Annotated in this window: 56 protein-coding genes, 1 pseudogene and 2 riboswitches (2 of these 59 only partly in view); of the genes and pseudogenes, 37 read left to right on the top strand and 20 right to left on the bottom strand. The window is 38.7% G+C overall.

Translation table 11 applies throughout. The features are described from left to right. The 3 genes from B7E05_RS20280 to B7E05_RS20270 form a co-directional block, all read right to left on the bottom strand. Positions 1-518, bottom strand: partial view of a helix-turn-helix transcriptional regulator gene (locus B7E05_RS20280; protein ID WP_080875910.1) — the 5' portion only. It extends 175 nt beyond the left edge of the window; the window shows 518 of its 693 coding nt (coding positions 1-518); the start codon lies at positions 516-518; its stop codon lies beyond the left edge, outside the window. A gap of 401 nt (positions 519-919) precedes the next feature. Then, entirely contained in the window at positions 920-1,318 is a 399-nt protein-coding gene (locus B7E05_RS20275) for an anti-sigma regulatory factor (RefSeq protein ID WP_080875909.1), read from the bottom strand. A gap of 375 nt (positions 1,319-1,693) precedes the next feature. Further along, positions 1,694-2,383 (bottom strand): Na-translocating system protein MpsC family protein, encoded by a 690-nt coding sequence (locus B7E05_RS20270; RefSeq protein ID WP_080875908.1) that lies wholly within the window; start codon positions 2,381-2,383, stop codon positions 1,694-1,696. A 761-nt stretch (positions 2,384-3,144) separates the two neighbouring features. Between B7E05_RS20270 and B7E05_RS20265 the strand changes: the two genes are divergently transcribed. The 4 genes from B7E05_RS20265 to B7E05_RS20250 all read left to right on the top strand — a co-directional run bounded on the left by B7E05_RS20265 (position 3,145) and on the right by B7E05_RS20250 (position 8,807). After that, positions 3,145-4,626: a peptide MFS transporter gene (locus B7E05_RS20265; RefSeq protein ID WP_080875907.1), complete on the top strand. Its 1,482-nt coding sequence runs from the start codon at positions 3,145-3,147 to the stop codon at positions 4,624-4,626. A gap of 296 nt (positions 4,627-4,922) precedes the next feature. Then, a complete protein-coding gene (locus B7E05_RS20260) occupies positions 4,923-6,092 on the top strand; it encodes a lactate 2-monooxygenase (protein ID WP_080875906.1) in 1,170 nt (389 codons plus the stop codon). Between the two features lie 275 nt (positions 6,093-6,367). Beyond that, positions 6,368-7,234 carry a DMT family transporter gene (locus B7E05_RS20255; RefSeq protein WP_080875905.1) on the top strand — a complete coding sequence of 289 codons (867 nt, stop codon included), beginning with the start codon at positions 6,368-6,370 and terminating at the stop codon, positions 7,232-7,234. 289 nt (positions 7,235-7,523) lie between these two features. Next, complete coding sequence (locus B7E05_RS20250; RefSeq protein ID WP_080875904.1) at positions 7,524-8,807, top strand: histidine--tRNA ligase; 1,284 nt, start codon at positions 7,524-7,526, stop codon at positions 8,805-8,807. 87 nt (positions 8,808-8,894) lie between these two features. Here the strand turns inward: B7E05_RS20250 and B7E05_RS20245 are convergent, their stop codons facing one another. Next, positions 8,895-9,683 carry a class I SAM-dependent methyltransferase gene (locus B7E05_RS20245; RefSeq protein ID WP_080875903.1) on the bottom strand — a complete coding sequence of 263 codons (789 nt, stop codon included), beginning with the start codon at positions 9,681-9,683 and terminating at the stop codon, positions 8,895-8,897. Between the two features lie 180 nt (positions 9,684-9,863). On the opposite strand from B7E05_RS20245, the gene B7E05_RS20240 reads away from it, so the two are divergent. The 3 genes from B7E05_RS20240 (at position 9,864) to B7E05_RS20230 (ending at position 12,561) form a co-directional block, all read left to right on the top strand. Further along, on the top strand, positions 9,864-10,376 hold the full coding sequence (locus tag B7E05_RS20240) for a GNAT family N-acetyltransferase (RefSeq protein WP_080875902.1): 513 nt from the start codon (positions 9,864-9,866) through the stop codon (positions 10,374-10,376). A 306-nt stretch (positions 10,377-10,682) separates the two neighbouring features. Beyond that, positions 10,683-11,201, top strand: a complete 519-nt coding sequence (locus B7E05_RS20235) for a TetR/AcrR family transcriptional regulator (RefSeq protein ID WP_080875901.1) — start codon at positions 10,683-10,685, stop codon at positions 11,199-11,201. 406 nt (positions 11,202-11,607) lie between these two features. After that, positions 11,608-12,561 carry an SDR family oxidoreductase gene (locus B7E05_RS20230; RefSeq protein WP_080875900.1) on the top strand — a complete coding sequence of 318 codons (954 nt, stop codon included), beginning with the start codon at positions 11,608-11,610 and terminating at the stop codon, positions 12,559-12,561. 187 nt (positions 12,562-12,748) lie between these two features. On the opposite strand, the gene B7E05_RS20225 is transcribed toward B7E05_RS20230, so the two are convergent. Then, positions 12,749-12,901 (bottom strand): small acid-soluble spore protein P, encoded by a 153-nt coding sequence (locus B7E05_RS20225; RefSeq protein WP_080875899.1) that lies wholly within the window; start codon positions 12,899-12,901, stop codon positions 12,749-12,751. A gap of 24 nt (positions 12,902-12,925) precedes the next feature. Further along, positions 12,926-13,165 carry a DNA alkylation repair protein gene (locus tag B7E05_RS20220; protein WP_080875898.1) on the bottom strand — a complete coding sequence of 80 codons (240 nt, stop codon included), beginning with the start codon at positions 13,163-13,165 and terminating at the stop codon, positions 12,926-12,928. Positions 13,166-13,575: 410 nt separating this feature from the next. Between B7E05_RS20220 and wrbA the strand changes: the two genes are divergently transcribed. The 18 genes from wrbA (at position 13,576) to B7E05_RS20130 (ending at position 29,228) form a co-directional block, all read left to right on the top strand. Beyond that, on the top strand, positions 13,576-14,187 hold the full coding sequence (wrbA, locus tag B7E05_RS20215; RefSeq protein ID WP_080876388.1) for an NAD(P)H:quinone oxidoreductase type IV: 612 nt from the start codon (positions 13,576-13,578) through the stop codon (positions 14,185-14,187). 146 nt (positions 14,188-14,333) lie between these two features. After that, positions 14,334-16,046: an ABC-2 transporter permease gene (locus B7E05_RS20210; protein ID WP_080875897.1), complete on the top strand. Its 1,713-nt coding sequence runs from the start codon at positions 14,334-14,336 to the stop codon at positions 16,044-16,046. A gap of 216 nt (positions 16,047-16,262) precedes the next feature. Beyond that, a riboswitch (TPP riboswitch) is annotated at positions 16,263-16,359 on the top strand. Positions 16,360-16,479: 120 nt separating this feature from the next. Continuing rightward, entirely contained in the window at positions 16,480-17,091 is a 612-nt protein-coding gene (locus B7E05_RS20205) for a thiamine phosphate synthase (protein WP_080875896.1), read from the top strand. Between the two features lie 2 nt (positions 17,092-17,093). After that, on the top strand, positions 17,094-18,230 hold the full coding sequence (thiO, locus tag B7E05_RS20200; RefSeq protein ID WP_179134600.1) for a glycine oxidase ThiO: 1,137 nt from the start codon (positions 17,094-17,096) through the stop codon (positions 18,228-18,230). After that, positions 18,227-18,430 (top strand): sulfur carrier protein ThiS, encoded by a 204-nt coding sequence (gene thiS, locus B7E05_RS20195; protein ID WP_080875894.1) that lies wholly within the window; start codon positions 18,227-18,229, stop codon positions 18,428-18,430. The genes thiO and thiS overlap by 4 nt, the downstream gene beginning before the upstream one ends. Positions 18,431-18,434: 4 nt before the next feature. Beyond that, the gene (locus B7E05_RS20190; RefSeq protein ID WP_080875893.1) at positions 18,435-19,205 is read left to right on the top strand and encodes a thiazole synthase; all 771 of its coding nucleotides are present in this window, start codon (positions 18,435-18,437) and stop codon (positions 19,203-19,205) included. A gap of 16 nt (positions 19,206-19,221) precedes the next feature. Then, complete coding sequence (locus B7E05_RS20185) at positions 19,222-20,217, top strand: ThiF family adenylyltransferase (protein WP_080876387.1); 996 nt, start codon at positions 19,222-19,224, stop codon at positions 20,215-20,217. 216 nt (positions 20,218-20,433) lie between these two features. Beyond that, positions 20,434-21,003, top strand: a complete 570-nt coding sequence (locus B7E05_RS20180) for a DUF4256 domain-containing protein (protein WP_080875892.1) — start codon at positions 20,434-20,436, stop codon at positions 21,001-21,003. Positions 21,004-21,109: 106 nt separating this feature from the next. Continuing rightward, entirely contained in the window at positions 21,110-21,568 is a 459-nt protein-coding gene (locus B7E05_RS20175; protein ID WP_080875891.1) for a DUF3995 domain-containing protein, read from the top strand. 466 nt (positions 21,569-22,034) lie between these two features. Beyond that, positions 22,035-22,853, top strand: coding sequence for a VOC family protein (locus B7E05_RS20170; protein ID WP_080875890.1), 819 nt, complete (start codon positions 22,035-22,037; stop codon positions 22,851-22,853). 21 nt (positions 22,854-22,874) lie between these two features. Then, on the top strand, positions 22,875-24,044 hold the full coding sequence (locus B7E05_RS20165) for an NAD(P)/FAD-dependent oxidoreductase (RefSeq protein ID WP_080875889.1): 1,170 nt from the start codon (positions 22,875-22,877) through the stop codon (positions 24,042-24,044). Positions 24,045-24,061: 17 nt separating this feature from the next. Next, positions 24,062-24,376 (top strand): (2Fe-2S)-binding protein, encoded by a 315-nt coding sequence (locus tag B7E05_RS20160; protein WP_080875888.1) that lies wholly within the window; start codon positions 24,062-24,064, stop codon positions 24,374-24,376. After that, positions 24,373-25,602 carry an NAD(P)/FAD-dependent oxidoreductase gene (locus tag B7E05_RS20155; protein WP_179134599.1) on the top strand — a complete coding sequence of 410 codons (1,230 nt, stop codon included), beginning with the start codon at positions 24,373-24,375 and terminating at the stop codon, positions 25,600-25,602. The genes B7E05_RS20160 and B7E05_RS20155 overlap by 4 nt, the downstream gene beginning before the upstream one ends. Further along, positions 25,599-25,847 carry a (2Fe-2S)-binding protein gene (locus B7E05_RS20150; protein ID WP_218672711.1) on the top strand — a complete coding sequence of 83 codons (249 nt, stop codon included), beginning with the start codon at positions 25,599-25,601 and terminating at the stop codon, positions 25,845-25,847. Before B7E05_RS20155 ends, B7E05_RS20150 begins: the two co-directional genes overlap by 4 nt. Before the next feature lie 156 nt (positions 25,848-26,003). Then, positions 26,004-26,774, top strand: coding sequence for an amino acid ABC transporter ATP-binding protein (locus tag B7E05_RS20145; protein ID WP_080875885.1), 771 nt, complete (start codon positions 26,004-26,006; stop codon positions 26,772-26,774). Positions 26,775-26,777: 3 nt separating this feature from the next. Then, positions 26,778-27,611, top strand: a complete 834-nt coding sequence (locus tag B7E05_RS20140) for a transporter substrate-binding domain-containing protein (protein WP_080875884.1) — start codon at positions 26,778-26,780, stop codon at positions 27,609-27,611. A 218-nt stretch (positions 27,612-27,829) separates the two neighbouring features. Next, the gene (locus tag B7E05_RS20135; RefSeq protein ID WP_245833200.1) at positions 27,830-28,510 is read left to right on the top strand and encodes an amino acid ABC transporter permease; all 681 of its coding nucleotides are present in this window, start codon (positions 27,830-27,832) and stop codon (positions 28,508-28,510) included. 25 nt (positions 28,511-28,535) lie between these two features. Further along, on the top strand, positions 28,536-29,228 hold the full coding sequence (locus tag B7E05_RS20130) for an amino acid ABC transporter permease (RefSeq protein WP_080875882.1): 693 nt from the start codon (positions 28,536-28,538) through the stop codon (positions 29,226-29,228). Positions 29,229-29,342: 114 nt separating this feature from the next. Here B7E05_RS20130 and B7E05_RS20125 read toward each other — a convergent pair whose 3' ends face one another. Together B7E05_RS20125 and B7E05_RS20120 are read right to left on the bottom strand one after the other, a co-directional pair. Next, complete coding sequence (locus B7E05_RS20125; RefSeq protein ID WP_179134598.1) at positions 29,343-30,851, bottom strand: alkaline phosphatase; 1,509 nt, start codon at positions 30,849-30,851, stop codon at positions 29,343-29,345. 119 nt (positions 30,852-30,970) lie between these two features. Further along, positions 30,971-31,846 (bottom strand): LysR family transcriptional regulator, encoded by an 876-nt coding sequence (locus B7E05_RS20120; RefSeq protein ID WP_143833270.1) that lies wholly within the window; start codon positions 31,844-31,846, stop codon positions 30,971-30,973. A 106-nt stretch (positions 31,847-31,952) separates the two neighbouring features. Between B7E05_RS20120 and aroA the strand changes: the two are divergent. Continuing rightward, positions 31,953-33,298: pseudogene (aroA, locus tag B7E05_RS20115) on the top strand (3-phosphoshikimate 1-carboxyvinyltransferase). Positions 33,299-33,445: 147 nt separating this feature from the next. On the opposite strand, the gene B7E05_RS20110 reads toward aroA, so the two are convergent. Further along, complete coding sequence (locus B7E05_RS20110) at positions 33,446-34,981, bottom strand: BCCT family transporter (protein ID WP_080875880.1); 1,536 nt, start codon at positions 34,979-34,981, stop codon at positions 33,446-33,448. A gap of 389 nt (positions 34,982-35,370) precedes the next feature. Here B7E05_RS20110 and B7E05_RS22720 point away from each other — a divergent pair, with 389 nt between their 5' ends. Continuing rightward, positions 35,371-35,526: an asparaginase domain-containing protein gene (locus tag B7E05_RS22720; protein WP_218672710.1), complete on the top strand. Its 156-nt coding sequence runs from the start codon at positions 35,371-35,373 to the stop codon at positions 35,524-35,526. 316 nt (positions 35,527-35,842) lie between these two features. On the opposite strand, the gene B7E05_RS20100 is transcribed toward B7E05_RS22720, so the two are convergent. Further along, positions 35,843-37,249 (bottom strand): sodium/glutamate symporter, encoded by a 1,407-nt coding sequence (locus B7E05_RS20100; RefSeq protein ID WP_080875878.1) that lies wholly within the window; start codon positions 37,247-37,249, stop codon positions 35,843-35,845. A 490-nt stretch (positions 37,250-37,739) separates the two neighbouring features. Next, positions 37,740-37,877, top strand: a riboswitch (FMN riboswitch). Positions 37,878-38,022: 145 nt separating this feature from the next. On the opposite strand from B7E05_RS20100, the gene ribD reads away from it, so the two are divergent. From ribD to B7E05_RS20070, 6 genes are all read left to right on the top strand, one after another. Beyond that, a complete protein-coding gene (ribD, locus tag B7E05_RS20095) occupies positions 38,023-39,111 on the top strand; it encodes a bifunctional diaminohydroxyphosphoribosylaminopyrimidine deaminase/5-amino-6-(5-phosphoribosylamino)uracil reductase RibD (RefSeq protein WP_080875877.1) in 1,089 nt (362 codons plus the stop codon). After that, positions 39,084-39,710: a riboflavin synthase gene (locus tag B7E05_RS20090; RefSeq protein ID WP_080875876.1), complete on the top strand. Its 627-nt coding sequence runs from the start codon at positions 39,084-39,086 to the stop codon at positions 39,708-39,710. Before ribD ends, B7E05_RS20090 begins: the two co-directional genes overlap by 28 nt. A gap of 10 nt (positions 39,711-39,720) precedes the next feature. Further along, positions 39,721-40,920, top strand: a complete 1,200-nt coding sequence (gene ribA / locus B7E05_RS20085; protein ID WP_080875875.1) for a GTP cyclohydrolase II — start codon at positions 39,721-39,723, stop codon at positions 40,918-40,920. 2 nt (positions 40,921-40,922) lie between these two features. Beyond that, on the top strand, positions 40,923-41,390 hold the full coding sequence (gene ribH / locus B7E05_RS20080) for a 6,7-dimethyl-8-ribityllumazine synthase (RefSeq protein ID WP_080875874.1): 468 nt from the start codon (positions 40,923-40,925) through the stop codon (positions 41,388-41,390). A gap of 139 nt (positions 41,391-41,529) precedes the next feature. Continuing rightward, positions 41,530-41,967, top strand: coding sequence for a MarR family winged helix-turn-helix transcriptional regulator (locus B7E05_RS20075; RefSeq protein ID WP_080875873.1), 438 nt, complete (start codon positions 41,530-41,532; stop codon positions 41,965-41,967). A 60-nt stretch (positions 41,968-42,027) separates the two neighbouring features. After that, positions 42,028-42,966 (top strand): ring-cleaving dioxygenase, encoded by a 939-nt coding sequence (locus B7E05_RS20070; RefSeq protein WP_080875872.1) that lies wholly within the window; start codon positions 42,028-42,030, stop codon positions 42,964-42,966. Positions 42,967-43,021: 55 nt separating this feature from the next. Here the strand turns inward: B7E05_RS20070 and B7E05_RS20065 are convergent, their stop codons facing one another. Further along, positions 43,022-43,705, bottom strand: coding sequence for a YjjG family noncanonical pyrimidine nucleotidase (locus tag B7E05_RS20065; RefSeq protein WP_080875871.1), 684 nt, complete (start codon positions 43,703-43,705; stop codon positions 43,022-43,024). A 199-nt stretch (positions 43,706-43,904) separates the two neighbouring features. On the opposite strand from B7E05_RS20065, the gene B7E05_RS20060 reads away from it, so the two are divergent. Then, the gene (locus B7E05_RS20060; protein WP_080875870.1) at positions 43,905-44,132 is read left to right on the top strand and encodes a helix-turn-helix transcriptional regulator; all 228 of its coding nucleotides are present in this window, start codon (positions 43,905-43,907) and stop codon (positions 44,130-44,132) included. Beyond that, positions 44,110-44,547 (top strand): hypothetical protein, encoded by a 438-nt coding sequence (locus B7E05_RS20055; protein ID WP_342745014.1) that lies wholly within the window; start codon positions 44,110-44,112, stop codon positions 44,545-44,547. Before B7E05_RS20060 ends, B7E05_RS20055 begins: the two co-directional genes overlap by 23 nt. Before the next feature lie 49 nt (positions 44,548-44,596). Here the strand turns inward: B7E05_RS20055 and B7E05_RS20050 are convergent, their stop codons facing one another. The 9 genes from B7E05_RS20050 to B7E05_RS20010 all read right to left on the bottom strand — a co-directional run bounded on the left by B7E05_RS20050 (position 44,597) and on the right by B7E05_RS20010 (position 56,281). Next, positions 44,597-45,634 carry a beta-carotene 15,15'-monooxygenase gene (locus B7E05_RS20050; protein ID WP_080875869.1) on the bottom strand — a complete coding sequence of 346 codons (1,038 nt, stop codon included), beginning with the start codon at positions 45,632-45,634 and terminating at the stop codon, positions 44,597-44,599. Positions 45,635-45,958: 324 nt separating this feature from the next. Further along, the gene (locus B7E05_RS20045; protein WP_080875868.1) at positions 45,959-47,233 is read right to left on the bottom strand and encodes an SLC13 family permease; all 1,275 of its coding nucleotides are present in this window, start codon (positions 47,231-47,233) and stop codon (positions 45,959-45,961) included. A gap of 135 nt (positions 47,234-47,368) precedes the next feature. Beyond that, a complete protein-coding gene (locus tag B7E05_RS20040; RefSeq protein WP_080875867.1) occupies positions 47,369-48,496 on the bottom strand; it encodes a glycerate kinase in 1,128 nt (375 codons plus the stop codon). Between the two features lie 84 nt (positions 48,497-48,580). Further along, on the bottom strand, positions 48,581-49,660 hold the full coding sequence (locus B7E05_RS20035; protein WP_080875866.1) for a tartrate dehydrogenase: 1,080 nt from the start codon (positions 49,658-49,660) through the stop codon (positions 48,581-48,583). Between the two features lie 148 nt (positions 49,661-49,808). Further along, entirely contained in the window at positions 49,809-50,498 is a 690-nt protein-coding gene (locus tag B7E05_RS20030) for a GntR family transcriptional regulator (protein WP_080875865.1), read from the bottom strand. Positions 50,499-50,757: 259 nt separating this feature from the next. Continuing rightward, entirely contained in the window at positions 50,758-52,104 is a 1,347-nt protein-coding gene (locus tag B7E05_RS20025; protein ID WP_080875864.1) for a J domain-containing protein, read from the bottom strand. Positions 52,105-52,604: 500 nt separating this feature from the next. After that, positions 52,605-53,060: a hypothetical protein gene (locus B7E05_RS20020; RefSeq protein WP_080875863.1), complete on the bottom strand. Its 456-nt coding sequence runs from the start codon at positions 53,058-53,060 to the stop codon at positions 52,605-52,607. An 87-nt stretch (positions 53,061-53,147) separates the two neighbouring features. Beyond that, a complete protein-coding gene (locus B7E05_RS20015; protein WP_080875862.1) occupies positions 53,148-54,755 on the bottom strand; it encodes an alpha-glucoside-specific PTS transporter subunit IIBC in 1,608 nt (535 codons plus the stop codon). A gap of 191 nt (positions 54,756-54,946) precedes the next feature. Next, positions 54,947-56,281, bottom strand: a complete 1,335-nt coding sequence (locus B7E05_RS20010; protein ID WP_080875861.1) for a 6-phospho-alpha-glucosidase — start codon at positions 56,279-56,281, stop codon at positions 54,947-54,949. Positions 56,282-56,556: 275 nt separating this feature from the next. Between B7E05_RS20010 and B7E05_RS20005 the strand changes: the two genes are divergently transcribed. Both B7E05_RS20005 and B7E05_RS20000 read left to right on the top strand, forming a co-directional pair. After that, positions 56,557-57,330 carry a MurR/RpiR family transcriptional regulator gene (locus tag B7E05_RS20005; protein WP_080875860.1) on the top strand — a complete coding sequence of 258 codons (774 nt, stop codon included), beginning with the start codon at positions 56,557-56,559 and terminating at the stop codon, positions 57,328-57,330. A gap of 50 nt (positions 57,331-57,380) precedes the next feature. After that, positions 57,381-57,671: the 5' end (the start) of a Z1 domain-containing protein gene (locus B7E05_RS20000; protein ID WP_080875859.1), read on the top strand. Its footprint extends 1,911 nt past the window's final position; the window shows 291 of its 2,202 coding nt (coding positions 1-291); it begins with the start codon at positions 57,381-57,383; its stop codon lies off the right edge, out of view.

Here is a 57,671-nt window from a genome sequence, read left to right as displayed (position 1 = left end):
CTTTTTCCAGTTCTTTTCTTAAACCATTCCGAATAATAGACTGGATGATAGTGCTCTATTTTTGCCAGTGTTTCCAAACGAATCGGCTCCTTGAAATGGTTGTGAATGTAGTCAATGGAGGGAGGATTGGAAGTCTGCAGTTTTTTTGTTACATAGCGGGTTAAGTCTGTTAAAGAAGTTAAGTCATCCTTGTTATCAGCTTCCTCCATTAATAAATAGCGGATAGCATTCCATTGTTTATCCAATCTAATGTGCGTGCTTTTGGTATCATGCGGCAGATAATGCATAGGTATGTCTAATATCAGAAATTCATTTCTGTCCATAGAACGATAATGATGATGAAAGTTTGGGGGAAGATAGAAACCGTCATCCGGCCCAAGTTGGAGTTCCTGCTGGTTTGTCTGGATATCCAGAGAGCCTTGCAGCGGGAAAAGAAATTGTCCAAATGCATGCGCATGTGAATGGAATTCTTTTGAATAGGTTCTTTTTTCACAGACGATTTGGTTATTTGTTTCCATTTTTTCCTCTCCCTTTAAAGTTAAATTTAGAATATCTTACCATTCATTTACGATGAGGTAAATACATTCGCCGGAAAATAAAATACCGGATGAATCCATTCAGCTTATATGAGAAGCAATTGCATACAACTCCTGGAGTAGCGGAGCATAAACAATCAGAATTGGCGCTTTTTGTATAAGAAATAAAATGCTCGTTATATCTAACAGCAGGAGATAGCTATGACGTGAATGGATATAAGACGGGTAGCAATTTCTCGAATCTATCTTATGTAAATTGAGCAATAAAAAAATGAAGCGCAGGAACTATAAAAGGTGCAAGTTTAAAATCATGGGCATAAACAAAAGCGAGTATTATGTTATTTATTGACAACATCAGCATCATTTTTAGAGATGCTGAAAAATCAAATCCATTTAGCTATCTTAACGGTTGTACCTTGTCCGCTGTTTGATTGAATCTCGAATTCATCCATTAGACGCTTTACTCCAGGAAGACCAGCTCCAAGCCCTCCCGAAGTAGTGTAGCCATCCTGCAGTACTAATCTGATATCGTTTATTCCTGGTCCTGCGTCGATTGCAGTCATAATGATACCTTTACGACCAAATGTATCAATGATTTCAAAAGAAATTCTTCCTTTTTCTGCATATAAATAAATGTTACGGGCCAATTCCGATATTGCAGTAGTGATACGTGCCTGATCAACTGTACCAAAACCAATCTGCTTTGCTATATCTCGGCCAATCTGTCTAGCGTGAACGATATCCAATTCCTTATCGATGTGCACATATGATTGTGTTTTCATATTCTATTCCTCCAGTTTCTGTTAATTTTTATAATTTTATGCTTCAAATTCATCACAATCGGAAACTTTTGGAGATGGATATCTAAACCAATCAACTTTATCGAAATCATAAACTTCTTACCTATGGGAACTACCTATATAAATAAGAAAGGATACTTTCAGGAAAGCTTTTATAAAAAGCGAGTATATTCGCTAAATAAGAAGTAAGGAATAGATATTGTTGAAAGTATAATCAGGTATAACCGAATACATTATTTTTCGATTTTAGTTACTTTTGATATCTGATCTTAAGCTATGTACGAAAAAAAGCCGAAAAGGATCGAACGCCCTCTTCGGCTTATGTCTTGGCACTATTGTCCAGACATTCCTGCCATCTTATTTTTTTGGCTTAAGTATGAATATAACAAATCCTGTATCATTATTAAAATCCCAATCCACAAATAAATCTTGTATTTCCTGATCAAGTACGGATTCTAAGAAAACTTTATCAATTAAGCTCTTTTCCAATTTTCGTTTCGACAACCGAAGTTGGTTTTCAAAACCGGATTGAATAAGTTCCTGCTCAATTAAAACAAATATGTCCTCTCGCCTGGAAACCAGCGTTCGGGAATTTAACATAAATGACTGCAGTTTTCTGGGAGACTTTTGAGCTTTTTGAGTGAAACGGCTGATTTCTTCGTGAACTTGTTCTTTAGCTGGATAATTTAAATAATCTGCTGTTGTTTCATCAATACCCGAATGCAGCTCCGCAAAGAGAATTCCGCTTCTATTCTCCGTAGACCAGTCATAATAGATTTTATCTACCTGTACTCCTGCCTGCGAAGAGATAATAGATTGTATCTCAGGTGTGAGCTCCTTCATTAATAAGTCACGGGTTTCTTGAAATTTTAATTCATTTTCCTGTTTCAACAGAACTTTTTCCATCGGTGCTAAAAAATTACGTAAATATATGGTGATGTAAGGTTTTGCAATAGATACAAAAATCGATTCGGGTCCTTTTCCGAAATTATCTCGAAATAATCTTCCGATTGCACTGGATATTCCGGATTCTACTGTTTTTTCCACTTGGTTTCTCCTTTTTTGATGTTATAAGTAATATAGCTATATTCGCCTGCGAAAATAAATTTTGTTTCCATAGCTGTTAATATGATTGAGTAGTATTTGAAAAAACATTATAAGGACCGTACATTATTTTACAATCCCCCTACTACTATACCATTGTTTATCTATTTTGAAAATTGATTTGATTTTAAAAATATTGTTATATTTCTGTCATATTTATAAATAATGACTTCTTAATAACAATAACTGTTTTCAATCTCTCAAAGGATACTATATAAAATTTGAAAAAATAACCACTTCCCAGTCAATTTACATTATGGTTTCAGAGTGGTATGATATATAGTATTCAACTTTTATATATGGAAATAAACAAAAGAAGCAGTACCCTGACGAACCAAAGGTAAGCATAAAATAAACCTTTATTTTCAAAGCAGAAATAAATAATGTATTTGAAAATAAAAGGAAGCAATGTCAGAAAGGCTTTGTCATACTTGCATGATGATTGTTTAAATCCGTTTATTTCTGTGAAAGTTGTGTTTATTTCATGCAGTATTTGCTTATAAGGCTCATCAATTACAGGTACCTCTTCTGTTTGGCGGTTTTACGATTTCAGTAAACCAGAACACAAATGGCGAGGTATTTTTTAATTGTTTGAATATTTATGTAAGAGCATTAATTTAATCTGATTGAATGCTGCGGCATTGATAGAAGCCAGATATATTGCAAAATCCGAAAGAAATTAAAAAGAAAGGGACAGGAAGATTATGACAACGAAGAATTCACAAGAGATCCTTGAGAGTATTCCGCAAAAAGGTTTTTTCGGACATCCTAAAGGCTTATTTACATTATTTTTCACAGAGTTTTGGGAAAGATTTTCCTATTACGGGATGAGAGCTATCCTAATCTATTATATGTATTATGCAATAAAAGATGGCGGACTGGGGCTGGATAGAGGAACAGCAGCTTCCATCATGGCTATTTATGGTTCGCTTGTTTATATGTCAGGGATTATCGGCGGCTGGATTGCAGACCGGTTGCTTGGCATGAAAAGAACCGTCTTTTATGGCGGAATATTAATAATGGCAGGTCATATTGCCTTGTCCTTCCCAGGAGGAGTAACGGCTTTATTTGTATCCATGGGCTTAATTGTTATTGGTACTGGACTATTAAAACCAAATGTATCCAATATTGTCGGGGATTTATATGATAAGGAAGATATGCGTATTGATTCTGGTTTTAGTATATTCTATATGGGTATTAACCTTGGTGGTTTCATAGCGCCGTTTATTGTCGGAACACTTGGGCAAAAATATAATTTTCATCTTGGATTTGGTATAGCGGCTCTTGGGATGGTTATTGGGCTCATTGTATTTTTGGCTACCAGAAAGAAATATTTAGGACTTGCTGGTTCTTATGTGCCCAATCCATTATCCGCTGATGAAAAAAAATCCGTATTTCTGAAATTTGGAATCGGTGCGTTAATCATTGTCATTGTTGGTGCTATTCTGATTTCCAATGGTATATTAACGATTGACGGATTTATTATGACTGTCAGTGTTTTAGGGATTATCATTCCCGTTATGTACTTTTTAGTGATGTATTTCAGTAAGAAAACTACGAAAACGGAACAGAAAAATCTATTGGCCTACATTCCGTTATTTGTTGCAGCAATGATGTTTTGGGCCATTCAGGAACAAGGTTCTATTATTCTAGCTCAATATGCGGATGAACGAATCAAATTATCATTAGCTGGATTTTCCTTGCAATCGTCTTGGTTCCAATCATTCAACCCATTATTTATTGTATTGCTAGCGCCGGTATTTGCAGCATTATGGATGAAACTTGGCAAGAGACAGCCATCTACGAATAAGAAATTTTCCTTTGGCTTGATTTTTGCTGGTCTTTCTTTCTTAATCATGATTATTCCAGCTATTTACGCAGGTCCTGATGCACTTGTCAGTCCAATATGGCTTATACTAAGCTTCTTGATTGTTGTGCTTGGTGAACTATGTTTATCACCAGTTGGATTAGCAGCGACAACAAGAATGGCTCCTGCAGCATTTTCTGCACAGACTATGGGTCTCTGGTTCTTATCTAATGCTTCAGCTCAGGCGATTAATGCGCAAATTGTTAAATTGTACAGCCCTGAAACAGAGATTCTCTATTTTGGAATTATAGGCGGAATTGCTGTGTTGCTGGGTGTAATCCTGTTTGTGGTTTCTTCTGTAATTAAGAAGAGAGCATAAGTTTATTACAGGGCAACGGACAGTAAGACTCTTGTTTTAAGAATAGAAAAGATTTGAAAATGCTATATGGAACTGGAATTTTGCTGCGTACTTATTTGTCCTGAACGTCTTCTAAAAGGAATATAATATTCCTTTTAGAAGACGTTTTTTTGTGTGATTCAATGTTTCATTAAGCCTTAATGTTTACATATAAAATATGAGGGAGAAAAGAATTATTTTCTGATAATGCAAAATTAATAAAATATGGTATATGATAATAGTATATATAAATATAAGAAATGGAGGAGAAATAAGCGATGGAGAATAATATCGGGAATGATATTCAATACCAAATTTATGCAACAATGCATAATCCAGACCCTAATCGACTTCCAGTAATACATGAGGAGTGGGAAAATGTAGCTCGTGAAAAATTGCAGGATGGCCCTTATTACTATATTGCAGGTGGGGCTGGCGGTGAGAAAACCATGCAAGCCAATTTGCAAGCATTTTCCAATCAAAGGATGGTTCCGCGTATGCTGCGGAATGTAGATAAACGTGATTTATCGGTTCGTTTATTGGGCCAAAAATACCCTTTTCCTATATTACAAGCACCTATTGGCGTACAGTCGATCATACATGAAGAAGGAGAGATTGGCTCTGCAAAGGCATCTGCTGAAATAGGCGTTCCTTATATAGCAAGTTCAGCTTCCTCTGTGCCGATGGAAAAAGTAGCAGAGGCGATGGGAGATGCGCCACGCTGGTTTCAACTGTATTGGAGCAGAGACCCTGAAATCACAGCAAGCTTTTTAAGGCGTGCTGAAAAATCGGGGTATTCTGCGATTGTAGTGACTTTAGATACTCCCATGATGGCGTGGAGAGAGCATGATTTAAAAAATGTTTATTTGCCATTCTTGGCAGGCGAAGGTGTCGGAAATTATTTTACGGATCCAGCATTCTTGGCTAAGTTGGATAAACCACCGCAGGAAGACCCGCAATCTGCCATTATGCATTGGACGAAGATTTTTGGGAATACAGGATTGACCTGGGAGAGTATCGACTTTTTGCGTGAACATACTAGTCTGCCGATTATTTTAAAGGGGATTTTACACCCGGAAGATGCCAAACTTGCTGTAGAAAAAGGTGTGGATGGTATTATCGTATCAAACCATGGCGGACGCCAGGTAGACGGTGCGGTTGGGGCTTTGGAAGTACTCCCTGATATTGTAGCTGCTGTAGGGGATAAAACGGAAATATTCATGGATAGCGGAATCAGGAGAGGATCCGACATTATGAAGGCCATGGCGCTTGGTGCGAAAGCGGTACTTGTTGGAAGACCGCTTATGTATGGTCTTGCAGTTGCAGGTCAGGAGGGCGTCAAAGAAGTAATGCAACATCTGCTTGCTGATTTGGACATTACGATGGGACTGGCTGGTCAAAGCTCCGTGAGTAACTTAGACGCATCGTTGTTAAGAAAAACGGAATGAGAGGGTACCGGGGAATAGCTACTTTTATAGCGTTAAACGTACGTATGATGATATTGTAAATAGATAGTCAAAAGTGAGATTACCTGCCAGGTGGAAGCCCATTTTATATTTAGAAATGGGCTTTTATCATGCTTTTCTTTTGTATGATTGCTTTGGGTGAGAAAACCATCATAAAAGCAGTATGTTGGCACACAAAGCATTTTTGTATTATGATATACACGTTTTGGTAAAATATAAAATGGAACAGCAAAGAATGAGGAGGAAATAATACAATCATGAGTGACAGAAATAAAGGAATCTTATTGTTATTATTGTCTGCGTTAGGTTTTGCGTTGATGGCAATGTTTGTAAAGTTGTCAGGGGACGTACCTACCATACAAAAAACATTATTTCGTAATGGAGTAGCAATGTTGATTGCGTTAGGTTTTGTGCTATATCATAGAGAGCGGCTTTTTGGGAAAAAGAAAAACCAAAAATACTTACTCTTGCGCTCCGCTTTGGGCATGATAGGGGTCTTGTTGAATTTCTATGCAATCGACCACCTTGTTCTTTCCGATGCGGATATGCTGAATAAAATGAGTCCATTTATAACGATTATTTTTGCTGCGATTTTTCTAAGAGAGTACGTGATGCGGTTTCAGGTGGTTTCTGTTATTATTGCGTTTCTTGGAACATTGTTTATTATTAAGCCTGTTTTCAATTTGGATATAGTTCCTTATGCAGCGGGGATTTTATCCGCTGTTTTTGCCGGAGGGGCTTACACCGTTTTACGAGTACTTGGCAATAAAGAACAGTTCTATACGGTTGTATTTTATTTTTCAGCCTTTTCCACGGTGATTCTATTACCGCCAGTTATCTTTTTTTATGAACCGATGACTGGAACGCAGTGGTTGTATTTGCTTGCAGCAGGCGTGTTCGCAACCGTCGGGCAGTTCGGTGTTACCGTTGCTTATAAATTTGCACCTGCAAAAGAGATATCTATCTTTTTCTATTCTACAGTCGTCTATTCAGGAATCTTTAGCATTGTCTTCTTTGGGCAAATTCCAGATATATGGAGTATCTTTGGCTATCTTGCTATCTTTGGCGCATCGTTTTACATGTTCCTGCGAAATAATCGGGATTTGAAGGAAGCGAAGGAATAGGGCTATGTAGAAAAAACCTGTACTTTAATTAAAGGTATAGGTTTTTCTTTTGAAAATATCAATTGGTTATGCTAAACTTATTCGAAATCAGAGGTGAGCAAAATGGTTTTCGTTAAAACAAATGATTCCTTCTCACAATTCCATCATCATATCAACTAGCCTTGCTGATCGATTTAATTTAAAAAATCGAATGAGGAAGGCTATTATACATTAAATCGCATTTGAATTAAGTAAATCACTTAACTCATAATGCGATTTTTTTGTATTTAAAAATAGGAGGTAAGGAAAAATGAAGAAAATGGATTATCAAAATGTAAAAGGAACACGAGATTATTTGCCGGAGTCAGAAAGTATGCGCAGAAATATCCGGAGAACATTAGAAGATGTATTTATTCAATATGGATGTCAACCGCTGGAAACACCGATCTTAAATTATACGGAATTGCTTGCTTCAAAGTATGGCGGTGGAGCAGAAATACTAGAGGAGATGTACACCTTAACAGACAGGGGAGAAAGAGACCTGGCTTTACGCTACGACCTTACCATTCCTTTCGCCAAAGTGGCGGCAATGAACCCGACATTAAAAATGCCATTTAAGCGGTATGAAATTGGTAAAGTATTTCGGGATGGGCCAATAAAAACAGGCAGATTGCGTGAATTTACTCAGTGTGATGTGGATATTGTCGGTGTAGATTCACAATTGGCTGAAGCGGAATTAATGATGATGGCGCTGGATGGCTTTGACAAGCTTGGAATGCAGGTGAATATTCAATATAATAATAGGAAATTATTAACCGGAGCATTGGAAGTGTTTGGTGTAGCGGATGTGAAAATCAATAAAGTGGTGCTGATTTTGGATAAGCTGGAGAAGATAGGGATGGACGCAGTTATAGCCGAGCTTGCTGAACTAGGAGTGTCAGATGATGCGGTCTGCTCCATTAAACAATTTTTGACGGCTGACTATCATACTGACTTTACCCGTTTTGAATCATTATCTAATCAAAATGAACAAGTCAGACAGGGATTGCAGGAACTAAAAGAGCTGAAATCATATCTTGATTATTTGGATATTAGCGACCAATGTATATTTAATCCGTTTCTGGCACGAGGGCTAGAAATATATACAGGTACGGTTTATGAAATGTTTTTAGCGGATGATTCGTTGAAGTCCAGCATCGGGAGCGGAGGAAGATATGATAATGCAATCGGCGGACTGATAGGAACAGATGAAACTTTCTCTACCGTTGGAATCTCTTTTGGGCTGGATGTGATTTATACCGCGATGGCCGCTGGGGAAGGAATTCAGTCTGTTGGAAAAGAGGTGGATTATTATATTATTCCTCTAGGGAGAGAAAAAGAATCGCTGTCTGTATCAACATATTTCCGGGAGAAAGGATATAACGTAGAGGTGGAATTAGGCAATAAAAAGGTCGATAAGGCGCTTGACAGGGCGAATAAAGAAAAAATACGAAACGTAATCATCATTGGCGATGGGGAAGTCAGGAATAATCAGTTTAACGTGAAGGATATGTTTTCGGGAAAAGAGACGGTAGAATCTTTTTCGTTTCGTTAAATAGAGGAGTGGTGAGAAGTGTAAGGGAAGGCAGGAATCTATATGGCCCCTTATTACAGATTCCTGTCCTGTCTATTTAATCAAAACTCATTTAGTAGATATACCGTCTTGTTTTATCCCAATGACACGAAGTCGTTTATAATCTGCTATCCACTGTCCATCTTGGTACAGGACATCCTTTAAGTTATTTTCTACCTGTGTCATCACACGTTCTTTGATAGATTCCGGATGATTTTCAAAGATATTTCCGCAGAACATTTCCATCCAATTTCTCAGGCCATTGTCTCCCTCTAAGGGCGTCGGCCGATTGAAATGCTGGGCAAAGGTTACGTTAAATCCCGTCTCCTCCATTAATGCTGCGTACTCTCCTATGCTTGGGAAGTACCAGGGAAACTGTTCTGATGTATAGGGGATTCCAGCTTTTTTAATCTGATTGATGATTTCATTTGTAATCGTTTGAACATTGCTTTTACCACCAAACTCTGCAATAAATCTTCCGCCGGGTTTCAGGCTGCTGTAGATATGCTGAAGTGCCTCTTTAGGATGCTTTACCCAATGAAGGGTTGCATTAGAGAAAACGGCGTCAAAATCATTGTTGTATTCGAGCTCTAAAACATCTTTCTTCATAAACGTTAATTCTGGATATTTCTGGTTTGCTTGATGCACCATATTCTCTGATTTATCAACACCGATTACATTTGCGCCTTGCTGATCGATTTTATTTGCTAAATCTCCTGTACCGCATCCAACATCAAGAATCTGTTCTCCTTCTAAAGGAGATAAAAGTTCTAGTAGATCACTTCCGAATTTTGATACAAAGGAATGATTTCCATCATACAAATTTGCATTCCAATTATCTTTTGCATGGTGTTCCATGGTTGCTCCTCCTTAAAATATAATGAATTAAATTTGTGAGTATTAATTGTATTATATGGAATTTAGCTTATAATGAAAAATAAAATAATGGATGCATGTTCAAAATAATAGGAAGTTGATTGGTGGAGTTGTTCCAATCTTTAAGTTACAAATCAAGACAGTTGTGAAAGGAAGTATGAAATGATAAGGGAAGCAACTTCAAAAGATTTACCAGCCATTTTAGAAATTTATAATGATGCTATCTTGCACACTACGGCCGTTTATTCTTATCAACCGCAAACATTGGCGAACAGGGAAGCCTGGTTTAAGCAGAAAAAGGATGCAGGATATCCAATATTAGTGAATGAACAAGATGGTAATGTCGCGGGATTTGCAACGTTTGGTCCTTTTAGAGACTGGCCAGCTTATAAATATTCGATTGAACATTCCGTTTATGTAGACAAGAGGTATCGTAAAAAGGGTATCGCCAGCTCATTGATGAAAGAAATTATTGCCATTGCCCGTGAAAGGGAATATATGACAATGATCGCTGGTATTGATGCTGCGAATGAGAAAAGTATTGCCTTGCATAAGAAATTTGGTTTTGAGCATGCAGGGACGATAAAAAATGCTGGTTTTAAATTTAAACAATGGAGGGATTTGGCTTTTTATCAATTAGAGTTTAACGGACCAGAAAAACCCACGGAAGCATAAAAGTAGTGGATGATGAGATGATTTCAGAAGTTCACTATTTTAAAGGAAATGTTCAACCATAGGAGTAGGCGTGGTTCAAATGAAATAATGAACATGTAATTTATCTTTAGAAAGAGCTTCATTCGACGCTCATAAAGCTCTTTCTAAAGATTCATTGTAGGAAATATGGAAGACTTTCAGCGGTGCATGTCTATTACTTATTAACATGTTTATTAAAAATTATTGCAAAGTACTTGCTTTGATTTAAAAAAAGAGGTAGGATAATTTGTAATTGATTAATCACTAAATTTGGGTAGGTGCACGGATATGGCAAGATCAAAAAAAGAAAATCGTAAAGAAGAGATTCTGGAAGCTGGATTGGAAGTATTTGCGGAAAAGGGGTATTATAATGCAACTACTGCTCATGTTGCAGAAAGAGCAGCCATTTCTCAACCGTATGTTTTTCGGTTCTATAAAACAAAGGAAGCATTATTCATCGCTGCTTTGGACAGAGCATTTGAAAGAATCCTTCAAACATTTAAAAATGTGGAATCAGATCCAGAACAGCTCGTTGAAAAAATGATTGATGCGTATGAGGAGCTGTCCGAATGGTATCCTAATGAGATTGCATTGCAAGTAATAGGTATTTCTGTAACAGAAAAGCCGATACAAGACACTGCCAAAAAAGGTTTATCCCGTATCAGAAACTATACTTTAGAAAGGTTCAAGTCTGCTGGAATAGAGGATGCAGAAAGAGAAGCCAGTACGTTTTTGGCACGAGGAATGCTATGTAATATATCTTATTTCTTAGACCTTCCCGAGCTAATTGATGAGAAAGGAAAATAAGTAATCAATAAATTTGATTATTTATTTTTTATCGTAATTAGTGATTGATTAATCAATAAATAATCCGTTTGGAGGTGAAAAAGTGAAACGAAACAAAGTTGACTTTGCTTTTATTGGAGTGATTACTGTTTGTATCATAAGCTGGTTGGATTAATTATGTCCTATTCCATTAACGCAAGGAGGTTGAAAAAACGATGAGGAAGAATAAAAAGGAAAATGCTGTTTCTCCCTTAACTGTTGGATTGGGTATTGCTTCTCTTATCATTCTATTATTCACATATTGGGACTAAATGTTGGTATTTATAAAGATTATGTAGAAGGCGATTCCTTACTAGGTGTAACATGATTATTATTTTTACTATTTAGTTATTGATTAATCACTAATTGGATAGAAAGGAGATTTAAAATGAAAAAAGCGATTGTATTAGGCGCAACTGGCGGTACTGGCCAAGCTATGGTTTCGGAACTATTAAACAGAGGAGTAGAGGTGATTGCTTTCGGACGCTCCCAACGTAAATTGGAAGCATTAATGGCAGCTCACAATCATCATAGGAATCTTATCTATCAGCTGGGAGATATATTTGATTATCAATCGATTGTAGATGCTGCTAAAAATGCAGATGTTATCTTTCAATGTGCTAATGTTAAGTACCAAGAAATGGCGGAAAAATTAATACCATTGGGAGAGAGTGTGATGAAAGCAGCAGACACTTTAGGAAAAAGAATCGTGATTGTTGATGGTATTTATGTATATGGTCATCAAGTTGCAAAAGGGGATGAAAATCATCCGCAACACCCGCATACGAAAAAAGGAAAACTTCGAGTAGCGTTCGAGCAATTAATATTTAGCCGGAAATGGAAGCGGGCAAAAGCTTTAATTGTCAGATTGCCGGATTATTATGGTCCAACTTCACAAAATTCTTACTTGCAGCCTACACTCGATGGAATGGCTGCAGGTAAAACATCCATTTTTATTGGAAATTTAAAAACGCCTCGTGAATATGTTTATTTACCAGATGCTGCTAGGATGATTGCAAACATTGCAGAAAAAGATGACGCCTATGGTGAAAATTGGAATATACCAGGCGCTGGATTGATTTCAGGTAAAGAGATTATTCGTATCGCTCGGAAAGTAACAGGAAATCAGAAGACAGTCATTCCTTTGAATAAAAATGTTATCCGCTTCATTGGCTTGTTTGATGCATTTATGAGAGAAATTGTTGAAATCATGTATCTTACCAAGGAAGGTTTTATTTTAAGTGGCGAAAAATATGAAAAACGAATCGGAGTCATTCCAGCAACCCCTTTTCAAAAAGGACTTGAAGAAACATTACAATTTTTAATGAACAATACAAAATAATGTTTTGACGTTAAAAGAAGTCATAAAAGCTGATGGTTCAGAAGCAAAATGATGAAGAAAATAAAGATGAAAACGTACAATGACAGGAACAAAAGCCTGAAATTTCTCTGCCTTATGCAAAGCAAACGTCATCAAATCGATACGTACAAGATTTTATTTCATTTGCTTTGCATACAACATTCATGCATCACATATCATGTGACGCATCATTTTTTTGTCTGGAATGATTTTTATTCTTCACTTTATGAGAACCTGCTAATGGCTCACCATAAGGCTGTTTTGGGCTTTGAGGTAAATCAGGTTTCTCCTGTTGTTTTGGTCCTTTTCGATTTTTTGTCATCTTTATCCATCCTCCGTCGTGTGGCTATTGTGCCTTCTTATTTATAAACGTATTTTCATCCTCGATTAAACCGCATGCGCCGCATTGTATCCTTCGTTCAGGTCCGTTATAGGCGATATGAAAGACTTCTAACGGATCCTGCTGGTAATCATTTAACACTTCTCCTGTGCCCGCATCTAATTTAACCGGCTTTGCTACCTGTTCAATAACATTGAAGCGCGAACGGTTTGTTTTACATCTGGGGCATTGATATGGCTGATTCATATGATACACCTCGATTATTTTATTATTGTTGAAGGCGTCTTAGTTGTATTTTCTCTGATTGTTCGTAGATTATACGAATATTTTTATTGACAAACGTAACAATGCAGTTTATTATTTATATTGAATTAAAAATTAATGAATTAAACATTATTTAATTAAATGTCTTTTAGAAAGAAGCGTGTTTATTGTTTAAGCATGGCATAACGCTTTCTGTTTCAAAGAAGTGCATAATATCCAGTATAAAAAAGCTGTAATGAGGCATAAAAAGAACAGTTAGATATTGGAAGGCAGCACTTCCGTAAAGGAGATGGTTATGGCAAAGAAAAGGAATTTATTTGAAAGAGGTGCAGCAAATGGGATTGTTAAATAAATTATTTGGGAAAACAAATGAATCAAAGGAGATAGAGAATATGGCAAACACAAACGTAGCAGTTATTTTTTACAGCATGGGTGGTACCAACTACCAAATGGCAAAATGGGCAGCAGAAGCAGCGGAAGCGAAAGGTGCGGAAGTAAGAGTATTAAAAGTACAGGAATTAGCACCAGAATCCGTTATTGAAGGAAACCCGGCATGGAAAGCGACAGTGGAAGCAACCAAAGATGTTCCTGTAGCTTCTTCAGAGGATATCGAATGGGCAGACGCACTCATTTTTAGTACACCAACACGTTTTGGTAACGTACCTTCACAAATGAAGCAATTCTTAGATATTCAAGGTGGACTTTGGGGCAGTGGAAAAACAGTTAACAAAGTTGTCAGCGCGATGTCCTCTGCACAAAATCCGCATGGCGGGCAGGAAGCAACTATTCTTTCACTATACACCAGCATGATGCACTGGGGAGCAATCATTGTACCTCCTGGTTACTCTGATTCAAGTGCATTCTCGTCTGGCGGAAATCCATATGGCACAAGTGTTACCGTGGACCAAGACGGAAAAATGGTTGAAGATGTAGAAGCAGCTGTAAAACATCAGGCACAACGTACAGTAACAACTGCTGAATGGGTTAAACAAGGAAATCAATAAGCAACTACTATATAGAAACGGCTTCTCTTTTTATGAAAGGGGAGCCGTTTTTTTGATGCTCTTAAATGTTGATTCACATCATAAGTGAAACTTTTTTGTATATATATCGTAATACCAATTGCAGTACATAGAAAGGAAGAGTAAGAATGGGAATTTTATTAGCAACGTTGATTAGTTTGATATTATACATGATTGGAGCAGGCATCATCGCTGTTGTTTCATCTGTATCGACAGGAAGAGTGCTTAAATTTGCATTAGGATTATTTATTTTTGGATATATAGTGATGGCCGTTGTTAACTATTTTGTGATGCCGGCAGTTACTGTTCCAAACATGTTATTGATTAATTTAATTACAGCAATTATTCTTTTACCAATGCTTCTATTTGTTCTGAAGCCGAAACATTTTATGGAGAAAAAAGTAGTTACTCCCTTAGCAGGTATGTATGGATTGGGATTAATCATCCTTGTAGTATCTATCATTACAAGTTTTACGGTATTGGATAATGCCAATAATACGATTACCGTGCATGAAGAGCCTGAAGCAGAACCGCTATCAAAGGACGAAACCCCAATTACAGTTGCCCCGGAATTTGCACGTAATAAGATCCAAAAATCCATGAGTGTTGTACCCAATGCGCAGTTTTATGATTTAGGGAAATTACAGGTGCAACAGGTGGGGGATGAAATTGTTTACGTGGCACCAGTTGAATTCTCTAGTTTTTGGAAGTTTATCCGTGGAAAAGAAATAGCAGGCTATTTTACGATTTCTGCTACCGATGTGAATGCTCAACCCTCATTTGAAGAAGAGCCGATGGAATATACAAACTCCAGCTATTTCCATAAGTATGTTAAACGTGTGATTTATAATCAGTTCCCGCAATATATACAAAGTGGAGATGCGCAAATAGAAGTGGATGATGATGGGAAACCATGGTATGTGCAGACCATCTATAAACCGATGCACATTACGAATAAACCAAATCTGGATGCACTTCGTGTCGTCGTCATTGATCCGGTCACTGGAGATATGAATGCCTATCAGACAGATGAAGCACCAGCATTTATTGATGGATCTGTGAGTTCGGAAATGGCTTCGGTGACGAATGATTATTTCGGAAAGTATATCCACGGGTGGTTAAACAGTATGTTTGGAAAAAGAGATGTGAAGCTGCCAAATGAGTCTGGAACAGAATCTGGTGTTACACCAATGTTTGATGAGAATGGGGATATGTTTTATTTTACTGATATGACCTCTCCGAAAGAAAACGTTGATTCAGCACTGGGCTATACACTTATTAACGCACGTACCGGTGAGCTTACCTACTTTGGTGGGGAGAAGAATAACGGCATTATGGATAGTGACGGAGCAAAACAAATCGTTAATAAGGAATTTCCGGAGAAGAAATGGGAAGGTTCTATGCCTGTACTGTATAATATTGATGGGAACCCGACTTGGGTCGTCAATGTACTGGATCCGAACGGTCTGCACAAGCAGTATGCATATATTAAGGCGGATGATTCTGATTTTGTTGTATTTGGAGATACGGCGAATGCTGCTCTGGAATCCTATCGGATGGCTTTGTCACAGGATCCTGGAAATGCAGAGGCTACGGATGAGACTGTTACCGAATCTGTGCAAGGAACGGTTGACCGTGTGCAAATAAGCTCAACAGAACAAGGTCAAATGGTTCAATTCTTACTGGAAGATGATACCACCATTTACACTGTAAACTCTAGCAAGGTTCCATTGGCAATCTTTCTGGAAAAAGGAGATCATATTAATGCAGAAGCACAGGTGATGGATGATAATGAAACAGCGACCATTGAAGAGATGGAAATTGAAGGATTGACGGAATAGCAGAAAGAAATATATGTATGAATCCCCTATTGTTTAAAATGGCAATAGGGGATGATATTACATTATTTGACCAACTTGTTTTGTGTTTCGAAAAAGGTGTCAGGTATGGAGGACACAACAATTGTATCTCTTGAAATCCTCCAAACACTTTTGGAAAAATATATTTGAAAATAAAAAATAATATGTTATGCTTTAATTGTAATCTGAAAATTAAATAAGCAACACTAGGGGAGCCTTTGGCTGAGACGAATATTTCGGACCCTTTGAACCTGATCTGGTTAACACTAGCGTAGGGAAGTGGCAGGAACATGATGATATATCATTCAATCGTTGAATTTTTATACAATCAAGGCCACTTGTCCTACTCGGATAAGTGGTCTTTTTCGTTTCTTCCATCAGCCTGGAGGAATTGAGTAAAGGAGGGCAACAGAGGATGAGCAAACAGCTGCATCTGATCAGTGATGGCAATTTTTCCAACCACCATTTGCAAATAATAAAGCGGATTTACAAGAGTATTGATTATTTGCACATCAGAGAAAAGAACAAAACAGCCAAAGACATGCTGGAAATCATTAGAGCATTAAAAAACATCGGATTTCCATTAGCAAAAATAATTGTCAATGACAGGATAGATATTGCTGTTATGAAGCAGTGTGCAGGGGTTCAGCTGGCATATCACAGCCCTCCTGTTTCCCTTGTGAAAGGAAACTTCCCTGGCTTGAAAGTAGGAAAGTCTGTCCATTCTTTACGAGAAGCAGAACAGGCACAGCAAGAGGGAGCAGATTATCTATTATACGGTCATGTTTATTCCAGTATGTCTAAGCCAAATCAGCACCCCAGGGGATTAGTTGAACTTCAGGAGATTACCAGCACGTTATCTGTGCCGGTATACGCGATTGGCGGGATGACGCCCGAGCGAACGAAAGAAGTAATTGCAGCTGGATCAGCTGGAATAGCGGTGATGTCTGGGATTTGGCAGGCAGATGATCCGATCCAAATGGCCAAAGCTTACCACCACGTGTTGAATACTTGGGAAGGAGGTTAACAGTGAATAAACAATTCGATCAAATTATTGTAGGCGGCGGAGTCATTGGCTGTTCCATTGCTTATCAGCTGGTGAAAAGAGGTTATCGGGTACTGATTATAGAGAGAAATCAAGTTGGTTGTGAAGCTTCCAGTGCCGCAGCGGGTATGCTAGGGGCGCAAGGTGAGTTTGCTGAAGATAGTCCTTTATTCCAATTTGCGCAGGAGAGCAGGGCGTTATTTCAGGATTTATCCGAGGAACTGCGGGAAGAAGCAGGAATTGATATCCAGTATAGGCATAAGGGAATCATGAAGCTTGCCTTTCATCAGCAACAATATAACAAGCTGAAAACCGTCGCAGCGTTTCAACGAGAAGCGGATAATGCTGCCTATTTGCTGTCAGTAGAAGAAGCAAGAAAGATGGAACCAAGTTTGACGGATAATCTTCGCGCTATCCTTTATCTGCCAAATGATGGACAAGTTTCTGCCCGCCATCTTACCAAAGCATTCTGCCTGGCTGCCTGTCATCATGGCGCAATTTTGCATGAGCAGGAGAAAGTAAGCGAACTGTTAATGGAAGCAGGAAAAGTTTATGGAGTCCGGACTACAGAGGCAACGTATTATGCTGGTCAAGTCATTGTTGCTACAGGGGCGTTTGGAGATGAGCTGCTGCCTGCAGATTACAGCACAATCCCTGTAAAGGGCGAGTGTCTGCTATTAGAATTGGAACAGGAATTATTTCAATCCACGCTTTGGATGGATGGCTGTTATCTCGTTCCGAAGCAGGGAAAGAAAGTCATTGTTGGAGCATCCTCTATACCTGGTAAAACCGATAAGCATGTTCATGCTGCAAGCGTCCAGAAGTTGTTGGCACGCGCACAAAAAATGGTTCCACAGCTTGCGGAGGCAAGGATTAGAAATCATTGGGCAGGGGTCAGACCTGGAACTGCGGATGAAATGCCTTATTTGGGAGAAATTCCGGATATAGCTGGGTTATATGCAGCAAAGGGACATTATCGAAACGGGATATTATTATCACCAATCACAGGAATCTATATGGCAGACTTACTAGAAAATAAGCCGATTTCCCCGCTGTATAACGATTGCTTTCGCGCGAGCCGTCAAGCCAACAAATTGGAAAAGGCAGGTGAGTCAAAGTGAAAATAACCGTGAATGGCAATGGATTAGAGGTGCAGGAAGAGGTCAAGCATATCAAAGATTTAATGGCTTTTCTGGAATTGGAAGATAAACCGTTGATTATCGAGCATAACCAGCAAATATTACAGAAGGAAGAGCATGAACAAGCGGTGTTAGAGAGTGGAGACAAGATTGAGATTGTTCATTTTGTAGAAGGGGGTTAAGCAAATGCTTCAAGTTGGAAACTATCAATTTACATCCAGGTTATTCTTAGGAACTGGAAAATATCCGGATTTCGATATGCAAAAGCAGGCAGTAGATAAATCAGAAACAGAGGTACTCACCTTTTCTGTTAGAAGGATGAATATTTACGATCCTTCGTTGCCGAATTTTTTAGAAAAAATTGATGTAGACCGCTATACGTTTTTACCGAATACAGCGGGGGCAAAAGATACCCAGGAAGCTGTGCGAACCGCTAAACTGGCTGCTGCTTCGGGACGATGTGATATGGTGAAAGTGGAGATCATTGGCTGTGCTAAGACATTACTTCCAGACCCTGTAGAGACATTAAAAGCTACCGAAGAACTGGTAGCAGAAGGTTTTACGGTACTGCCTTACACATCAGATGATGTCGTATTGGCTAAAAAACTGGAAGAAGCAGGAGCGCATGCTGTGATGCCTGGCGCTTCTCCGATTGGCAGTGGACAAGGAATTATCAATCCGTTAAATCTATCCTTTATTATTGAACAGTCAAAAGTGCCTGTGATTGTAGACGCCGGTATCGGGTCGCCGGCGGATGCAGCTTATGCTATGGAATTGGGAGCGGATGGTGTGTTACTAAATACAGCCGTTTCCGGAGCAGAGGACCCTGTGAAAATGGCAGAAGCAATGAAATATGCAGTAGAGGCAGGACGACTTGGATATGAAGCAGGCAGGATTCCTGTGAAAGGTTATGCTGTAGCCAGCAGCCCGGAGGAAGGGATCAGCATTGGAAACTAGTCGTTATCATCGCCAAATGTTATTTGCACCGATAGGAGAAACCGGTCAAGAAAAACTGAGCCACAGTCATGTGTTGATTGTCGGTGCAGGTGCATTGGGATCAAGTAGTTCGGAAGCGTTGGCTCGTGCTGGTGTTGGCCATATAACATTAATCGACCGGGATTATGTAGAAGAAAGTAATCTGCAGCGGCAACAGTTATTTAGTGAAGAGGATATGAAACAAAAGATGCCCAAAGCGATTGCTGCTAAACAAAGACTTTCTGAAGTGAATAGTCATGTCCAAATCGATGCGATTGTCGGGGATGCTGAGATAGATATACTGCGGCAAATCGTACCTGAAACAGATATCATCATTGACGCCACAGATAATTTTGATACAAGACTTTTACTGAATGATATGGCACAAAAATACCGCAAACCATGGATTTATGGAGCTGTTGTAGCCAGTTATGGAGTAACATTCACTGTACTTCCTGATAAAACACCTTGCTTGCAATGTTTGCAAGCATATATTCCGGCAAATGGTGCTACCTGTGATAGTGTTGGCATTATTCAGCCTGTGATACAAAAAGTCGTATCCCAGCAAGTAACAGAAGCGTTAAAGCTATTAACAGGAAACGAAGCTGCTTTGTCAGGAAAGCTTATGTCCTTTGACCTTTGGAATAATGAGCATACAGAAATAGAAGTAGCTTCCTTGCGTAAAGCAGATTGTCCATCGTGCTCAGAAAAAAGAAGTTATCCCAATTTGGATCAGAATTCTCATTTGAAAACAGCTGTATTATGCGGGAGGAATACGGTGCAATTACGTCCCCAGCGAAAACAGACCGATTTGGATGAAGTAGCAAAAGAACTGCAGAAGAATAAAAAAATCAAGCTTTTTCAAAATCCGTATTTGCTTTCGTTTGAAGTGGATTCTTTCCGGATTGTGCTCTTTCAGGACGGGCGAACTTTAGTTCATGGCACAATGAATCATCTGGAAGCAAAAAATGTGTATCATCGCTATCTGGGGTGAAGTACAAAGCAAAGCGATGTAAGGATTCTTTTTTAATCCAAAAGCAAATATCATAGCGACATTGTCTCATCGTTCCATGTTTATTTCACATGGAACAATTTTTTCTGCTCTTAAAAAACTAAAAATCTAGTTTCAACAATGAAATTATCCACTTCAATGGATATAATAATCAATAAGAAACTGTTTTAATTACACAACAGCTAAAGGAGAATAAACATGCCAAACCAAGATAAAAAAGAGCTCTCTCAAGAGGAACAGGAAGAATTAATCATTACATTAAAAGCACGTTTTGAAAAGAATATGGATCGTCATCCAGACTTAGACTGGGAACAAGTTCAGGCAAAGTTGAACGATAACGCTGAAAAATTGATTTCTCTATATGAAATGGAGAAAACAGAGGGTGAACCGGATATAGTGGGATACGATAAGGAGAATGGAGAATATATCTTTGTTGACTGCTCCAAAGAAAGCCCTGAAGGACGCAGAAGTATCTGCTATGATCGGGCAGCGCTGGAATCTAGAAAAAAACATAAACCAGAGAATAGTGCAGTAGATATGGCAGCAGACATGGGCATTGAAATATTAACGGAAGAACAATATCGAGCGCTGCAGAAGTTTGGACCGTTTGATGCGAAAACATCGACATGGGTGCAGACACCTGCGGATATTAGAAGTCTTGGCGGTGCGCTCTTTTGTGATTTTCGTTTTGGGCATGTTTTCTTATATCATAATGGTGCGGAATCTTATTATGGTTCCAGAGGATTCCGGGGGATGTTAAAAGTATAGGAACAAGCTAGAGAGATAGAGAATCAGGAATATGTGTAAACCAGCAGTTCTTGATTCTTTTTTAATTGTTATGAAAAAGGCTAGTAATGCAGGGAGGAGCATTTATTTGCAAACTAACAAAGGATGGCTTACCTCAGGTGTTGTTTGGACAGTTCTTTTTGCCGGTATAAGCTTTTATTGGGCGTTAGGCGGAATGTTTGGCGTCCAATCTTTGGGCGGGGCTATTTACGAAATGTCTCTTGATCCGGAACCTTCCTTTATTTTGATAGTATGGCTAACGGGATTTGTAAAACTATTAGGTGCATTATTGTTATTACTGTTGCTTGTTTCATGGCAAAATACACGTATCTCTACAGTACTTTACTACCTTACAAAGATTGCAGGGGTAGGTTTATTTGTATATGGGTTATTAAATGTTATCACTATTTCGCTGAGTGCATTTGCCATTTTAGATATGGATTTGGAAACGCATGCAATCTTTTGGAGATTGGTATTTTGGGAACCATTCTGGATGTTTGGCGGGATTTGTTATTTTGCTTCAGCAGAAAAACAACATCCTGTTTGATACTCTTTTCTTGATTACAAGAAAAAAGAAAAATAATAATTGACAACTTATTTTATATAAGATAATCTAAATACTAATTTAAACCTTAGTTTTTTGATTGGATTAATTTAATTATAGCATGCAATAAATCATTTTTTCCAGAGAGGCAGAGGGACTGACCCTTGGATACGCTGGCAATAGACCTTATTAGCACGGTGTCCATTTCAGCAAGTCGAATAGCGGGTTTGGAAAGATAAGAAGAGAGAAGTAAAAACAGAAGTGATTTATCTGCACCTCTTCTTATATTGAAAAAGGGGTTATTTCTCATGTTGAGAAAATACGAAATTTATTGCAAAAATATTGTATCAATAAAGAATGGTTAAAAGGTGATTGCATACGATTTTTTCTAATATACATGAAAATGATTTTAATAGAAGATGAAGAAAAGGAATAAAAATAGAATGATAGAAAGTTGAGAGTGATGTACATGCATTTTGCTTTTGATCATATCGTCCATTTTATCGAGAATCCGGAAGAAGCAATTCGAACGCTCAAGAGTAAAGGAATACATGCAGTAGAAGGAGGCGCACATAAAAATCGTCCTACATACAACGTTTTAAGTCATTTTGATTTAAGTTATATAGAATACTTGGGCACGTCCGACAGACAAGCGCTTGAAGAGATGGAGCACCCGCAGCACAGTATGATACAGACGATTATGAAGAAAGGTTTTCAAGAAGGTTTTGTCCGTTTTATCATCCGGACAGATAATATTGAAGCGGCTGCACAACGTTTTTCTGATAAGGGATTAACAGTAAATGGACCGGTCTATTTAAGTCGGGAACAGCCTGACGGGAGTCTCTTGGAATGGCAGCTTTTATTTATTGGAGATGAAAAGGATGAATTGGAACTGCCTTACTTTATCCAGTGGAATGAGAGTGATGAGGAACGGAAAAAAGCATTAACCGAACGAGAAATGATTGTTTCTCATCCGGCAGAGGCCAGCTTCTCCCATATAAATATTGCGGTGAATGATTTGGAGAGAACCGTCGATAAATGGTCCGATTTATTGGGACTGGAAACAGAAGAACCTTATGTGGATGAAGAACTTCAGGCAACATGTCAAAAGCTGCTTCTTTCTGGAGGAGATATCGTGTTTTGCAGTCCGCTCGGTGCAGGTGTTGTCTCAGAAGCGCTGGAGCAGCAGGGAGAAGCACCGTTCCAAGTGAATCTTTCGAGTAAAGAGATAGCTGATTTATTCGAGTTTAGCGGTGGACGTTATCAAATAAAAAGGAATGCAAAGTAATACAGCCTGGAGGTGTACAACGTGAGTTACAGTGTTATTGTGGTCGGCGGCGGAATTATCGGGACATCATCCGCTTACTATTTATCGAAAGCAGGGGCGGATGTCACGCTGCTTGAAGCAAAAGATATTGCTTCCGGCACATCAGGTGCCTGTGATCAGCATGTATTGCTGCAATCGAAGAAGCCGGGTCCGGTTTTAGAGCTTGCTGTGGAAGGGAAAAAACTCTATCCGGAACTGGAAGCGGAATTACATACAGACTTGGAGTATCGTAGCGGCGGCGGAATAATACTGATGGAGTCAGAGAAAGAAAGAGAATTGCTGACGCAGAAGGTTGCGCAGATGCAGGAATATGGTGTCGATGTGACGACGTTGTCTGCACAAGGAGCCAAAGAAAAGCAACCAGGTTTAGCGAATCATATCCTGGGATCTACCTGGTGTCCGGATGAAGGGAAAGTGAATTCATTTAACGTATGTTTTAGTATGGCCCAAGCTGCAGAGCGGTTAGGGGCAACGATTCGTCTGGGCTCACCGGTAACGGAACTGATTACCGAGCAAGACCGTGTCATCGGCGTGAAGGTCCATGGAGAGAAATTGTATGCTGATGCTGTACTGGTAACAGCTGGGGTATGGACGCCTGCGTTAACAAAGCCTTTAGGGATTGATGTTCCTATTGTTCCACGGCGCGGACAAATATTAGTTTCCGAAAAAATTCCGCCTTTTCTGAAACGGAGCGTTTTAAGCTATGCTTATATCGCCGCAAAAGGGAAAAATACAGCCGAGCCAAGTGACGGAGCAGATGCTGCAGGAGTGGGTCTTGTGATGGAACAGACGGAGAGCGGAAATTTATTAATCGGCGGTTCCCGTGAATTTGTCGGATTTAATACAGAAACGACAAGTGAAGTAACGAGTGCTATCGGACAAGCTGCAGTGAAAACTTTTCCTGAATTGGCCAACGTGCGCATTATCCGTTCTTTCTCCGGACTCCGCCCCAATACACCGGATGGAAAAGCCATTATGGGACCTGTGGAAAATATTCCAGGCTTATATTTAGCTGCTGGTCATGAAGGAGACGGGATTGCGCTGGCTCCTATAACTGGAAAATTAATGGCGGATGTGATATCTGGCCAACATTCCAGCGTGGATATCCGTCCATTTTTATTCGATCGATTTCAGAATTCCGGAGTTGTGTGAAAGGAAGTGAAGGAATAGTGTCGGTACCATATCGTCTAAACGAAACAAACCAAGAAAAAGAAAAGGTAGCCTTCTACTTTAATAATAAAGAATTATACGGATATGAGAATGAACCAATTGCGAGTGCTTTAATGGCAAATGGGATTCGTACAGTCCGTGTGGATGAGAAAACAGGAGAACCGCGGGGTGTTTATTGCGGAATCGGGCACTGTTTTGAATGCAGAGCGGAAGTGGATGGTATATCCAATGTTAGAACCTGTCTGACACCGTTAAAAAAAGGAACGAACGTGAATACGGTATCCGATGTAAGCGGGGAGGGAAGTAAATCGTGAAAAGCAATGTAACCATTGTGGGCGCAGGGCCGGCCGGGTTATCCGCCGCAATTGATTTGGCCAAAACAGGAATTTCTGTAGTCGTTATCGATGAATATTATCGTCCGGGAGGCAGATTGCTCGGCCAACTATATGAGGACCGGAAAGCTCCGCCTGAAGAAAGACATTGGGATGGGAAAAAGCGTGCCGGGGAGTTAGCGCAGGAAGCAGAGAAACTGGGGGTCACGATGCTTTGCGGGGTTACTTCGTGGACTGTAAGCGACAGATGGCATATCAAACTTTCGGGTTCGGAAGTGCAATCATTAACTTCTGATGCTTTATTATTAGCTACCGGAGCCGCTGAAAAAGCATTGCCGATTCCGGGATGGACACTGCCTGGCGTTTTCAGTATAGGAGCTGCCCAAACATTTACAAATGTACATAACGTAGCCATTGGTCAACGTGTGCTGGTTGTAGGTGCAGATCCGCTTGCGCTTTCCGTGGTGATGGAGATGAAGCAGGCCGGTATCGATGTGGCGGGCGTAGTATTGCCTCCTGCATCTTCCATGGTTAACAAGCATCTATCCTCCCCAGTTGAAAGTGTAGAAAGACTTGGTGAAGCAGCAGACCTGGCTCCTAATCCCTTGCTCCGCATGATGGGACGTTTAGCAACAGGGAAATTAAGCGGCCTGGCAACACGTGCGCTGAGTCTGAATCTATTAAAAATAGAAGGTGTTCCAGCATACATGCGTAAAGCGGCTGTCCGTATAGAAGGTGATAAGCAAGTAGAATCTGTAACGTTGCAACCTGTAACTGTTGATGGTGAACCAAATGGTCATACGGAGAAAATTGATGTGGATACAGTGTGTCTTTCTGCCGGGTTATATCCATTAGTCGATCTTGCACAGGTGGCACATTGTCCGATAGTGGATATTCCTGAATTGGGAGGGACGGTTCCGTTGCATGATTCGGATTTATCAACGCCGGTATCTGGTTTATTTATCGCCGGTAATATTACTGGAATTGAAGGTGCAAAAGTGGCCATTGCCCAAGGAAAGCTTGCAGCAGCATCAATAGCGGAATCGCTTGATCAGAAACCGCTTTTGCCCAAAAAAGATGCCATGCGTGATGTAGATGAAGCTCGTGCTCGTTCGCCGATCCACTTTCTCCCGAATATAGCGAAAGGGCGCCAGAAAATGCGTCAATATTGGGAGGAGCACCAAAATGAGAAAGGGGTATTATCGTGAAAGACTGTATTGTCTGTCGTTGTGAAGGTGTCTATTTATCGGAAATTAAAGAAGCGATCAACCAGGGAGCAAACGCTGTTCCCGGTGTGAAGATGCGTACCCGTGTCGGGATGGGGCCATGCCAGGGGCGTGTTTGTCAGCCAATCCTGAATGAGATTTTTGCTTCTGAATTAGGAGAAGACTTCAAACCACACCTGCAGCGTGCACAAACCCCTGTCCGTCCAACGTTAATGAAGGATATGTAGCTGTTTGATTACGATTTATCGGGTTTTTCACTTGATAAATCGTCATCAAAACGCAAGATCAGAAACATGAAATCGCTGTTTTTAAACGTAGAGGTAAGCAGAAGAAATATGCAAGAAATACATTATCAATGATTGGTTGAATGGGAGAGACTACAGATGTTAACGGTTCATAATTTAAAGCTATCATTCGGAAATCATGCGGTTTTAAAAGGGATAGACTTAGATGTTAATAAAGGAGATGTCGTAACATTTATTGGTCCGAGCGGCACAGGGAAAACCTCTTTATTACGATGCATTAATTACTTAGAAAAACCGGAAGATGGCGAGATAAGCATTGGAGATATCAAACTGGATTACAAGTCGATTCATAAGAAAGATATTCTTCAACTGCGCAGAAAATCAGCAATGGTTTTTCAGCAGTTTCATTTATTTAAACATAAGACCGTTGTGGAAAATGTGATGGATGCACAAATAGCTGTTCAGAAAAAAAAGAAAAAAGAGGCTTATGACAAGAGTATAGAAGAATTAAAAAAAGTAGGTTTATTAGATAAAAAAGATGTATACCCTTCTCAACTATCCGGCGGTCAACAGCAGCGGGTCAGTATAGCTCGTGCCTTGGCTTTAGAGCCCGAGGTGATTTTATTTGACGAACCAACCTCCGCGCTTGATCCCGAGCTGGTCGGTGAAGTGTTGAAAGTGATTGAAACGGTAGCAAAAATCGGGATGACAATTTTGCTGGTAACGCATGAAATGAGCTTTGCGCAAAAGATCTCCACAAAGGTTGTTTTTATGGATAAAGGAAATATTGTCGAAGAAGGACCTCCTTCGCAAATTTTTGAACATTCCGAGCATCAGCGTACAAGAGAGTTCTTAAGGAGTATTTATCGTGATGAAGAGCAGACGACAGAAACAGAAAGTGGGCAATAAATCATGATGAAAAAAACAGGATATATCCTATTTTTGGGGTTTCTTTTGTTGTTAACTGCATGCGGAAATGAGGAGGAGCCATCCAGTGATGGCGCAACAGAGCCGGGAGTACGGCAAGTGGTTGTTGCTGTCCCGCCGACATCGAAGCCGTTAAGCTGGGAAGAAGATGGCGAACTGCAAGGATATGAACCCGGCGTGATCAGATTAGTAGATGAAGCGCTGGATGATTATGAATTTGAAATGGTTGGTGTTGCCGACAGTGCTGCAGAAGTAGGACTGGATACAGGGAAGTATGACATGATTGCCCAGGGGCTATTTAAAACAGCAGAACGGGAAGACAAGTATTTAGTTCCGGAAGAAAGCAATGGTTTTAGCCTTATGAGAATTTATGCAAATAACATGGGGGATAATGTCCGCATTAATAGCATGGAAGATTTAGTTGGCAAAGATATTTATCACCCGACTCCATCCGGTGGTGTATTCAATTTTTTGATGACTTGGAATGAAGAAAATCCAGATTATCATATTGATTTTACTCCGTCAGATGCTGCTTTTTCGTACGCAGATATCTTAAAGCAGGTAGAAGCCGGGAGATTCGATGTTTTTATTCATCCTTCCAATGTGGGTCAAAATGAAATTATAGAAAATGAAAACCTGGATATCCGGGAAACAGAGCCGGTAGACGTTACACCGACGTATTTTATGTTTCATCAAGAAAAGGAAAATGTGGAATTAGTGGAAGAAGTGAACAGCGTCTTAAAAGAATTGAAAGAGTCAGGCGAGCTTTCAGAGCTATCCGTAGAGTATTTTGATGAGGATATATTTGAGTATGAATAAACGTATTTTTTCTTTTTACGTACGTCATTTATACCACAAGACAAACAATCGGATTCTCTGTCTTGCGGTGACCTTTTGAATAGTCTCTGACAATAAATTGTACGATTACGGAAATTATTTTTAATCGACACTTGCCGGGGAAGGGGACTTTTCCTTCAGGTGTTACGTCATCCGTATGAATAAATAGAAGGGTTGCCGTTATTATGGATTTTATGTATATGTTAGAAATATTGCCCGAATTTTTAAGCCTTCTACATATAACTGTATTCATTATTATTATATCTGCCGTACTTGGATTATTTTTTAGTGTATTTGTAACGATCGTTCGAGTGAAAAAAATATTTATTCTTAGCCGGTTAATGGAAATGTATATTTCATTTGCCAGAAGCGTGCCTATTGTTCTGCAATTATTTCTTGTCTATTATGCTATACCATTTCTTTTGTCGTTAATTGGTATCAATATCAGTGATATAAGTGCCATCACAGCTACTGTGGTAGCTTTAACCTTTTATAATGCAGGATATATGTCTGAGGTATTGCGGCCGGCATATTTGGCTGTGGACCGTGGGCAGCATGAAGCGGCTGATAGTTTAGGATATTCCCCATTTAAGAAGCTTGTCAGAATTATTATTCCGCAAGTCATACCAATTGCGCTTCCTGGTTGGGGAAATGCGATTGTATATTTAATTCATGATACCTCGCTCATTTTTACAATTGGCGTCATGGATATGATGGGATATGCGAACACACTCATTTCTACGACGTATGGATCCAATCAGATTGAAATTTATTTAACGATTGCGCTTATCTTCTGGGCAATCTGCTTAACAACGGATTTTATTGTCCGCTTATTGGAAAAACGAATGAAGCGTTATGGACTGGATACTTTTGGATCGTGAATAATAATAGGAAGAGGGATCGGATTTGTTTGAATTTGATGTACTTGTAACTGATTTTTTTGATATATTAACCGTGGTTCCTAAAACATTGGGTTTGGCAGTTATTATTCTGGTTTTATCAACGCTGCTTGGAGGAGTCATTGCACTGATTCAACGGTTGAAAGTTCCAGTACTTACCACACTGATCACTGTGGTGAAATCCTTTTTACGGGGTACACCGATGGTCATTATGCTCTATCTGATGTATTATGCGTTACCTGCTGCGATCCAGTTTCTTTTATCGCTGGTGGGAATAGAATTTAATCCATATAGCTTGCCTCCTGTCATCATCGTGATTGTGACGTTTTCGGTTACACTTTCCGCCTTTCAATCGGAAATTATACGAGGTTCTTTTCAGTCGGTAAGCAATGGACAGATAGAAGCTGCGAATTCACTGGGATATAGTTTTTCCCAGTCGTTAAGGCGTGTGATTATACCACAAGCATTTGTAGAAGCAGTGCCGGATTTTATCAATTCGTATATGGTTATTCTTAAGGCACTGTCTTTGGCATTCCTGATTAGTGTAGTAGATATCTTTGGGCAGGCAAAAATCATCGGTGCTATGAGTTTCCGTTACCTGGAAGCCTTCGCAGCGGCAGCATTAATGTATTGGCTTATCTGTTCGCTGCTTACTTTTCTGGCGAACAAGTACGAAATGCGCTTGCGAAGAGGGCATTGATTTTCGGGAATATGCGTCTGCTTTTGATATGCAGTGCAAGATATGGAAAACCCCTGTGCGTTTGCGTTAGCACAGGGGTTTTCTTATAGAATTGATGCATTTATATCTGCCACTTTATTTAAAATATACTTCATCCCCTGGATAAATCAAATCTGGATTGGGAAATTGATTGATTTCTTGCAGGGTAGTCCATAAATAATTATATTTCAGACCAATTTCAAAGAGTGTATCTCCTGGTTGAACGGTATAAACCGAACCATCCGGTTGGTTTTGGCTGACTTCTCCACCGAATTCTATTCCTGCAGCTGCAGCGATAATTTTTGGTAAATCGGTATTATCATGGAATCCGGTAAATTGATCCGCTCCTGGACCGTATGCATAGACAGGGAGATCCACTCCTGTGTGATTTGAGCTTGTCCATCCAACATTTGCTTTCGCACTGATGACGGCATTGATAGCCACTTTAGGATCCTCTGCTTCCTGAATCGTTTGAACTTCTTCTTCTGACAATTCCATATCCGTATATTGATGGACTACTTCACTGACGTTGGAACGATCTTCATTTAACGCTGCAGCGATGTTTTCCCCAGTTGCCGTTATACTGTGAAGCAGTTCTGGATTGGCAGATTCTGAACCATTGGCACCTGCAGTCATACCGCCTGTTTCATGATCTCCGCCGACAACGACCAAGGTATTACCATCTTCTTCCGCAAAATCAATGGCTTCTTGAACAGCAGCTTCAAAAGCAGCTACATCTGTCATTGCCCATGCAGCGTCATTATCGTGACCAGCCCAGTCAATCTGGCTTCCTTCTACCATCAGGAAAAATCCGTCGTCATCTTTGTTTAGGGTATCAATGGCCGTTTGTGTCATTTCCCCAAGGCTCGGTTCTTCCTCTGCGTTACGATGCAGTTCAGGTGACATCGCATCCTCTGCAAACAAACCGAGTAAATTTTCGTTATCTAAATCGATATCTGCTTCTAATAATTGATTTCGATTTTCTGCAAGTTGATAATTTTGCGCTTCTGCTTGCTGAAGCACATTGGCTTCTTCCTGGTTCCCGCCTTCTGATTCAGGAAGGAAATTATTTTTACCGCCGCCGAGGAGAACGTCAATCTCGTTTTCTATTAATTGGTTGGCAATCTCTGTTTCGTTTCCCCGATCTTCTACATGGGCACCAAATGCAGCAGGCGTCGCATGGGTGATGGTAGACGTAGCAACAAGACCAGTTGCCATATCTTTATCTTGAGATGCTTCTAAAATAGTTTGCTGTGTGTTGCCTTCCGGGTCGATCCCAATGGTGCCATTATTGGTTTTTACTCCTGTTGCCATTGCTGTACCTGCTGCGGCGGAGTCTGTAATATTGGAATCAGCGGAATATGTAGTATACATCCCTTGCTGGTGATGGTCCCATACAGCATCCTCTCCCTTGAAATGTCGATAATTCGTTGCATAATCTGCATTAAAACCATCTGGAATCATATAAATAATATTCTTTGCTTCCGTACCAATTCCCCTATCGTTATTCATTTGACTGTTTTCATCTGCACTAGCTGTTGTGGTACCGACTCCTGAAAAAATGATTCCTGCACTCAATGCTGTCATTCCAAGCTTCTTTATCATTCCATCATCTTCCTTCAAAATTGAATCTAACATCATTGTAGGTGGTGAACGTTAACGAAGGATAAATAGAATGTAAATAATGTGTAATTTTCTGTTTTGTTATATTTATCTGCGCTTTGTCATGTTAACAAATGATGTAAAAATGTTTTAGCTGCCAAGGATAAGGAAGCTTCTTTCTTCATGGCTAATCCAACCTGTCTTTTTTCAATAACCTCATCGATGCTCACCTCAAATAATTCTTTATCAGCCAACTCTTTTAAGACGAGCTCTTTTGTAACAAACGCAATACCCATCCCAATTTTCGCACATTCGATTAATAATTCCACACTGCCAACTTCCATGTCGGGTTTAACATCTATCTTTTGTTTAAGAAAAAGTTGATTTAGAAATTTTCTGGAACTGCTTGCTTCTGAAAAAGAAATAAGCGGATATTCCTGGATTGCTGACAGGGAAAGCTTTTCTTTGGATAGATGCTGAAACTTCTTCCCGACAACAAAAGTACTGTGAATATCTAAAAATTCCGTTATAGAAACATTGCTTTGACTGACTGGTAAGTGAACGATACCAATATCAATCTGTCCGTTTGCCAGTTTTTCTAAAATCTGTGGTGTCGAGCCATGCTGTAATTTAATTTGAATATCAGGATAGAACTCCTGAAAGGTTTGCACATATGGCAGAAGAAAATGTTTGCATGTGGAATCACTTCCTCCAACCGTAACAGAACCGCTTTGCAATGTTTTCATTTCTGTCAGTTTTTGTTCTGCACGATGAATTAAATCAAACGCTTGTTTGAGGTAATCAAATAATACTTTACCTTCCTTTGTCAGCAGGACTCCTTTTGATGTTCTGGTGAATAGCTGCATTGTCAGTTCATTCTCCAGCTGTTTAATGGAATGACTCACACTCGGTTGCGTAATAAAAAGTCGGTTTGCTGCTTTACTAAAGTTCTGTTCAATCGCTGTGACATAAAATACACGATATAAGTCTACGTTTATGATATAGACACCACCTATAGCTTTTATTCAAAATAGTAATTTCATTTATATCATAATTCAAATTATAATGAATAACCAATAGCAACGATTAAAGGAGAAGATAAAGATGGAGGAAAATGATTTGTTTGATAGCAAAGCCAGAAGTCCCTGGACTTCTTTACACGGGGTAGAAAGGGTAACTGTTTCACCCGGGAAGCAAAGAATAGATGCTTCTATCACGATTCCAGGAAGTAAAAGTCTGACGAACAGAGCGCTTATTATGAGTGCTTTGGCAGATAGGAAATCCCGATTGAGCGGTATGTTAAAAAGTGATGATACATACTGGTGTATCGAGGCTTTAAAACAATTAGGAGTGGATATCGAACTTCAGGATAATACAGCATATATCAAGGGAAGCATTAAAAATTGGAAATCGAATGATTTATATATAGGTTCAGCAGGGACGATTGCAAGATTTCTGCCAGGAGCGTTGGCAGCTTGTCGCGACGGAGAGTGGAAGCTGGAGGCGAGTCAAAGTATGCGTAAAAGGCCGATTGCTCCGCTTGTTGAGGCTTTAAAAGAACTGGGTGCAGATATTAATTATTTGGATAATAAAAATTATTATCCATTGCGGGTGAAAGGAACAGAAATGACGGGCGGTGAAGTAAGTCTTTCAGGCGCTGTTTCCAGTCAATTTATCAGCGGCTTATTAATCGCTGCACCATATTTTAATCAGACAACAACAGTAAGACTCGAGGATGAAATTGTTCAACATGCTTATGTGTATTTAACCCTTGATTTAATGAAAGAATTTGGTGCAGATGTGCAATATGATAAAACACTCTTATACATCCTCAGCCATACAGAGAGAAAGATATCCAACTGGAGCCAGATGTATCTGCAGCCTGTTACTTTTTGGCGCTGGCAGCAGTGACAAACGGAAAGATACGGATAAACGGTTTAACGGAGAAAACAAAGCAGCCGGATATTCAGCTGGTAGCAGTATTGGAGAGGATGGGCTGTGAAGTGACAAGGGGCGCTGCCTTTATTGAATTAGAAGGCGCCTCCCAATTAAAAGGTGATTTTGTTATATCTATGAAGGAAATGTCCGATCAGGCTTTAACTTTAGCGGCAATTGCTCCTTTCGCAGATGGGCCCGTGACAATAAAAGATATTGCACACATCCGTCACCATGAATCGAATCGGATGAGTGTTATTTGTGAAGCGTTAGCCACGTTGGGTATAGAAGTGGAAGAATTGGATGATGGGTTAAAGGTGTATCCAGGAAATCCAGAGCCTGCTTTATTAAATACGTATGATGATCATCGGGTTGCAATGGCATTAGCATTGATTGGTTCAAGAGTGGACGGAATGCAGTTACAGGATCCGGGGTGTGTTTCTAAAACATTCCCGCAATATTTTTCCTTGTTGGAGAACCTGGGTTTGAAAATAACAAAGCAAAAAGTTCAATAATTAGAGGCATCATATGATTTCATGAATTATTTTGTTCCTTAGTTGTTTTTTCAAAACGCTATATGCAAGGTGATGTTATAAAAGTGAATTCAATATATAAAAGCCAGCCTTTCTTCAACAATAAAGAAAGGCTAGCAGCATTATATTTTATAACGTCTCTTTTTTATGATTTTCATATAAATCTTTCACTGCTTTTGGTGCTGTCCAGAAAGTAGTCAGCAGTAAGAATACAACTGGGACAGCAGTAACTACAATAAATGATTGTAATGCGTCGATACTGCTTTCGCCAAGTGATACCAGAACAATCGCTACTAAGCCCATAACCAAGGCATAGAAAGCTCTTAACCATCTTGGCGGGTGTCCATTACCAGAAATAGCCATAGATATGGTTAGTGACATAGAGTCTGTTGTCGTTAATACAAAGATAACAGTGGCTAACAAGAATAAGAAACTGAAAATCGTTCCTAGCGGTAATTGTTCCGTAATCGCCATCATGGCAGCAGGTTGTCCGGCTTCATTCAATGCAGTTGATATGGAACCTGGTATTTCTAATTCCTGAAAGATTCCTGTTCCGCCGATAACGGCAAACCAGATAGTTGCAACGACAGGAGCAATAATAGCAACTGCCACAACAAGCTCGCGAATGGTACGTCCACGTGAAATGCGGGCAGAGAAAATCGCCATCATTGGGCCATAACCAATAAACCAGGCAAAGAAAAATACTGTCCATAAGCTGAGCCAAGCCTCATCACCACGATAAGTACTGAATGGAATAAGTTCATTCACATAAAGTCCGAATGCTTCCAAATAATGATTGAAAATAAAGTATCCTGGACCAAGTATCAGTACGCCAATAATTAATACAACCGCTAAAATGACATTAAAGCTGCTTAAAAATTGAATCCCTCTGTGAAGGCCTGTCACAGCAGATATAGCTGCGGCAATCACGAGTAAAATAATAATGATAATGTGAAGGGTCAAATTGTTTGGCAGGTTTGTGAGAGAGCTAATCCCATAACCAGCCTGCAACCCTAAAAATCCAATCGGACCAATTGTTCCGGCTGCAACGGAAATAATTGCAAACGAGTCAACAATGGTACCAAATACGCTTTTATGAATGACTTTCTCCCCAAAGATTGGGTAGAGAAGCGATCTCGGTTTTAATGGCATCCCTTTATGATAGTGGGCATACATTAGCACAATGGTACCGAGTGTCCCTAAAATTGCCCATGATAGAAAGCCCCAATCAACGAAGCTCATGGTAAGTGCAGGCGAAACGGCTTCCGGTGATGCATTTTCAATACCGGAAAAATGTGGCGGAACCTCTAAAAAGTGGCTAAGGGGTTCTGCGGCTGCCCAAAACACGCCACCTCCAGCTAATAAAGTACACATGATAATGGCAATCCATTTAAATGTGCTCATTTCCGGTTTATCAACATTACCCAGTCGTATTTTTCCATATTTCGAAAAGGCTAATATCAGTGCAATAAAAAATGTTCCAAGTATGACGATTTGATAAATCATTCCAAAATAAGTAGCTGACCATCCAAATAAAGTATCCACCATATCTGCAACAAAGTCTGCACTAACGAGTGCGGCTACAACAAATAAGATGAGTGCACCGCCACTTATTATAAAAGTAGGTAAATCTAAAGACTTCTTCTTTTTATTTGAAGCTTGCATTACTTCTTTTCCTCCAGTTTGTTAATTATTCTTTGATATTATTCTTTCTCCGAATCTAAATTATATTCTATGAATAGATTGTTTTGATACGAGGGGAAATGCGAAAAAGCCCCGACATGTCATTTTTAATCATAAAATAAGACAAACAGAAACGCAGAAAAATAAAAAGTGGAATCATACTCCAAACGTATGAAGTATAATTCCACCGTTTTATACCCTAAATCACTTTGGTATAATTGTCAATCCTCTTTTCTTATTTGAAATTATCTCATTCTTGCAATAATGATTATCTGTTAAAGAAAATGCAGGAGAGGTAACAATAGAAATAAGTCAACGATAAAAGTTATTGCAACTGGAGGAATAATTGCAGGGCTGGTACTTCAAGTATAATGGCTACGGGTTATCAACCCGGCGCTTTGTCTATTGATGCATTATTAAAAGAGGTCCCGGATTTAGCAAATGTTGCAAATATAAATATTAAACAGTTGTTTAATATTAAGAGTGCGGATTTAACAACAGAAAGATTATTGGCGTTAAGTAAATAAATAAATGAAACTTTGGAAGATGAAGAAATAGATGGTGTCGTAATCACACATGGTACAGAGACACTGGAAGAAACTGCATTGCCATCATCATTTGGATCTAGTGATGGAATAGATTGAAATGCTAAAAGACTACTCACTTCAGTCATGGAAGAATCTCCTTCATCTCCGTATCTTGGCTTTTCTCGTTAGAGGTATTATCTGCTGGTTGGCTTAGAGTTACAAGCAGCAATGAACAAGACCACGAAACTTAGAATAACAATCTTTCAAATGAGAAGAAGCAACAGCATGAAATAGTACGCATGCTGTTGCTCATATGCTAATCGGATTCTTTCATTTTTCCAAAGTATAGGGTACCTAATAACCAAAATGCAGTGGTTAATAAAATTACTGCTATTAATACAGGAATTGCTCCAAATTGGATGATAAATGGTACAGAAGCAGCAGTTACAAGTCCACCACCAACCATTGGTTCAAATAATATTTGTTTATAACCAAACGCATTGAGTGCAGGCGATTGATTCTCTGCATCCACGATACGCATAAGCATTATTCCGGTCGCTGCAACTCCGGTACTTTGACCAAAATCCCCAATTCCTCGTTCAAACCAGTAACTCGGAATCATTTTAGGTCCGAGATAGAGGAAGAGGAAGACATTAATAGCTATACCAACAACGGCAAGTAAAATAAATGGAATGATATTAGCTCCAATTACTTGTAAGCTTAGTGAAGCCATGGCACTAATAATTAGAAAATCTAGTGCTACTCCTTGTATGGTGTTAATCGTATCTCGATCAACTAATTCATGGTAATCAAAACGGGATATAAAGATTTGGACAATTATTCCACCAATCATTGCAAATGGAAACAAAGGAACATACTCAAATAAATAAATATCCAGCGCACTTCCATACGTTACAGCTTCTAACCAAACAAGCGCTTCCAATAGTACATAACCAATAAATATCGAAATACCAATTAGCCCTAAATGAAAAGCAAATGGTTCAATCGATAGCGGGGAGGTAGTTTTCGTACCTGCTGAATGACGATGTTCTTTATTAATAATTCCCGTTTGTTGTTCAAAAGAAATCTCATCGGGATGATGTAACGTCTGCGATTTCCCTTTACGCGCAGCCCAATTCACCATAATCATACCAATTACTACGCCGGACAGTATTCCTATCGTTGCTAAACCAATAGCAAGGTCGTAACCCTCGGAAAATCCGAGTTCTTGAAATGTGCTTTGTAACCCTGCAGCTGTGCCATGGCCACCAACAAAGCTAATTTCAATGAGTGCTCCTGCTGCAGGACTAAGTCCAAAAAAGGGGGTTAATACGGTAAGCGCTAGTAATATGCCTACTACATATTGAGCCCAGGACATTGTATAGCCTAAGGCTATTTGCGGTCCACCGACCCGCCACATCTTTTTAGGTTTTGGTAAGATAAATCCAATAAATAAACATGCAAAAACAATATTAATCAATAGCTCAGGTAAACCTGCCCAAACTTCTACCATCTCTTCCGTAAAGAAACCAGCATCAAGAAAACCATCTGTAGTTAGACGGCCTAATACTTCTGGTCCCAATAAGAGTGCTAAAAAACCACCTATCAAAGATGTAGGTAAGAAGAGTTTTTGAAGGATGGGGATTTTCAATCGGATGAGCTTCCCAATTACGAGGAGAGCGGCTAGTATAATAACAGCAAAACCGACAATTTGTAAGGACATAGATAAACTCCTTTCCATAAAAATTTAGCGGATTTTCAAGTGAAAATCAAAAAAATATTGAATTTTACTATACCCGCCATAACTCTGTGAAAAACATGTCATTTTCTCTTTAGCATACGTCAATGTTGCATAAGTATATCGTTTGATTGCGCTGGATTAGAACGTGAAATGACTTCCTTATCTTGTATATAGTGTTTTTTAATTATACTTTTGGTATGTCATGTTCTTAGGTGGAATAAGATTTATATTGGGAATAATAACCGATGTGGGGCTTATTATAGGTGGTGGATCAGGGTGATTTATTGATTATTTTTTTGGGGATTTAAAGCATGAAATAAAGGATAAAAAATATTAAAGAATAGTCTTCTTTTTCAATTAACGGTTACATCGTGATAAAAATAATGTCTTGCATTTTACACTTTTTACTGATAGTATCATTTTTAACATGTTAGAGTATTTAAAGTAACAAAGGGTAATAACAAAATTTAATATTATTCTTCGGGGCAGGGTGCAATTCCCGACCGGCGGTGACAAACAGATAAAGTTTGAAGTCCGTGACCCGCGTTGAGCGGTGGATCTAGTGCGATTCTAGAGCCGACAGTAATAGTCTGGATGGGAGAAGAAAACGAACGTCAACACATAAATAGGTAAAGTGTATTCTTTTTTGCGTATACAAAAGCCTGTTTAAGTGAATTGGACAGGCTTTATTTAAGTATGCCCCGTGAAATATTTTTCACGGGGCTTTTTGACGTTTGCAGAAAGGGAGGAAACACATGGATGAACGATACATGGAAAAAGCGATAGAGCTAGCAAAGTTAGGAAAAGGAAAAACATACACGAATCCATTAGTCGGCGCAGTAATTGTGAAAGAGGATAGCCTTTTGGCTACTGGCTATCATCCGAAATATGGTGATAGGCATGCAGAAAAAATGGCTATCGAAAAATGTGAAACCCCCGAAGATATATTCGATGCAACGTTATATGTGACGCTGGAGCCATGCAACCATACAGGAAAACAGCCCCCTTGTACCGAAATAATTGTAAATAGCGGTATTTCCAAAGTTGTGATTGCACAGCTTGACCCCAATCCTGTAGTGGCAGGCAAAGGGAAAGCTTATTTAGAATCACAAGGGATACAGGTTGAATCCGGTATATTGCAGGAAAAGGCGGAAGCTTTGAATGAGCATTATAATTATTTTCACAGCAGACAGCAGCCTTATATTGTATTAAAACAAGCTATCAGCTTGGATGGAAAGCTTTCTGCTAATCCATGTCAACGCACATATCTTACTGGAGAAGAAACCTATAAAAAAGTTCATGAAGAGCGACAATATTATCAGGCTATTTTAATAGGCAGTGGGACTGTTTTAGCTGATAATCCAACGTTATTGCCGGAAACCGTTACCGATTTTCCGCCGGTGCGAATCATTTTAGACCGGAGCGGGCAAACACTGGATTTTGGAAAATATCACATTTTTGGAGAAGGTGCACCTGTCTGGGTGTTTACAAAAACCGATTCCATCGCGAATATTCCTCCCCATGTCCGATTAATCTCAAATCAAGATTGGACCATTCCAAAAGTAGTTGATTACTTACGGAAAGAGGGGATTCAATCGGTTTATGTGGAAGGTGGAAGCAAGATGCATGATGCATTTCTGGCAGAAAACATGTTTGAAGAAGTAATTACGTATATCGCACCGAAATTAATTGGCAGCAATGGCGTTCCTGCGTTTGCTAGCAATAGAGACGTTTCAGCAACAACACCTTTAGTTTTTCAACGTGTGGAAGCCGTTGGAGAAGATGTTCGAATGGTCAGCAGAAGGGAGGAAGAAGCATGTTTACAGGACTCATTCAAGAAGTAGGGACAGTCAAACAAATCAAGAAAGCAAGTCGTCATATCGAATTGACATGTTCTGCCTCGAAAGAGCTGTTGCAGGACTATCATGTTGGAGACAGTATGGCAATGAATGGTGTCTGCTTAACCACTACTTGCGTGACTGATTCTGATTTCACCGTGGATATTATGCCGGAAACCTTTCAAAAATCGATTTTCGCTGATGTGCAAGTACATGCACCGGTGAATCTGGAACGAGCGTTATCTGCGAGTGCGCGCTTGGAGGGACACATTGTTTCCGGTCATGTCGACACAACAACGCGATTGATCAAAAAAGTAAAAAAGGAGAATTCCATCGTTCTCACGTTTTATTATCCGCCGCAAATCCAAGGAGAAATTGTAGCCCAAGGTTCTGTCGCAATTAATGGAACAAGCTTGACGGTGTCAGCTGTGACGCCAGGGTCATTTAGTATTTCGCTTATTCCTTATTCCATGAATCATACGAACTTGGGGCAGTTAAAACAAGGGGAATTTGTAAATGTAGAAACGGATATACTCGGAAAATATATCAAAGCCATGGTAGGTACGGAAAAGAATCAGATGTTGCGTAAATACATTGGAGAATAGAGGGGAAATCATGACGATACAACATATTGAAGCAGCGGTTACTGCGTTGCAACAGGGAAAGCTGATTATTGTTGCGGATGATGAGAATAGAGAGGCAGAAGGCGATTTAGTCGGTCTTGCCAGTAAAGCTACTGCGGAAACCATCAACTTTATGACAAAACATGCCCGGGGGTTAATTTGTGCTCCGGTCTCTGAACAAATTGCCAGGAATTTAAATTTATGGGAAATGACTAAAGAAAATACAGATGAGTATCAAACAGCATTTACCATCAGTGTGGACCATAAGGAAACAGTTACAGGGATTTCTGTATTTGAACGAGCAAAAACGATTCAGGAACTGGCAAATAAGAATAGGGAAGCGGCTGATTTCAACAGACCAGGTCATATTTTCCCGTTAATAGCCAAAAGTGGCGGTGTATTAGAACGCAGAGGACACACGGAAGCAGCAGTGGATTTGGCAAAACTGGCGGGAGATAGCGAGGCCGCTTATATTTGCGAAATTTTAAAGGAAGACGGAACAATGGCCCGGCTGCAGGATTTAAGGCAGCTGGCAGCGGAATGGCATATGCCGTTGATAACCGTGGAAGAGCTTGCTGATTATGTAGCTTATTCCAATATGAAAGTAAATGCCAAAGTGAAATTACCAACCCAACATGGCGAATTTGATTTGTCTCTTTATCAGGATAAAGAAGGAAAAGATCAGCTTGTGTTATCAATGGGAGAGGTGAAAGATAGTGAAGAACCTATTCTGGTCAGGGTGCATTCAGAATGTTTGACCGGTGATATTTTTGGTTCTCATCGCTGTGATTGCGGGGAGCAGCTGGATCGCGCTATGCAAATGATTGCAGCGGAAGGACGCGGTGCGATTCTGTATTTAAGACAAGAAGGAAGAGGAATCGGGCTGCTTAATAAACTGAAAACCTATGAATTGCAGGAACAAGGCGCAGATACCTATGAAGCAAATGTATCGCTGGGTTTTCTGCCAGATGAACGGCAGTATGATATCGCTGCGTGGTTATTGAAAAAAGAAGGGATATCAATAATCCGTCTGCTGACAAATAATCCGGATAAAGTAAGCGAGTTGCAGCAATATGGTATTGATGTAGTGGAACGGATCCCGATAGAAACAACGGTTTATCATGAAAATAAACATTATTTAAAAGTAAAAAAAGATAAATTTCATCATTTATTATCTGTGGAGGGAGAATGATTATGGCTGTATATGAAGGAATGTTTCAAGGAGAGCAATTAAAAGTAGCTATTACCATTGCAAGGTTTAATGAGCTGATTACTTCGAAATTATTGGAAGGTGCCAAGGATATCCTCAAAAGACATGGGGTGAAAGAAGAAGATATCGATGTTTATTGGGTACCCGGCGCATTTGAACTTCCATATATCACAAAAAAAGTAGAAAAGACCCAAAAATACGATGGCATTATTTCACTTGGAGCAGTGATTCGAGGAGCAACCACACATTATGAGCTTGTTAGTAATGAAGCGGCCAAAGGCATTGCACAAATTGGTCTGCATGCAGACATTCCGGTGATGTTTGGTGTGTTGACAACAGAAACGATCGAACAAGCATTGGAAAGAGCTGGCACGAAAGCCGGGAATAATGGCGGAGAAGCTGCGTTAGGTTTGCTAGAAATGATTTCGCTGAATAAATTGATGCATGCTTAATGTACATGAGAGGAAGGTTATCCATATCGAGGGTAGCCTTCTATCAATGATTCATGCAAAATATATTTAACTAAATATATAGTGTTGTTTTTAAATCACTTGAGTAGTAAAATGATGATATAGAAAGGATATGAGGCGAATGAAAAAGAACACCCTTGGTTCCTTGATTTGGCTGCGAGTTGCCCGCTTTATGCATCAGAGCAATCTGCTGTCCAATGACTTTCTAAAGCAATTTGATATTACCGTTTCCCAATTTGATGTATTAAACCAGATTTGGTCTTATCAGCCTCTCACGCAGAGTGAACTTGCTGCCCGAGTGACCGTGTCAGAGGGAGGTATCTCCCGGATGCTTGCCCGGCTGGAGCAGGAAGGATATATCCAGCGCAAACAGGATTGGAAAACGAAATGGATACGTTTGACGTCAAAGGGAGAAACCAAGATAGAAGAAGTTTTTGAACACCAGCTGGCTTTTCAAACGTCTGTGGTCGACGACTGTTTAACAGAAGATGAACAGCGGACACTATATACGCTTATGTCGAAACTGCAGAAGCATACAGAAAACAAATTAAAAAAATAATATGCTTATTATTTTTTTAGCGATAACTTGACTAGTAAACTGATAAGGGAGAGATGATTTATGTATATCATTCCAGGACACCATCATATTTCGATGGTTACAAAAAATGCAAATGAAAATAATCGTTTTTATCGGGATGTATTAGGTTTACGCCGTGTGAAAATGACGGTGAACCAAGATGATCCTTCCATGTATCACTTATTTTATGGTGATCGAACTGGCAGTCCAGGTACAGAGTTAACCTTTTTTGAAATACCGATGGTCGGCAACACATATCGAGGGACGAATGCCATTACTCGAATTGGTCTATTGGTTCCATCGGAAGAGAGTCTGCATTATTGGGAAAAACGCTTTGATACGTACAATGTTTTACACGGCGGAATAACAACCTATGCTAATCGAACCGCAATGAAATTTGAAGATCCAGAAGGACTGCAAATGGTACTGCTCGTTGCAAATGGAGAAAAAGCAGACCACTGGGAAACATGGGAAAAGTCAGAAGTGCCTGCTGAACATCAAATCCAAGGGATGGGATCCGTGGAGATAACCGTAAGACTACTGGATAAACTGGCAACCACATTGACGGATATGTTTGGTTATACAGAGGTCAGCCGCAGCGAGCGGGAAGTGATTTTTCAATCTGTTCCGGGTCAGGCTTTTGGAGAAATCGTTGTGAAATATTTAGACGGGCCAACGGAAAGACCAGGTCGCGGCAGCATCCATCATTTAGCCATTCGTGTAAAAAATGATGAGGAACTTTTCTATTTGGAAGAGCAAGTAAAAGCACGTGGATTCCGAACATCCGGTATTGTAGATCGTTTCTACTTTAAAAGCTTATATTTCCGTGAATCCAATGGTATTTTATTTGAAATTGCAACAGATGGCCCGGGATTCACGGTAGATGGAGATGTGGGGCATTTGGGAGAAAAACTTGATTTACCACCCTTTTTAGAGGAGAAGCGTTCCGAAATTGAAGCAAAACTAACTCCAATAGAATAGAAAATGACAGCAAAGAAGGAAGGTTTCATATGGAACCTTCCTTCTTTGCTGTTTATCATTTAACAATTGGAATAAGCTCTGTTAAATGGTTAATTTCATATGTTGGCGCTATTCCTGCCGTATTTTCCTTATGGTCAGGGTTAAACCAGCATGTGTCGATTCCATAGTTTATTCCGCCTTGCATATCCGAAGTTAAAGAATCCCCGACCATTAATGCGCTCGCTTTATCGGTGAGTCCAAGCTTGGAAAAAGCATCATCAAATATGCGACGATCTGGTTTTTGAAAACCCGTTTCCTCTGAAATAATTACCGCTTCAAACGTGTGCTGAAGCGGTGAATTTCCTATCTTAGGTAATTGCACATGCTTAAACCCATTTGTGATAATCGCTGAACGTTGTCTAGGAAGCGAATCAAATAATGTGTCAGCACCATCCACTAGATATATTTCTTTCCCTAAATTTTCAAGATAAGCATGGTTAAATACTGCGCCATCCATTGATAAACCATGCTTTTCGAATAATCTTCTAAAACGTTCGGATCCTAATTTTGTTATCGATAGCTTTCCTTGCTCCAATTCGCCCCAGAGTACTTGGCTGATTTCCCGATAGCTGCTCCGGTAATCTACAAGTCCATTCGGCAATCCAAAGGTTTCAAATGTTTTTTGTAAAGCTGCTTGTTCGGATTTACCAAAATCAAACAAGGTATCATCCATATCAAAAAATATGACATCGTATTTCATTGTTTTGTTCCTCTCTCCTTTGAGCATCTTATTCGTCCATTATAGCAATCATGAGGAAAAGTTACGATTGTCCTTCACCGTTTTTGGTGAGGTTCTTTTTATACTAAAAAATAAGACAAAATGTAATGTATATATTGCAAAATGGAATATATATTGTATAATGTAATATATAGATTACATTATTGAGGTGTTAAAACTTGTGAAAAATCAACTTAAGGTTGCTCGTGTTCAAGAAAATCTAACGCAACAGCAATTAGCTGAGAAAGTAGGGGTGACGCGCCAAACCATTAGTCTAATTGAAAAAGGAAAATACAATCCAACTTTAAAATTATGTCTTAATATTTGCTATGTTGTTCATAAAAGCTTGGACGAAATTTTTTGGGTGGAAAAGGAGAGTGAAGAAGATGCAAATACAAAGAATAAATGATGAACGTTTGGTATTAAAGAATTTACAAAATATCCGGATTGCATATGCCATACAAACGTTAGGGATACTCGCAGTATTGGGCTATGATTTTGTAACAAAAGGTTTTAATGGCATGACAGAAAACCCAATATGGATTATATTTATTGTCTCTACAATGGTATTAGCTTTTTTATCGATGAATATTAGCGTAGATCATGAAAGTGATGATAAATTTCCAAATAAAGGGTTAGCTATTTCACTTACTTTATTGGCGCTAATTTGCATAGCCATTATTATCTTTACGGCATGGAGTGATGATTTTGCTATCATCGACGGTGTTCTGTTCGGTGGCATATTATTTATATGCGGGATGGTCCCAGTTTTCTTTCTGTTTGGGTTAAGAAAAAAGAAAAGAGCTGAGGAAGAGGAAGAATGAAAAAGATAAACAACCGTACCTCTTAACGTATATAAGAGGTACGGTTGTTTTAGGTATCATGATTGATTTTATTTAAAATAATCGCTCTCAGCCTATTCGGGTTATCTGATTTAATGGCAACTTTAGCATATTCTTTTTGAATCCCCATAAATAAAGTTGCAGTGACAGGTCTCTTCATTTTTATAATCATATCCGGATTACCTGCGTCAAATTCCTTAGCGATAAAGTCAATTGTATCCTTGGATAGTTTGCTTTTTAAAGCAGTTTCATCCTCTATCAAGTGCTCGATATCCTGAAAATCAATCTTTATTCGTTTTAATATTCCAAATGAAATGTATATCGCTTTTTCATCTGTATATACCGGATTAAGACGGATAGATTGAATGGAAGCTATTAAAAAAATCACAGAGTAAACGTTCAGTATTAATAATACAATGGAAAGAACAGGAAAATGGTTGTGAAGCCACCAGTGAATGGCAAATGTTTCTACGATAATGGCATGGATCATCATGATTTGTAAGGCAATAAAGCTGGATTTCTTATGCAGCGTTATTCCATCCGGAGGCGTCTTTCTCCAGCTGCAAAGGGCATAGTAAAATACCAAGGATTCCGAACAGATGACATGAACAATCGGGTTATTCCTTACATAGTTATCTACTGCTTTTGGAAAAGAGAAAATAACCGGTAGAGTGTTTGTTTTCACCATTTCTACTATTTTGGGCAGGTATCTGAAAAAGGCAAACACAAATAAAAGCTCAAAAACAATCAAGGCAGCTTCGGCAGCGATTCCAGCCCAGGTAATGGTCGCAAACGGAGCTAGTAAATGAGATGGGATAAGGATTCTTGCTAGTACACACCCTGCTGCTGCCAATAAAATAGCTGTTTTCATGGAGAAATTTTTTCGATACAGCATAAAAAACAATGGCCCCATAATAATCAAATCAATTAGTGACCCCAGTACAACAGGACTCGCTTCTGGCGGTAATATAGTTGTTCCGATGGCTGTTTGATACAACATATAATTCGCACTTAAAATGAGACCGAGCATTAGGAGCCAAAGATATTTCCCTTTTTGAACGATGTACATCGATGAAACCTCCTTTGTGAAATGGAAATCCTTTTTTCTATTTAGATAGTTTAATGATACATTGATGCCTAATAGAAGTATACAGATACCTGTTTATTTTTATGTGAATTTTGGGAAATGTTACTGTATTGTGAATGTCGAAAGGGCCTAGTATAGTGGAAGGCGAATTAGTCTGTTAAATAATCGGGATAAACAGGAAAGAGGGGAAAGGGGTTCTCTTTTGAATAATGAAAGAAGAAGTCTGATTTTCTAAAGTATATCAGAGAATCATGTCTTCTTCTTTCATTATTTTTACAAGTTTTCTATAGAATAAGCTATTTTCCCTTAAGGATAAAAAGGAAAGAAAATAGGTAGTAAGATCATGGAAACAATAATTCCAACTACAATCATTGGAACTCCAGCTTTCACATAATCCATAAATTTAAAGCCACCTACACTGTAAACCATTGTATTTGCAGGCATCCCAATTGGCGTTGCGAAAGCCAAAGAACCGCCAATTACTGTTGCCATCAGTACTGCCCTTGGATCCGCTCCAATGGAAGTTGCAATGGATAGACTTATTGGTACTAATAAGGCGGTAGTGGCAGTGTTGGACATAAAATTTGTCATCACGGCAGATAATGCTAAAATGACGAATAATAATAAATATGGGGAGGGTGCATCTCCCAAAAAGTCAACAAGTGAATGTGCAATTAATGCACCTGCACCGGTTGTATCAATCGCTTTTGCCATTGCTAAAGAGCCAACGAATAAAAGGATCGTATTCATATCAATGGATCTCATTGCATCTTTTTCTGAAATAACCCGTGTTGCTACTAAAATCAATGCACCTGCCCAAGCGGAAACATGTAGCGGTACACCTATCATCTCTTCAAAAATCATCGCTAGTACAGTTAATACTAAAACAATTAGCGATAGATATTGCTTCCATTTTGGGACATTTGAATAATCTACTTGCTGGTTAAAAATAGAATCTTCATCTAATGCTTCGTCCTTTCGAGTGGGTAAAAGGCGGTAGCCAAAAAAGCAAAAATATAAGATACCAATGATTAATATAGGCAAACCAACTTTTGCATATTCAAAAAATCCAAATGAAAGGCCGATATCCTGTAATGCTGATTGAGCAATCATATTTCCGGGAGCTCCAATTAAACTTAAATTTCCTCCCATAGCAGCTGCAAATACTAACGGAAGAAGTAATCTGGATCTGGCGAAACCAGATTTAGCTGCTATGCCGATAATGACAGGTATGAATACAGCCGCTGTACCTGTATTCGATAACAGACCTGACATAAGACCTGTGATGATCATAATAATAGCGATCAACATGCGTTCTGATTTTGCAAACTTTGTAATAACGCTCCCAAAGTTTTGTGCCATCCCCGTTTCAAAAAATGCTCCCCCAACAATAAACATGGCAATAAATAGTAATACATTTGTATTAACAAAACCTTCGAAAGCTTCTTCTGGATTCAATACACCTGTTAAAATTAACCCTACAGCTACAAGCATTGCTGTTATTGGTAAAGGAATCTTTTCCCAGGCAAACATAACAATAGCAAATACTAAAAATAACAAAGTGATTATCTCAGGACTCATACTATTCCCCCTAAATGTATAACAATTCTACCTGGCTACGCCGATTTTAATGGGCAAGTAATCGCAGTACTCATTAGAAGAAAGCGGAAATCCCATTATTAAATCTTCATTTTTATTGACTAAACATATGACAATTTATTCCTTCGGCCATGTTAAAAAAGTAGCAATTTGTTGTGATATATATGTTATATTTTGTTGTGATTGTGATAATGTTATTGCCTGCTCTAAAGTTTGAATACCGGGTAGAACAGATAAACATATTTTGATACCGCTTTCATAAAACGCTGATAATAACTGAATGTCTATACTTCCAGCTATCGCAATCACAGGCTTATCTATGCTTTTGGCATAACGTGCTATACTTATTGGCGCTTTACCGGACAATGTCTGAGAATCTAATTTTCCTTCTCCTGTAATAATGGCATCAACTTGTTGAATGGTTTCTTTTAATTGAAGTGTCTTCATAAACCATTCTGCACCTTCATATATTTTTGCTCCTAACGCCAAACATGCAACGCCTAAACCACCAGCTGCACCTGCGCCTGGGGTGTTTTTATACTTTTGCAGAAGAGGCGTTAAGGAGCATAATCGTTGTACTTGTTTTTCGACTTTTATGCAATCATCAGGTGACAGTCCTTTTTGTGGTCCAAAGACGAAAGTGGCACCTTCCTCACCACAGAGCAAATTTTGCACGTCTGTTATAACGGATATAGGAATGTTTTTAAGTTCAGGGGAACGTGTTGAAAAATCTATATGCGTAATATTTTCCAAGGAACTAGCTCCGAATGAAGCAGGCTGATGCAATGCATCTGAAACTGTAACTCCTAAAGCCTGCAGCATCCCAATCCCTACATCATTTGTCGCGCTCCCTCCAAGGGCTATGACAATATGCTTTGCGCCTTTATGCAGCGCGTGGATTATTGCTTCTCCGACACCGTATGTAGTCGTGTACAATGGACTTCTTTTATCTGAAGGAAGCATAGGCAGTCCGCAAATTTGAGCAATTTCAATTACTGCAGTACCATTATGCATCATAGCGTAGTAGCTTTTTATTTTTTCTCCTAAACCGCCAGTAACTGTGCATTCTATTTTGTTTGCATTCGTTGAATCGATCAAAGCATCTATTGTGCCCTCACCGCCGTCAGCTAATGGCTTTTGAATGACTTCCAATCCTTTTAACTTTAATTCTTTTGCTACAATGTTATTAATTTCTGAAGAACTTATACTTCCTTTAAAAGAGTCCACGGCAGTTAATATTTTCATAATTACCTCCTTTTGAAAAGAGGTACTCAGATAAATCTATCTCAGTACCTTTTTCCATGACGAACATCAAAAATAATGGATAAATTAAACTGTCAGGTTTTGAATAATGGCATTCGTAATCTCTTCTGTGTTACTCGAACCGCCAATATCTCGCGTAATAATACCCTGTTCAGTTGTACGGCGAATAGCTTGTTGGACATTATTTGCTTCTTCATGTAACCCTATGTCTTCCAGCATTAAAGCAGCACTGGCAATAGTTCCGATGGGGTTTGCAACTCCTTTTCCTGCAATATCCGGAGCTGATCCGTGTACAGATTCGAACATGCTTGGGAAACGTTTATCAATTTGTAAATTAGCACTAGAGGCAATGCCTAGACTCCCTGCTAGAGCACTTCCTAAATCAGATAAAATATCAGCGAATAGATTAGATGCAACTACTACTTCTAAATCATCAGGGTGAAGCACAAATTGGGCAGCCATAGCATCTACTAGCCATTGGTCGGTCTCAACATCTGGATATTCTTTGCTAACACGCTCAAATACTTCATCCCATAAAACCATTCCATATTGTTGTGCATTACTTTTTGTAACACTAGTTACTTTCTTGCGCTTCCGGTTACGAGCAAGATCAAATGCAAAGCGGATAATACGTTCACACCCATACTCTGTAAAAATAGAAGATTGAATAGCTACTTCTCTTTCATCCGGACGAGCGCTAAAGTTTCTGCCTCCAATTCCAGAATATTCACCTTCCGAATTTTCACGTACTAGTATCCAGTTAAGGCTTTCTGGGTCTGGGTGGGCGATTCGATGTTGAATTCCAGGTAGGAATTCAACTGGTCTGATATTGGCCCATTGATCCAGCCCTTGACAAATTGCTATACGAAGTCCCCATAAACTAACGTGGTCAGGCACACGAGGATCGCCTACAGCTCCAAAATAAATGGCGTCATAATCTTTTAAAGTTTCTACTCCGTCTTCTGGAATCATACTTCCGTGTTCCAAATAGTAATCACTTCCCCAATCGAAGTAATCGCTTTCAAATCTAAACTTACCATTTGACTGTTCTTCCAAATAAGTTAAAACTTTCATCCCTGCTGCAATTACTTCTTTTCCAATACCGTCACCTGGAATCACTGCAAGATTAAACGTTTTTGTCATCATGCTTCCCCCTTTATTAAGTTATTTACATCTTATACAATGTATACATTAAAGTCAATATTTTATTAAAAAAATATTTATTTATGCCTTATATAGTATTTAATGTATTCATTAATAAAAAACTAGCAGATAGGCGTGATAACCTTCTCTGCTAGTTTTCTTTACGTAGTACATTTAAAATCTCAGCGTGTGATCTATTTCGATGTTCTTGCATAACATATTTTGCTGCTTGTTCATTTTTAGCAATCATACAGGCGACGATGGCTTTATGTTCTTGAATGGAATGTGTTGGCAAAGGTCTTTGATGAATCGTATAAAGCCTTGCACGGTGGCATTGGTCATCGAATGTTTCATAGGTATTAGATAGCCGCTGGTTCGAAGCTAAGTTTAGAATGCGGCGATGAAATACATCATCCAGTTTTGACCAACGTTCTAAATCTTTATTATGCAAAGCTTCCAGCTGTTCTTCAATCATACTTTGCAGTTGTTGTATGTCATTATTTGTAGCCTGTCGGGTTGCCGCTTCTGCAGCAATTCCATCAAGTGCTACGATAACACTATAAATTTCTTGTAAATCCTCTGGGCGTATTGGTTCTACAACAAATCCTTTACGCGGGACTAAACGGATTAATCCTTCTGTTTCCAAACGTACAAATGCTTCTCTCACGGGCGTTCTGCTCATTTCTAGAAATGTAGTTATTTCACGTTCTAAAAACATACTTCCTGGTGATAGAATTAACTCTCGAATAGCTGACTTAAGTATTAAATACGCTTGTTGAGGTAATTTATAATCATCAATATGATCAATGTTTTCTTTGATTTTATACAGTGGATATTCCATGAATGAAACCCGCTCCTTCCAAAATATCTGAGAAAATATACGACTGCTGCAATTGATTGGTAAAATGATTGTCCGAGTTTAATCTTATTATACTAAACAAATTGAAGTAACCAGAATATAATTTTGAAATTTATCTTAATATATTAGCATTTTATTTTAAATTATTTAAGATAAAAACCAATAAATTTGTACTTATAAAAAGCTGCCACCTTCATGACATAATAGATGAAAGTGACAGCTTTGTTCCTTTGGAAATTCCTTATTTCTTCTTACCTAATTTTCTTTTTTCCTGTCTGCTGAGCCCTGCAGTCAACTGCTCAAACAGGCTATTCCATTTATCCTGATACGATTTATAAATAAGCGGATACTTCTTCTTCAATTGCAGAATGCCTGCAGCGTAGCTCTCTTTGTCGCTTTCAAGTTGCTGCCTTACAGAAATAGGTAACTCTTTGGTGACAGTCAATATTTTGGCAGGTGCTATTTTCCCGGTATAGAACCATTCATATGCTTTATAGTAAAGCAACTGATGGACATTTTTATCATGAAACAACTTGCGGATATCTTTCTGCAGATTTGCTTGTTTTTTCGTTTCCTGATGCGCTTTTTTTATATCATTATTTTCCGGCAGTTTGAGAGCATTTGCCAAACTGATATAGATTTCAGCCTCTTGAAAAAGTGCTTCTTGATGAAAATACCTATACTGCTCCATTAGTTCATTTTTTAATTCATTTTGTTCCACATCGTCTGAGATATGCTTGATGTGTTTTTTTAATTTGGATATCACTTTAGATAAGAGAGACCATTTTTCTGTGGTAATAATCAGGTTAATCCAAGACAGATAGAAGGATGTGATCGTTCTTGTATCTTCTTCTTCCCGAGGTTGTGACTGCTCCATCAGCTGCATTGCTTGGTCTGATTGGCCTGTATGAATATACAAATCTGCTAAAGCTGGAACAAACATCACGGTTTGTTCAGGAAAAATTTGAAATAATTGCTCGTAGGTTTCAATGGCTTTATCCAGATAGCCATTATCTCGATATATACCAGCTTTTAAATTATAAATCACTTGCAATTCTTCATCACTTGCAGCAAGAGGCAGAATCTCCGAAAATACTTTTTCCATCTCGTCTACATCATCATTTAGACTAGCAAGCTTTAATAGCTTGAACTTTACTTCTCCGCTGTCAGGTACAAGTTGATTTATTTTTTTATAAAGTTCAAATGCTGTTTGATTGTCTTCGTTATCCATAGCTTTTTTCGCATCGATAATTAATTGTTCTGCTTCATGATGCTGTGTTGTATCGCTTGCTTCGGTTTCTGCTTCCTCTATATGGTGTTGCTCCGCTTTTGCAGGGGCATCCGTTTCCACTTGTTTTGTTTGTGTCTTTTTGTTCTTGTTATTTTTACGCGCCTCATCATAGGCAGCTCTTTTTTCAGGATCTTTTAAAACGTCGTAAGCTTCCTGTATTTTATTATGGGCTTCAGGATCTGTTTCCAGCGGATGTTTCTCCAAAGCCTCCAGATACTTTTCTTCAATTCTTGCCTGGCCAATATTTGCTGTTGTGCCAAGAATCTTATAATAGCTTTCGTTCTTTACTGTACTCATATTGATAACTCCTCATTATTTACGGTCAAAAAAGGATAAAGTTTATTACTGTATCCTTGTCAATATAGCCTTATGAAATCCTTCTATTATCTAAATAGAAGGATTTCATTGTCGTATTTTTTATTTTAAAAGAGAAAAAGATTCGATTTTTAATCATCCTCATTACTTAAAAAATCTATCGTGGTGATACAAGTTAGCTTCTATGTCCGCTTTTCATTGTAGCTTTTCTTTTCCAATCTCGCAAGAACATGATTAAAAGAGCATAAAATAGTTTAAACGTTTCATATTCTTTTGGAGACATCATCTTTGAATAAAATCTATTTTTTAAGGAATTTAACTTTCGCTTTATTGGAGAAATCAATAGAAAGCATAAAAATCATATGTCCAGTTATTTCTTCTGTTATCAACAAAAAATGCCGGTTTTGGCCGACAAAATGTGCTTGAAATGATTATAGAATGGACGAAAGAATAAGTGATAGGAGTATAACTACTAAGGTAAGCTAGAAAGATAATCTAATAAAGGCGATAACTACAATAAGGGTTAGAACGATATTTAAGAGTGCGAGCAGTTTACATTGCAGCATTCCTTCTTGCGTACTTGAATCTGAATGGAATGATTTTGTTTTTACTCTTGTAATAAACGTAAAGACCACTCCAACAATATTACCAATAAATAGCTGTGATATAGCTATACACATTAAATAAGATGGAAGTGCCGTATATTGGTTTTGTTCTTTTAGTTTCCATAGTATATAAGCCCAAATGAGACATATCATGACAGATAATAAAAGAATGGGATTTAATGGATCGCTATAAAGGAAATCATAATAGTTGTTATTGGTTTGACTCATTGAAAACATGACATAACCTAGATAGGCAAAAGGAAGAAGGAGATAGAAAATGATCAAAGAGTTGATATATCTTTTTGGATGTTGGACAGCGTGTTGATTTTTCAAAGTGTAAATACCTCCTGTTTAGAATGAACGAAGGAAGGAAGATTCGTGCTCCTCCCTTCGTTTAATAAACGAAATGATAATTTTCATTTATTCAGTAGAGTCTTGTTGATTCAATAATGCTTCAAATTCTTCTCTGACGTTTGGAACGGAAAGTCCCACAATAATTTGAATAGCGTTGTTATTTTTTACCAGACCCATACCTCCTGCCTCTTTGAAAAAGGCATCATCTTCTACAAGGGAAGGGTCATTTACGTTTAGTCTTAAACGGGTAGCACAGTTGGTGACAGATTCAATATTTTCTGCACCGCCCAGACCTTCTAAAAATAACATTGCCTTTTCTTTGTTTTCCGATGGTTTCGGTTTTGGACCATCATCCTCTGTTTCATTCTTTTTCTCTTTATAATCTTTTTTAGTATATAATTTGACATTTCCTGTATCTTCTCGTCCAGGTGTCTGCAATTTCATCTTTAAAATAAGATACTTAAAGACATAGTAATAGATAAAGACAAAAGCAATACCTATTATAAATTGAATAACGTAAGTATCCCAATGGTTTCCAAATAGTGGAATCCAGTTTCTGGCAGCACTGTTAATCAGACCGCTGCTAAAATCTCCGCTGACCCCAAATTGGTACATAACAACAGCCATAATTGCCCCTAATAGAGAATAAACCACAAAGAGAACAGGAGCTATGAAAAGGAACGTGAATTCAATTGGTTCTGTAATTCCTGCGACAACAGCTGTGATGGTTGCTGGAACCACTAGCGCTAATACTTTTTTCCGATTCTCCGGTTTTGCCGTTTTATAAAAGGCAAAGGCAATGCCTGGAGGAGCAAACATTTTTACACATCCATATAGAGAAAAACCTCCGGCAGGAAATAAGGTTTTTAATGATTCTTGTGACTGGGCAAATTCAGAAAGATGATTTAACCAGTTCACCTGAATTCCTTCGCTGACAATTGCAGGCCCTAACATAAAAGGTGCATAGACGAAATGGTGTAATCCTGTTGGAATCAATATTCGGACAAGGAAGCTATACACAAAAATACCAACTGATCCAGAACTGATAAAGAATGCTTGTAAAGAATTTATTCCATTTTGCACCATTGGCCATATCAAGCATGTCAGAAAAGCCAAAGGTAAAGTGACAATAAAACCTAGGATGACCACATAAGCTGAACCTTGGAAAATTCCGAGCCATTCCGGAAGTTTTTTATCAAAATATCTATTGTGAAGCCATACGACTAAAGCGGCTATTGCGATAGATCCAATGATACTGGTGTCTAATGTTTTAATTCCTGCAATCAATGTAAGACCTGTTGTTTCACTGGCTTCTGGATCAGCAGAAAAATCAACCCCAAATGAACCTCCAAAATATTGTAAAATAGAGGATATAAAGTAATTAAAGGTTAAGTAGATGACCAAAGATTCCATGACTGCTCGGGCATGTGCTTTTTTGGCCAACCCAATGGGAAGTCCGATGACAAATAACAGCTCCATTTGTCGGAATACTGTCCAAGCCCCTGATGCGACGATATCCCATAATTGAAACCATAGTGTATCTTCGTTAGCCAATGACCCCATGATAAGAGGGTTCTGAAACACGGAAGCTAATGCAACCATGATACCGGCAAATGCAAATAACAGTACAGGAGTAAACATGGCCCCTCCGAACCGTTGAATTTTTTGTAACATCTAAAATTCCTCCTCTTATTGTTTTAAGCGTTTTCAAAGATGTTAAAAGGAAAGGCAAGTAATCTGATTCTTTTCTCATATAGAAATAGAAACAACGATTCTGTATGACCTATGAAAGAAAGGCTCCAAACGTTGGTTACTGGAAGCTTTGTTTGGAGCCCACTTATAAATACATGGGAATTAACCAATCTTTAATGCAGTGTTGGCCAATAACCTTTATTTGCTTCAATGAGTTCGTCTAAAAGATCTTTTGCAATATCCGCACTAGGAATTGTTTTGCTTAGGGCGAATGCCTGGTATAATTTTTGCTTAGAGCCTTCTGTATAAGCTTCAACAGCTAATTTTTCAACTGCTACCTGTTGCTCCATTAATCCTTTTTGGAATGTCGGTACTGGTCCGATAGATAACGGTTCTGCTCCTTTGGAGCCTACCAGACAAGCGATTTCAACCATTGCAGTAGCGTCGAAGTTACTGATTGCTCCATTATTTTCAACCATAATAAGCATTCGTTCATGCGTATTGTAGCTTAAGGCACAAGCTAAGTCGACAATGTAAGTAGCATGTGCTCCAATCGCTAATGCTGTTTCTTTTGCAGTCCCTTTTTCCACAATTTTATGGCATTCTCCAAATACACGTTTTTCTCTGCCATCAATCACTTCATTTGCCCGTGTGCGGTTGGCATCGGCAATCTCAACTTCTTTATTTGGGAATAAATAATATTTTAAATACGTATTCGGTATCGTATTTGGATCAAGTTCATAAACAAATTTTGCCATATCATACGTATGAAGCCAGCTGGGATCGGAATTTCTTGTTTCTTTTCCGATGGCATTCAGATTAAATCCATTTTCAGCCATATAGGATTTTATTTGTGGCATTAAATCGTTTCCATCTTTGTCTTGCACATCTGTATACCAGCCAAAGTGATTCAGACCGTAATAACGGATTGTTAAATCTTTTCTTGAATCTAAGCCGACCATTTTAGCCATGCGGTCTTCTAAGCCGATAGGGTGATCACAAATATTCAACACTCTAGATTCCGGTCTTAGTTTTCTGCAAGCTTCTGCCACAATGGAAGCCGGATTGGAGTAGTTCAGCATCCATGCATTTGGCGAATACATTTCCATATAATCAATAATCTCAACAACCCCTTTAATGGAGCGTAATCCGTATGCAATACCGCCGGGGCCGCATGTTTCCTGACCGATGACATTATATTTTAATGGAAGTTTCTCATCTTTTTCTCGCATTTCGTATTTACCAACACGAATATGTGCCATCACAAAATCTACATCTGTAAAACCGACCTCAGGATTATCTGTTGCCACAAACTGAATATGAGGCGCCTGCTCTTTAATAATAATTTCACAGGCTTTTGCAATCGTACTTTGTCTCTCTGAATCATTATCATATAACTTTAACTGTCTGATAGGGAATTTATCCAGATTGTCCAAAAGCATTAATACGATTTCTGGTGTATAGGTACTCCCGCCGCCAGCAATTACAATTGAATGTTGTTTTGTCATTACTACCATCTCCAAGTTTTGTATTTGATGCTAAAATAATTTATAACATAGTAATTTTTGAGAAGACAATGGAATTCAGGGGTTTAGGTTTTTGTTTAACAGTTTGATATAAATTTCATCTGATGAAAAAAATTTACCTCGAGCTTAGGAAATGAAAATGCTTTCTGTGAGCTATCGCATTTTGGTATAATAAAATAATGTACCATTTTCTAAGAAAGAAGTCTTTTAGTTGAAAAGTATCAATATATAGCTTTTATTTATGGAGGCGTTTTTAGATGGCTGATAATTTGAGTAAACAAATTAATCAAAACTATCATCAATTAAGTGAAAATGATAAATTCGTTTTAAATTATATACTTCAAAATAAAGAAATTTGCCAATATATGAATGTCTCTGAGTTAGCGCAAAGAAGTATGTCTTCTCCTGCTTCTATTGTCCGACTGTCAAAGAAAATAGGTTATTCGGGTTTTAGTGAGTTAAAATATCAGATTAAAAGTGAGATAGATGAGGAAAGTCAGATTACATTCGATACCTCTACTTATTTAGACGAATTACAAAATGACATTAATATAACGGTTAAACTATTCAAACAAACAGACCTGACGGAACAATTCGAGCTCATCCATGAATCGAATAATATCTATGCGTATGCAACAGGCACAGCACAAAAAAATATGTTAGATGAGTTAAATAGATATATGCTTTCTATCAATAAGAATTTAATCATCATTCCAAGCTACAGTGAATTGGAAATGGTATCGAGCCTTGCCTCAGATATAGATTTGCTGATTATCGTATCCTTAAGCGGAGATACGAATGATTTGGAACATCCAATGCGAATGTTGAAGCTGAAAAATATACCCACTTTGTCGATTACGGATATAAAAAATAATAAATTAGCTAATTATTCCCCTAATAATTTGTATTATCATCCAACGGGAATAGCGAAGAAAGGCAATATATCAAAATTATCTTTTGTAACACTAAACGTCTTAATGGATCTCTTTTTCCAGGAATATGTATCCTATGTATCCAAAAAGGAATCATAGATTTTTAGTAAAATGATAGAAAGTATGAAAGAAGCACAAGGAGTCACTTTATGGAAACTGTTGAATCAGAATTAAAAACAAATGGGATGTTTTTCACACCATTGTTTCAGAAGAACAACTACAAACAAGAAGAAAAAAACGTGATGCAGCGTACCGTTTCGAACCTATTAAAAACATCGACTACCTCCAAAAAGCCGGGAATGCTTTTAGGGCATATCCAATCCGGAAAGACAAGATCTTTTCTCGGTTCAATGGGGTTAGGTTTGGATAATGGTTTTGACGTGGTCATTATTTTAACCAAAAACTCAAATGCACTAGTCAAACAGACATTCGAGAGGTTA

This window comes from Oceanobacillus timonensis (assembly GCF_900166635.1).
Classification (GTDB): Bacteria; Bacillota; Bacilli; order Bacillales; family Amphibacillaceae; genus Oceanobacillus; species Oceanobacillus timonensis.
The sequence above is the reverse complement of the archived record's forward strand: the minus strand, read 5'-3'. Positions and strand labels throughout refer to the sequence as shown.

Coding starts and splice junctions, on each gene's coding strand:
- B7E05_RS20045 (WP_080875868.1), bottom strand. CDS start 47,233: ATGAGTCCTGAGATAATCACTTTGTTATTTTTAGTATTTGCTATTGTT.
- B7E05_RS20230 (WP_080875900.1), top strand. CDS start 11,608: ATGAAAAAAGCGATTGTATTAGGCGCAACTGGCGGTACTGGCCAAGCT.
- B7E05_RS20005 (WP_080875860.1), top strand. CDS start 56,557: ATGGCTGATAATTTGAGTAAACAAATTAATCAAAACTATCATCAATTA.
- B7E05_RS20275 (WP_080875909.1), bottom strand. CDS start 1,318: ATGAAAACACAATCATATGTGCACATCGATAAGGAATTGGATATCGTT.
- B7E05_RS20090 (WP_080875876.1), top strand. CDS start 39,084: ATGTTTACAGGACTCATTCAAGAAGTAGGGACAGTCAAACAAATCAAG.
- B7E05_RS20075 (WP_080875873.1), top strand. CDS start 41,530: ATGAAAAAGAACACCCTTGGTTCCTTGATTTGGCTGCGAGTTGCCCGC.
- B7E05_RS20025 (WP_080875864.1), bottom strand. CDS start 52,104: ATGAGTACAGTAAAGAACGAAAGCTATTATAAGATTCTTGGCACAACA.
- B7E05_RS20265 (WP_080875907.1), top strand. CDS start 3,145: ATGACAACGAAGAATTCACAAGAGATCCTTGAGAGTATTCCGCAAAAA.
- ribA (WP_080875875.1), top strand. CDS start 39,721: ATGACGATACAACATATTGAAGCAGCGGTTACTGCGTTGCAACAGGGA.
- B7E05_RS20180 (WP_080875892.1), top strand. CDS start 20,434: ATGCCAAACCAAGATAAAAAAGAGCTCTCTCAAGAGGAACAGGAAGAA.
- B7E05_RS20145 (WP_080875885.1), top strand. CDS start 26,004: ATGTTAACGGTTCATAATTTAAAGCTATCATTCGGAAATCATGCGGTT.
- B7E05_RS20135 (WP_245833200.1), top strand. CDS start 27,830: ATGTTAGAAATATTGCCCGAATTTTTAAGCCTTCTACATATAACTGTA.
- B7E05_RS20250 (WP_080875904.1), top strand. CDS start 7,524: ATGAAGAAAATGGATTATCAAAATGTAAAAGGAACACGAGATTATTTG.
- B7E05_RS20070 (WP_080875872.1), top strand. CDS start 42,028: ATGTATATCATTCCAGGACACCATCATATTTCGATGGTTACAAAAAAT.
- B7E05_RS20050 (WP_080875869.1), bottom strand. CDS start 45,634: ATGTACATCGTTCAAAAAGGGAAATATCTTTGGCTCCTAATGCTCGGT.
- B7E05_RS20055 (WP_342745014.1), top strand. CDS start 44,110: ATGCAAATACAAAGAATAAATGATGAACGTTTGGTATTAAAGAATTTA.
- B7E05_RS20125 (WP_179134598.1), bottom strand. CDS start 30,851: ATGATAAAGAAGCTTGGAATGACAGCATTGAGTGCAGGAATCATTTTT.
- B7E05_RS20100 (WP_080875878.1), bottom strand. CDS start 37,249: ATGTCCTTACAAATTGTCGGTTTTGCTGTTATTATACTAGCCGCTCTC.
- wrbA (WP_080876388.1), top strand. CDS start 13,576: ATGGCAAACACAAACGTAGCAGTTATTTTTTACAGCATGGGTGGTACC.
- B7E05_RS20015 (WP_080875862.1), bottom strand. CDS start 54,755: ATGTTACAAAAAATTCAACGGTTCGGAGGGGCCATGTTTACTCCTGTA.
- ribH (WP_080875874.1), top strand. CDS start 40,923: ATGGCTGTATATGAAGGAATGTTTCAAGGAGAGCAATTAAAAGTAGCT.
- B7E05_RS20170 (WP_080875890.1), top strand. CDS start 22,035: ATGCATTTTGCTTTTGATCATATCGTCCATTTTATCGAGAATCCGGAA.
- B7E05_RS20040 (WP_080875867.1), bottom strand. CDS start 48,496: ATGAAAATATTAACTGCCGTGGACTCTTTTAAAGGAAGTATAAGTTCT.
- B7E05_RS20205 (WP_080875896.1), top strand. CDS start 16,480: ATGAGCAAACAGCTGCATCTGATCAGTGATGGCAATTTTTCCAACCAC.
- ribD (WP_080875877.1), top strand. CDS start 38,023: ATGGATGAACGATACATGGAAAAAGCGATAGAGCTAGCAAAGTTAGGA.
- B7E05_RS20245 (WP_080875903.1), bottom strand. CDS start 9,683: ATGGAACACCATGCAAAAGATAATTGGAATGCAAATTTGTATGATGGA.
- B7E05_RS20065 (WP_080875871.1), bottom strand. CDS start 43,705: ATGAAATACGATGTCATATTTTTTGATATGGATGATACCTTGTTTGAT.
- B7E05_RS20030 (WP_080875865.1), bottom strand. CDS start 50,498: ATGGAATATCCACTGTATAAAATCAAAGAAAACATTGATCATATTGAT.
- B7E05_RS20220 (WP_080875898.1), bottom strand. CDS start 13,165: ATGAATCAGCCATATCAATGCCCCAGATGTAAAACAAACCGTTCGCGC.
- B7E05_RS20140 (WP_080875884.1), top strand. CDS start 26,778: ATGATGAAAAAAACAGGATATATCCTATTTTTGGGGTTTCTTTTGTTG.
- B7E05_RS20240 (WP_080875902.1), top strand. CDS start 9,864: ATGATAAGGGAAGCAACTTCAAAAGATTTACCAGCCATTTTAGAAATT.
- B7E05_RS20255 (WP_080875905.1), top strand. CDS start 6,368: ATGAGTGACAGAAATAAAGGAATCTTATTGTTATTATTGTCTGCGTTA.
- B7E05_RS20185 (WP_080876387.1), top strand. CDS start 19,222: ATGTTATTTGCACCGATAGGAGAAACCGGTCAAGAAAAACTGAGCCAC.
- B7E05_RS20010 (WP_080875861.1), bottom strand. CDS start 56,281: ATGACAAAACAACATTCAATTGTAATTGCTGGCGGCGGGAGTACCTAT.
- B7E05_RS20260 (WP_080875906.1), top strand. CDS start 4,923: ATGGAGAATAATATCGGGAATGATATTCAATACCAAATTTATGCAACA.
- B7E05_RS22720 (WP_218672710.1), top strand. CDS start 35,371: ATGGCTACGGGTTATCAACCCGGCGCTTTGTCTATTGATGCATTATTA.
- B7E05_RS20225 (WP_080875899.1), bottom strand. CDS start 12,901: ATGACAAAAAATCGAAAAGGACCAAAACAACAGGAGAAACCTGATTTA.
- B7E05_RS20190 (WP_080875893.1), top strand. CDS start 18,435: ATGCTTCAAGTTGGAAACTATCAATTTACATCCAGGTTATTCTTAGGA.
- B7E05_RS20235 (WP_080875901.1), top strand. CDS start 10,683: ATGGCAAGATCAAAAAAAGAAAATCGTAAAGAAGAGATTCTGGAAGCT.
- B7E05_RS20110 (WP_080875880.1), bottom strand. CDS start 34,981: ATGCAAGCTTCAAATAAAAAGAAGAAGTCTTTAGATTTACCTACTTTT.
- B7E05_RS20035 (WP_080875866.1), bottom strand. CDS start 49,660: ATGATGACAAAAACGTTTAATCTTGCAGTGATTCCAGGTGACGGTATT.
- B7E05_RS20210 (WP_080875897.1), top strand. CDS start 14,334: ATGGGAATTTTATTAGCAACGTTGATTAGTTTGATATTATACATGATT.